Source organism: Rhodanobacter geophilus, from assembly GCF_040812275.1.
Lineage (GTDB): Bacteria > Pseudomonadota > Gammaproteobacteria > Xanthomonadales > Rhodanobacteraceae > Rhodanobacter_A > Rhodanobacter_A geophilus.
Genome location: NZ_JBFOHL010000006.1, coordinates 1 through 54,145, shown reverse-complemented (window position 1 = coordinate 54,145; position 54,145 = coordinate 1). Strand labels below are relative to the sequence as shown.

The following is a 54,145-nucleotide window of genomic DNA, read 5'->3' as shown; positions in this document are numbered from 1 at the left end:
AGTTGCGCGTGGAACTGTGACGATTTCCCGCTCTCCTCCTTGGGGAGAGGGTCGGGGCGAGGGGCCGCGCTGGCAAAGTCGTCCTGATCGGAGCGCGCTTCGATCCGTGGAGTAGCAAGCCCGGCCTCTCGCTTCGATCCACCTTCAGTTGTGGAAGTGGAAGGAGGGCGCGTTTCGACTTCGCCCGCCATGCGAGCTACGCTGAACGCGCACGGTATGTCCTCGCAACGCACGGGAGTCGCACATGCAATCGACGGGTTTTGCGCACTGGCTGGTGGTGCTGGTGGAGACGTTCGCGGCACTGTTCGTGCTGTTGCTGGCGGTGGCCGTGGTGGTGATCGCGGCGGTGTGGGTGGTGGACCGCAACCAGGCCTCCAACGCGGTGCTGCGCAATTTCCCGGTGATCGGCCACTTCCGCTACGGCTTCCTGCGCCTGGGCGAGTTCTTCCGCCAGTACCTGTTCTCCAGCGACCGCGAGGAGCTGCCGTTCAACCGCGCCCAGCGCGTGTGGGTGTACCGCGCGGCGAAGAACGCGGAGAACACCAACGCCTTCGGCTCCACCCGCGACCTGCGCGGCGAAGGCGTGCCGTTCTTCGTCAATGCGGCCTTCCCGTCGCTGGGCGACCACCACGTGGAGCCGCAGCCGGTGCGCATCGGCCCTTATGCGCGCGAGCCCTACGACCATGCTGCGTTCTTCAACATCTCGGCGATGAGCTTCGGCGCGCTGGGCGCGCCTGCGGTGCGCGCGTTGTCACGCGGCGCGGCGAAGGCCGGCATCTGGATGGACACCGGCGAAGGCGGGCTGGCGCCGTACCACCTCGAAGGCGGCTGCGACATCGTGTTCGAGATCGGCACCGCCAAGTACGGCGTGCGCACGCCCGACGGCAGGCTCGACGACGGCAAGCTCACGGCGATCTGCGCCCATCCGCAGGTGAAGATGGTCAGCATCAAGCTCGGCCAGGGCGCCAAGCCCGGCATGGGCGGCCTGCTGCCGGCGGCCAAGGTGACGCCGGAGATCGCCGAGATCCGCGGCATTCCGGCAGGACAGGACTCGCAGAGCCCGAACCGGCACCTGGACATCGGCAACGTGTCGCAACTGCTGGACGCCATCCGCCACATCCGCGAACTCACCGGCAAGCCCACCGGATTCAAGGCGGTGTTCGGCGACATGCGCATGATCGAGGAACTGTGCGACGAGGTGCGCCAGCGCGGCATCGAGAGCGCGCCGGATTTCATCATCGTGGACGGCTCCGAAGGCGGCACCGGCGCCGCGCCGCAGACCCTGATGGAAGGCGTGGGCCTGCCGCTGCACGAGGCGCTGCCGGCACTCATCGACACGCTGATCGTCAAGGACCTGCGCGAGCGCGTCAAGGTGATCTGCTCCGGCAAGCGCATTACCGCCTACGACGTGGCCTGGGCCCTGTCGATGGGCGCCGACTTCGTGAACTCCGCGCGAGGTTTCATGCTGGCGCTGGGTTGCATCCAGTCGCTGCAGTGCAACCGCAACACCTGTCCCACCGGCATCACCACGCAGGACCCGAGGCTGCAGCGCGGCCTGGTGGTCACCGACAAGAGCGAGAAGGTGGCGAACTACGCGCGCAACGTGATGCATGAAGTGGGCATCATCGCCCACAGCTGTGGCGTGGACGATCCGCGCCAGCTCGACCGCACGCATTGCCGCGTGGTCGGCGACGACGGCATCTCGGTACCGCTGGTGAAGCTGTTTCCGTATCCGTCCGGGCACAAGGTGGCGTGAGCCGGACCGGACGCCCTCAGGGCATCGCCTGCCAGCCCTCGGCCGTGCGCAGCTGCAGCGGCCGGAAGCGCCGCTTGTAGTCCATCTTCGGGTGACCATCGATCCAGAAGCCCAGATAGACCCACGGCAGGTTGCGGCGGCGCGCCAGTTCCACCTGCTGCAGGATGGCGTAGGTGCCGAGGCCGCGCGCGTCTTCGTCGGGATCGTAGAAGGTGTAGACCGCCGACAGGCCGCTGCGGCAGATGTCGGTGACCGCCACGCCGAGCAGGCGCCCGTGCAGGCGGAATTCCAGGAACACGGTGGGGCTCCATGGCGCGGTGAGGAAGCGGCGGAAGTCGCTGGCGTCGGCCTCGTCCATGCCCCCGCCGGGGTGGCGCTGGCGCAGGTAGCGCTCGTACAGCGCGTGGCGCTCGGCGTTGTAGCCGGCCTGGCATTCGATCACCGCGAGGTCGGCATTGCGCTTGAGGCAGCGCCGCTGCGAGCGGTCGGGTTCGAAGTGCAGCGCGTCGATGCGGCAGGGCTTGCAGGCGCGGCACTCCGGGCAGTGCGGGAAGTACAGGTGGCCACCGGCGCGGCGGAAGCCGCGTTCCAGCGCCGGCCCGTACAGCCGGTCCAGTTGCGGCGCGGCCGGATCGAGCACCAGGTTCTGCGCCGTGCGCTCGGCGTAGTAGCCGCAGGTGTGCGGCAGGGTCTGGAACAGCCGGACGTGTTCGGAGCGCATGCCCCGATTCTAGGCGGCCGCAGGGGGACTGCAAGCGGGCGCAAGATGTTGTGGTCGCCGCGGGCATGACGCCGCGGAGGGGTGGTGGACCTGTTCGTTCACATTCGCGTGGTGATGGGCATCATCGTGCTGGGCTGACGTACGGGCCGGGAAGCGCAGGCCGGCGCACGCCCGGGCGGTGGCGGCTACAGGATGCCGAGATAGCGCAGCGTCATCATCGCGATGATGCCCAGTATGGCCAGCATCATGATGCGCCGCACACGCGTCAACGTGCTCTGGCGCCGTGCCTGCGGCGAGGGATTGCGCACCGCGGCCAGATCCTGGCCGTGCCGCACCACCGGCTCGATGCCAAGCTCGCGCAGCAGGGCGCGGGCGCGGGTGTAGTCGTCGGCGCGGGCGATCCACACCTGTTCCCAGCTGCTGCGGTCGGTGTCCGGCTCGCGGTAGCTGAAGCGGCGGTGGCCCGGCTTGCGCCAGTTGGATCGGTTCTCCACCGTGGCCTCGATGCCGTGCTCGGCCATCAGGGCGACCACACGGTCGATGTTCTCGGGGCGGGGCGAGGTGTAGATCTGGCGCATGTCGGAATTCCGGGTTTCAGCTGCCGCGCAGGCGGATCAGGCCTTCCTGCGCGGTGGAGGCCACCAGCCGGCCGGCGCGGTCGAAGATCTGCCCGCGCGCCAGGCCGCGGCCGCCCTGGGCGGTGGGGCTGTCGAAGGAGTACAGCAGCCATTCGTCCACGCGGAACGAACGATGGAACCACAGCGCATGGTCGAGGCTGGCCATCTGCACGTTGTGGGTGAGGTAGGAGATGCCGTGCGGCAGCGTGGCGGTGCCGATCAGGTGGAAGTCCGAGGCGTAGGCGAGCAGCGCGCGGTGCAGGATCGCCGAATCGCCGATCGGCGCGGCGAGGCGGAACCAGATGTGCTGGATCGGCGGCCGCTTCACCGGGTGCATCTCGTCGCGCGGCCACACCAGGCGGAACTCGAACGGGCCGTCGATGCCCAGCCAGCGCTGCAGCTTCACCGGCAGCTTGGCCAGCTCGTCGGGCGGCAGCGGCCGCATCGGCTCCACGTCTTCCGGCGCGGGCACTTCCGGCATCGCGGTCTGGTGCTCGAAGCCCTTTTCCGGCACCTGGAACGAGATCGAGCCGTTCAGGATAGGCTGGCCGTGCTGGATCGCCAGCACGCGCCGCGAGGAGAACGTACCGCCGTCGCGGGCGCGCTCCACGCTGTACACGATCGGCGCGTCGATGTCGCCGGCGCGCAGGAAGTAGGCGTGCAGCGAATGCGCCTCGCGCGAGGGATCGACGGTCTGCTGCGCCGCCGACAGCGCCTGGCCCAGCACTTGGCCGCCGAACACGAAGCGCGTGCCGATGTCGCGGCTCTGGCCGCGGAACAGGTTGTCCTCCAGCCGTTCGAGCTGCAGCAGTTCGACCAGTTCGTTGACGTGCTCTTCGCGCATGGCGGGTCCTTGGCGGGGTTTGCCAGTATACCGGGGCGCCCGCCGGGACCGCCCCAGGCGGGCATGGCTGGCCCCTCGTCCTCGAACGCCGGCATGACGCCTGCGGGCGCGGGCGCGGCCAGGAAATCGCGGGCCTCGACGCTGCCGGCTTCGGCCAGCGCCGCCAGCTTCGCCGCGTCGCGACCGCAGGCCACCGGCCCGAAACCGCGGCGACACAGTTCGTCCAGCACGAAGGGGCCGGTGTGGCCGTGGGCGCCGCATACCGCGATGCGGGAAGAGGATGTCGGCATCCTGCGGCGCCTCGTCGAAGCGCGGTGGCCGGAGCAAGCCGGCCGGCCGGGAAGCGATGCCGGCAGCCCGCCGGCATCGCATGGGACAGGTGGATGGCGGGGGACTGCCCCGCTCACGATTGCGCAGCTGCCGCCTCGCGCAGCTTCTGCGCGCATTCCTCGCAGCAGACCTCGACGGTGCGGCCGCCGATGGTCACCTCGATGGCGTTGCCGTCGAGCGGGTAGTCGCAGGCGGCGCAGGTGGCTTCTTTCGCTTGCATGGTGGTGCTCCGGTGATGCCCGCGATCGGGCAGGCACAGGAGACCACCGGCCGCCGGCGGCGGCTGTCAGGATCTTTAGCTCTTCGCGCCGCCCGGGGGGCAGCGTGGCCTGGCGCCAGTTCGAGCAGCAGCGCTTGCGCATTCCTCGGCGCTGCGGTGGCGGCACTCGCCGCGGCAGTGCACGTCGTGTGCCGCGGCCGTGGTCGACTGCAGCAGCGACTGGACAGTGAACTCGGGCATGGCGCGGGCCGGGCGGGAGGCCGCCGCAGTCTAGCGCAGCCGTTCCAGTCCGCTGGCGGGGACGATGGCATCCCACGGGAACAGCGGGCCGGGGTCGAGCTTGCGCGGCACCTGCTTCGCCGGGTCGTCGCTGGCCGGCACGCGCGCGGTGTCCAGATCCTCGTGGCCGGCGATCCGGCGCAGGCCGGGGAACTCTCCACGCAGCTGCGCGAGCAGGGCGAGCAGGGCGTCGATCTGCACGGCGGGGTAGGGCTCGGTCATGGTCTGGCGGCGCGAGTCGAACCACTCGGGGTAGCGGCCGGTGTTCACCAGTTCGATGCCGATGGAGTCGGCGTTCTGCCCACGCACATGGTGGGCGACACGGGTGCCAGGCACAAAGCGGTACGCCGCGCCGTCGCGGTCGATGTAGTAGTGGCCGCTGTTGCCGGCGCCGTTGTCGTACAGCACCTTCTCGCCGTATGCGCGCGCCATCGCGAGGTCGGGCAGTTCGGTGCAGTGGATCACCACCAGGGTCACCGCGGCGGCGGGGCGCTCGGGCAGTTTCGCCACGTAGGGCAGGGGCTGGTCGTGGATGGCGAGTGTCGGCATGCGCCAAGTCTCGCATGGCGGCCGGTTATCATGAGTGCCCTGCAGCCTGTACCGGAGACCGCCATGCGCGGCCAGATCATCCTTTCGCACGGTTCGGATTCCGGTCCGGGCGCCACCAAGATCAGCGCGCTGGCGACCCGGGCCGAAGCGTTGGGCTGGCGCACGCAGCGGCCGGATTTCCGCGCACACGACGGCCATGGCCATGCCGCCGCGGTGGCGCCGCGCGTGGTGCAGCTGTGCGAAGCCATCGCCGCCTGCGAGGCGCCGCCGGTGCTGGTCGGGTCCAGCATGGGCGCGTTCGCCTCGGCGCTGGCCTCGCTGGAAATGCCGGTGGCGGCGCTGTTCCTGCTGGCCACGCCGCCGGCGATCCCCGCCTGCGCGCAGGCGCTGGACCTTCGTGCCGGCGTGCCCACGCTGCTGGTCCACGGCTGGCGCGACGAGCTGTGCCCGGTGGACGGCGTGCGGGATTTCGCCGCGCGTCGCCGGCTGCCGCTGCTGCTGCTGGACGACGACCACCGCCTGCTGGCCAGCATGGACATGATCGCCGCGCAGTTCGGCGTCCTGCTGGGAGCGCTGGCATGAGCCACTGGTTCGCCACCTGCCCCAAGGGCCTGGAATACCTGCTGCGCGACGAGTTGGCCGCCTTGGGTGCGCAGGAGGCGCGCGAGGCGCTGGCCGGCGTGCATTTCGAAGGCCCGCTGGAAACCGCCTACCGCGCCTGCCTGTGGTCGCGCCTCGCCAGCCGCATCCTGCTGCCGCTGGCCGAGTTCGACGCGGCGACCGACGATGCCTTGTACGCCGGCGTGCAGGCCATCGACTGGTCGCGGCATCTCGCCGCGCACGCCACGCTGGCGGTGGATGCGCACACCTCGCTGAGCAAGCTCACCCACAGCCAGTTCATCGCGCAGCGGGTGAAGGACGCGGTGGTCGACCAGTTCCGCCAGCGGGACGGCACCCGGCCCGGCGTGGATACCGACGAACCGGACGTGCGCCTCAACCTGCGCCTGAAGCGCGACCGCGCCACGCTGTCGCTGGACCTCGCCGGCAGCCCGCTGCACCGGCGCGGTTGGCGCGAAGTACAGGGCGAGGCGCCGCTGAAGGAGAACCTTGCGGCCGCCATGCTGCTGCGCGCGCGCTGGCCGGAGGTCCATGCGGCGGGTGGCGCCCTGCTCGATCCGATGTGTGGTTCCGGCACCCTGCTGATCGAGGCCGCGCTGATGGCGGCCGACGTGGCACCCGGCTGGCGCCGCGACTACTACGGCTTCCTCGGCTGGCAGCAACACGACATCGCGCTGTGGCGTGGTCTGCTCGACGAGGCGCGGCAGCGCGCCGAGACGGGGCTCAAGGCGTTGCGCAGCGGCTTCTTCGGCAGCGATGCCGACCCGCGCATGGTGCAGACCGCCAAGCGCAACGCACAGGAAGCGGGCGTGGCCGGTTTCATCACGCTGGAGAAGCGCGACGTGATGCATGCCGCGCCGCCGGCGGGCGAGGAGCGTGGCCTGGTCATCACCAATCCGCCGTACGGCGAACGCCTGGGCGAACGGGCAGAGATGCCCGCGCTTTACCACGCACTGGGCGAGCGCCTGCGCACGCAATTCCATGGCTGGCGCGCGGCCGTGCTGGCGGGCGACGCCGAGCTGGGCCGCGCGCTGGGCCTGCATGCGGAGAAGAAGTACGCGCTGTACAACGGTGCGCTGGAAACCCAGCTGCTCACGTTCGAGATCCGTCCGCGCGACGAGGCGCCGCGCGAGCCGAAGCCGCTCTCCGCCGGCGCGCAGATGCTGAAGAACCGGCTGGAGAAGAATCTGCGCCACCTGCGCAAGCGGCTCGCGCGCGAAGGCATCCACTGCTGGCGCGCCTACGACCAGGACCTGCCCGAATACGCCGCCGCCATCGACGTCTACGCGCGCGACGGCGGCGACGCCTGGCTGCACGTGCAGGAATACCGCGCGCCGGCCGAGGTGCCCGCCGAGACCGCGCGCATCCGCCTGCGTGAACTTTCGCGCGTGGCCGGCGAGGTGTTCGCGGTGCCGCGCGAGCGCATCGCGCTCAAGACCCGCGAACGCGGCAAGGGCGGCTCCAAGTACGGCCAGTTCGACCAGCGCGGGGAGTTCGTCGAGGTGGCGGAAGGCGGGCTGAAGTTCCTGGTGAACCTCACCGACTACCTCGACACCGGCCTGTTCCTCGACCACCGCCTGGTGCGCGCGAAGCTGCGCGAGCTGGCCGCGGGCCGGCGCTTCCTCAACCTGTTCGCCTACACCGCCACCGCCAGCGTGTACGCGGCGGCCGGCGGCGCGCGCGACACCACCAGCGTGGACCTGTCCGCGACGTATCTCGACTGGGCCTCCGGCAACCTCGCGCTGAACGGCTTCACCGGCGCGAAGCACCGGCTGATGCAGGCCGACGCCCTGGCCTTCCTGCGCCAGGACCGCGCGCATTACGGCCTGATCTACGTCGACCCGCCCACCTTCTCCAATTCCAAGCGCGCCGACGACTTCGACGTGCAGCGCGACCACGTGGCGCTGCTGGAAGCCTGCGGCGAGCGGCTGGTGAACGATGGCGTGATCGTGTTCTCCAACAATTTCCGCCGCTTCAAGCTGGACGAGGCCGCGCTGGCTGAACGTTTCGACATCGAGGACTGGGGCGCGGCCAGCATCCCGTTCGACTTCGCCCGTCGCGCCGATATCCACGGCTGCTGGCTGCTGCGTCATCGCCAGGCTGAAGCGGTGTTCAATCCGTGGAGCGAGGCGCGTCCGAAAAGTTGAACTCTTCAGTTCGGATTAAGCACCAAGGGCTGAGCATCACACCCGCAGAAACGGAGGTTTTTTTATGTCCAAGCGCAATGTCGGCAAGTTGATGGCGATCGGTCTGGCCGTGGCCGCTGCAGGTGCGATGCCGCTGAGCGCTTCCGCGCACGGCTGGGGTCATGGCGGCTACCACGGCGGCTACTACCATGGCGGTTACTATCATCACGGTGGTTACTGGAGTGGTGGTCGCTGGATCGCCGGGGCGGTAGTCACCGGCGCCGTGGCCGGGCTGGTGGCGGGCGCGCTGGCGCCCCCGGCGCCGGTCTATTACGCGCCGGCGCCGACGGTGGTGTATACGCAGCCGGGTACGGTGGTTTACCAGAGCGCGCCTTACGTGGTGCCTCAAGGCACGGTGGTCTACAGCACCCCGCCGACGCGTTACATCGGCCCGGCCAACTGACCGCTGGCGGGTGTGCAGCGTCGCAAAGAGCCCGGCATCTCGCCGGGCTCTTTTTATGTCGGGACACGGGCTCGCGGCTTCGGCATCCGGCCTTCGCCGCGGGGCTGGATGGCGGGGCGGGGCTCAGGGTTTGCCGGGCTGGTTCGCCCCGCTGCCGCTGCGGCCGGCATGCGCACTGAGCTTGTCGAACTCGGCCTTGTCGATCTTGCGCACCGACTGGATCGGGCAACGTGGAGGCTGGGTCGAGCGTACCGATTCGCCTGCTTCGCCACAGATGCTGAACGGGGCCACCGCCCTGTTCGCTTCGTTGGGCTGGAACCGCAGGGTGGGCGGTCCGTAGCTCAGTTGCGGGCAGGCTGCCTGCAGCTTCACCAGGAAGCGGTTGGGGCCATTGCGCACGGTGAGCGTGCGTGGATTCACGACATGCCACTCGTTGATGCGGTCGGTGCGCAGACAGTCGGCGACCGGACGCAAGGGAGCATAGGCGGGGGCTTTCGGCTTCGTCTGGGCGGATGCGGCGCTTGCGGCGACCGCCAGCGAGAGCGCGAGCAGACCGGTCAGGGCGGATTTCATGGGAACACCTCATCGGCGGACGTGATCGACCGCGATGGTGCGTCTTGGCGAGGCCGTGCGCAATCATGGGCCGGCCGGGTGGCGCGGGAGGTGACGGAAAAGCAGCCCGCTCCCCCGGTCCTCCCCCGCGAGCGGGGGAGGGGAGAAGGACTCAATGCACGCCGTACAGCGCCTTGACGTCGCGCAGCAGGTCGGCCTGGCTGGATGGGCGGGCGTAGAACATGTGGCCGCCGGGGTATTCCTTCACCTGCACGCGGGCGGGGTCGCCCATTGCCGGCATCTGGTCGACGATCAGCACCGAGGCCATGAACGGGCAGGAGAGGTCGTCCCAGCCGTGGGCGATCAGCACGCGCAGGCCGGGGTCGTTCGCCACCGCCTCGCGCAACTGCTTCACCGAGCCCAGGTTCGCGTCCTCGTCGTCGTGCCACAGCCGTCCCACCTCGTAGCTGAGCGCGTTGTAGCGGCCGTCGTACTTCCAGCCCACGGTCCGGGTGACGAAGTTCACCATCGCGGTGGTGGTGGGCGCGATGATGCCGTTGAGGATGGGGTCGCCAGAGCGCTGGTGCGGCGCATAGGGGAACGGATCCCAGGCGGTGACGTTGGAGTCGTAGCGGCTGCCCAGCTTGCCTTCGGCGCGGTACACCTCGCGCAGGTAGGCCTGGGTTTCCAGCCGGCCGCCGGAGCGCTGCACGAACAGCGGATCGAGGCCGGTCAGCGAGGCGACCTTCCGGATCATCGCCTCGGTGGCGGCCGGATTGCTGCGGCCTTCCATCAGCGTGGTGGCGTAGGTGGTGCGGGTGTAGTCGATGATGGGCTGCATCGCCTCGGCCGTGAGCTTGTGCCCGCGTTCGAGGTGGGCGGCGGCGATCGAGGGCAGGGTGAGCATCCACGGCAGCGGCGACACGTTTTCGTCGTCCGATGCGGCCGGGTCGAGGTAGGGCGACAGCAGCACCACGCCGTTCATCGCCACGCCGAGCCGGGTCTGCAGGTAGTCGGTGATGCGCGGGCCGCGGAAGCCGCCGTAGCTCTCGCCCACCAGGTACTTGCGCGACTCCATGCGGCCGTTCTTCACCAGCCAGTCGTAGACGATGCGCGAGAGGTACTGGATGTCGCTGTCGGTGCTGTAGAAATCCTTGGTGGCCTGCTTGTCGTCCACCAGCGCGCGGCTGAAGCCGGTGCCCACCGGGTCGATGAACACCAGGTCGGTGAAGCCCAGCCAGGTGCCGGGGTTGTCGTGCAGCACGGCCGGGTCGGACGGGTTGTCGCCCTCCACGCCGAAGTTCACCTTCTTCGGGCCGATCGCGCCGAGGTTGAGGTAGACCGACGAGGCGCCGGGGCCGCCGTTCACCGCAAAGGTCACTGGGCGGTCCTTGCCGGGCATGGTGTAGGCGGTGAACATCACCTGCGCGATCACCTTGCCCTTCTCGTCGCGCACCGGCAGCGAGCCCACGGTGGCGGTGTATTTCAGCGTGCGGCCGTCCACCTTGGCGGACTGGGCGACGTGCGCGTCGGCGGGGAAGGGCGGCAGGTGGAAGCCGTCGCTGGCGCCCGGCGCCTCTGCCGCGGCAGGCGGTTTGGTGTCGGCAGCCAGCGCCGAGTGGTGGAATCCGGCCAGCAGCAGGGCTGCCAGCAAGCTCGTCTGCAGCGGCTTGCGCACGGGGCTATCCTCGCGGGGGCAAAGCCCCAAGCCTAGCGAGCCGCGGCGGCGCGCAACCGTGCCTTTAGGCATGGATTGGCACGGCGCGTGCATCGGGCGATCGGTGGCGCGGCGGGAGTTTGGTTCATCGAACGCTGGTGCCGCCCGGACTTGCCCTATCATCGCGCGATGCCATCAGCCAACCTGCCATCCTTGCACGACACCCGCCGCGGCAGCCTGAGCTGTGTGGGCCTGGGCATGACCCTGGGCTCCCACCTCACGCCGCTGGCGCGCAGCCATATCGAGCAGGCGGACGTGGTGTTCGCGGCGCTTTCCGACCCCATCGCGGAAGAATGGCTGAAGCGCATGCACCCGGACGTGCGCAGCCTGCAGCCCCATTACGCCGAGGGCAAGCCGCGCATGAAGACCTACCGCGAATGGGTGGCACGGATGATGGCCGATCTGCGCGCCGGCAAGCGCGTCTGCGGCGTGTTCTACGGCCACCCCGGCATCTTCGCCTGGTCGCCGCACAAGGTGATCGAGCAGGCGCGCGCGGAAGGTTACGAGGCGCACATGGAGCCGGGCATCTCGGCCGAGGATTGCCTGTACGCCGACCTGGGCTTCGACCCTGGCCGCTACGGCTGCCAGCACTTCGAGGCCAGCCAGCTGCTGTACTGCGAGCGGCGCATCGATACCGCGGGCTACCTGGTGCTGTGGCAGGTGGGAGTGGTCGGCAACCGCTCCGTGGGCCGTTTCGAGACCGGGCCGGCCTACCGCGCCTTGCTGGTGGAGCGGCTGGAGCAGGACTACCCGCCGGGCCACGAAGTCATCGTCTATCGCGGAGCCACCCTGCCCATCGAGCGCGCACGCATCCAGCGCATCACCCTGCGCGAGTTGGCCGGAGCGCCGTTGACCGCGGAGGAAACCGTGGTGTTGCCGCCGGCCGTGACCTTGCAACCGAACCGTGCGATGCTTGATCGGCTGCAGGCGCTGGATTTGAGGGGACAGGAAGCCACGGCGGCCTGAGACGGGACGGTGCGGCACGTCGGTGCCGACCGAACATGGGGTTGGGGGAACAACATGACCGATACGATCGAGTTGCTGGAAGCCATCGGCAGCGATGCGTCGCTGCGTTACGCGCCGGCCGACGAGCTGAAAGGTGTGCTGGAGCAGGCGAAGGCGAGCGTCGGATTGTCGATGGCGGCGGAGTCGGGCGATGGTGCGCCGTTGCGTTATGAACTGGGGCTTCAGCGGATATCGGAAACACCCCAGATGAATGCGCCGGGCCACGGGGACGAAGAGGAAGAAGAGGCCGACGTTCCTCTGCCGGAGCCATTCAAGCCGGATCGCTCGCCGACCCTTCCCGCCAAGCAAGCCCTCTCGTCCTGAGGGGAAGCGGGTATAGCGGTATGTCCCGTTGGACGAGCAGCCTGCGACTATGGACCATCTTGAGGGGTCTGGCCGGCTGTCTGTGCTGGCAGGCCGGCTTGGCAACCACGCTCCCCGCCAATCCGGATGCCTACCTCCAGCAGACCCAAGCTATCGCAACCACGGATCACCCGCGCTTCTTGCAGCAACTGGCGTTGCTCAATCAGGAAGCTTCCCGGTTGACATCCGACCAGATGTGGCACCTACGGTACTCGAACGCGTGGGAGGCCATGTATGAGAGCGATTACGCGAAGTCGGAGGCGCTATTCCAGGACATCATCCAGCACTCCGGCAATTCGATCCTGGCCGACCGTGCTTCCGCCATGCTGCTCAGCCAGCTAGGGATCACCAAGCATTACACAGAGGCGTTTGAGCTGGCCAATCGCCTCGCGGCACGCTTACCGCAGGTCACGGATGCGAAGGTTCGTTTGCCAATGCTGTTGAACCTGTCGGTATCACTGGGTCTGGCTGGGCAGACTGATTTGGCCGTGCACTACGCGCGCGTGGCAATGGCTGTCGTTCCTGCCGGCGATAGTTCGTGCTACCCCGCTGCAGCTCTGGTCGAGGCCCTCTTCAACGGTCATCGGCTCAAGTCCGATAGCCCGGAGTTACAACAGGCATTTGCTGCCTGCCCCGCGGCTAGGGAACCCGTGTTCAACGTGAACCTGTGGCTCACGCTCGCCGACCTGTACGTGCAGGAGGGGCAGCCGCGCAAAGCACTTGCCCTGCTCGACCGGATTGCGCCTGAGCTCGATGTCAACGGCTATGTTCCCTACAAGCTGGAGGCATTGGTGAACAGGGCGAAGGCGCTGGCTGCAATGGGCAATGACGATGCCGCCCGGAAGACAGCTTTGGCGGCCGTTGCCGCAAGGCCACCGGACGATGACGGCAGGTGGTTGAAAGACACTTACGAAGTGCTTTACCGCATCGAGAAGAAGCAAGGCCGTGCCGCCGCTGCGCTTGGCTACTACGAAAAATACGCCGCACTGGACAAGGCCTACCTCGACGACGTCAACGCGCGCGCGACGGCCTACCAGACGGTGCAGCAACACGTGCTGGCGCAGAAACTGGAGACGGAGAACCTGAGCCGGCAGAACACGCTGCTGCGCATGCGGCAGACGCTGGACGCCAAGACGGCCGAAACCAACCGGCTGTACCTCGCCCTGCTGCTGATGGCGCTGGCCTCCGCCGTGTTCTGGATGTTCCGGCTCAAGCGCTCGCAACTGCGCTTCAAGAAACTGTCCCACCTCGATGGCCTGACCGCGATCTTCAACCGCCAGCACTTCATGGGCGAAGTGGAGCGCACGCTGCGCCTGCTGGAGAAGCGGGCCGGGGCGGCCTGCCTGGTCTTCATCGACCTGGACCACTTCAAGCGGATCAACGACACCCACGGCCACGCCATGGGCGACGAGGTGCTGCGCCAGGTGGTGGTGGTGGGCAAGCAGCAACTGCGTCCGGTTGACTTGTTCGGGCGGCTGGGCGGCGAGGAGTTCGGCATCCTGCTGGTGGGCTGCGCGCACGAGCAGGGCATGGCCATCGCCGACCGCATCCGCCACGCGGTCGAGGCGGCGATGGTGGAGTGCGAGGGCGCCGTCATCGCGATCTCCGCCAGCGTGGGCCTGGCTTGCACCGGCACCTGCGGCCACGACCTGCGGCGCCTGTGCCGCGAGGCCGACGCCGCGCTGTACCGGGCGAAGCGTGGCGGTCGCAATCGCGTGATGGCCGGTGCCGAGGACGGCGATCTGGCCCGGGCGTGATGCACGCCGACCTCGCTTGCAACGTCACGATCCGCATCGCCCAACCGGTGGCCGCGTCTCCGGCGCATCGCCCATGCGCGAGCCGGTCGTGGTGCAGATGACCGCCGAGGGGGCCGTCTGCCGCCGGCCGTGACCTTGCGACCGCGCCATGCCATGCTGGAGCGGCTGCAGGAACCGGACGCGGCGGCACGGGCTGATGCGATGGCATGAAACGGAGGCGGTACGCTGGTGCCGGCGGGAACTGAGGGAGACAGGGGAACAGCATGGCCGACACGATCGAGTTGCTGGAAGCTATCGGCAGCGATGCTTCGCTGCGTTACGCTCAAGCCGATCAGCTGGAGGCCGCGCTGGAACAGGCGCAGGCGAGCGCCGAACTCACGGCGGCGGCGGCACGAGGAGATGGCACGCCGCTGCGCAAAGAGCTGAAGTTCCAGCAGGCGACGCAGGTGCAGCAGACACACGCCCCGGGGCATGAGGGTGACGACGAGGACGAATGCGATCCTCCCAAGCCGGAGCGTCGCCCGCCCGACAGGTCACCGTCGCATCCGCCCGCCAAGAAGCCCGATTAATCCGAAGCCTGGCGGACGGCAGCATGCCTCGGCGGTCGAACAGTCTGGGACGATGGGGTGCAGGTGCGATCCTCGCAGCCTGCCTGTGCCTGCAGGCGGTGCGTGCCACCACCGCCATCGCCGATCCGGACGCCCTGCTCAAGCAGACCTGGGATCTGCAGGTCACGGATCACCCGCGCTCCCTGCAATTGCTGGCCCAGCTCAATCAGCACGCCGCAAGCCTGACGGCAGACCAGCAATGGCGCCTGCGCCTTCTCGACGCGTGGGAGGCCGAATATGAAAGCGACTATGACAGATCGGAGGCGCTGTTCAAGGATATCGCCTTGCACTCCGGCAATCCGCAGTTGGCGGATCGCGCTTCCGCCATGCTCCTGGGCCAGTACGGAATTACCCGGCATTACATCGAGGCGTTCGATTTGGCGGGCCGACTTGCGGCACGATTGCCGCAAGTCGCAGATGTCAAGGTTCGCTACGCGCTGTTGCTGAATCTGTCGCAAGCGATGGGGTTGGCTGGCCAGACCGACCTGGCTGTGCGCTATGCGCACATGGCAATGGCAGCCGATTCCGCGACGGACAGCCGATGTTACGCCGCCGCCATCCTGGTCGATGCGCTCTGGAATGGCCACAGGCTCAAGCCTGACAGCCCGGAGTTGCAGCAGGCGTTCGAGGCTTGCCCGGCAGCCACGGAGCCGCTCTACAGCACGGGCATCGCCGTCGCCCTGGCCGACGTGTATGCGCATGGGGGGCAGCCGCACAAGGCGCTGGCCCTGCTCGACCAGCTCCAGCCGCGCGTGGATGCCTCGGGCTATGTCTCCAACAAGCTGACCATGCTGGAGGCCCGGGCGTGGGCGCTGGCCGCCTTGGGGGAGGATGGTTCCGCGCGGAAAGCGGCGCTTGGCATCATCGCGGCGGGGCCGTCGAGTGATTTCGACCTGTGGCTGAAAGACGCCTACGAAGTGCTCTACCGCATCGAGAAAAAGCAGGGCAATGCCGCCGCCGCACTCGACTATCACGAGAAGTTCGCCGTGCTGGACAAGGCCTACCTCGACGATGCCCACGCGCGTGCGCTGGCCTACGAGACGGTGCAGCAGCATGTGCTGGCGCAGAAGCTGGAGACGGAACAGCTGAGCCGGCAGAACGCCATGCTGCGCATGCGGCAAACGCTGGACGCCAAGACGGTGGAAACCAACCGCTTGTATCTTGCATTGCTGCTGATGGCGCTGGTCTTCGCGGTGTTCTGGATGCTCCGGCTCAAGCGCTCGCAACTGCGCTTCAAGAAGCTGTCCCATCTCGATGGCCTCACCGCCATCTACAACCGCCAGCACTTCATGGGCGAGGCGGAGCGCGTGTTGCATCAGCTGGAGCGGCACAAGGGCATGGCCTGCCTGGCCTTCATCGATCTCGACCACTTCAAGTGGATCAACGACACCCATGGCCATGCCATGGGCGACGACGTGCTGCGCCATGTCGTGGCTATCTGCCGCCAGCATCTGCGCCCCGCCGACCTGTTCGGCCGCCTGGGCGGCGAGGAGTTCGGCATCCTGCTTGCCGAGTGTTCGCGCGAGCAGGGCAGCGCGATCGCCGAACGCATCCGGCAGGCGGTCGAGGCGACCCGGGTGGAGAGTGACGACCTCACGGTCGAGGTATCCATCAGCGTCGGCCTTTCCAGCACCGATGCCGCCGGCCACGGCCTGCAGCGGCTGTGCAAGGAGGCTGACGGCGCGCTCTACCGGGCCAAGCGCAGCGGACGCAATCGCGTGGCAGCCGACGCCGTGGATGACATCGCCGTCAAGGCTTGAGGCATCCCCAGGGCAGCGGCACGCGAAGAGGCGTGCTCAGTGCACCCCGACCAGCTCCACGTCGAACACCAGGGTGGCGTCCGGTGGAACGGCGTCGCCGGCGCCGCGGCCGCCGTAGGCGAGCCGTGCCGGGATGACCAGGGTGCGCCTGCCGCCGACGTGCATGCCGCGGATGCCCTGGTCCCAGCCGGCGATCACCTCGCCCGAGCCCAGCGTGAAGCTGATCGGCTCGCCGCTGTCCAGCGAGCTGTCGAACTCCTGGCCGCGATGGTCCTTCGCGTTGACGTCGTACAGCCAGCCGGTGTAGTTCACCTGCACCACGTCGCCGTCGCGCGCCATCGTGCCGCTGCCGATCACGTGGTCGACCTTCTGCAGCTGGGTGACATTGTCGGCCGCCCGCGTCGCCGGCGCGGCCATGAAGGCGCCCAGCAGGATGGCGGCAAACGCGACGGCGAGACGGCGCATCGGTGGATTCCCGGCAACGAGGTGCGCGCAGTCTAGCGCAGCCTCCGGGCCGGTCGTGGCGCGACCGGCCCGGGGTTGCCACGGCGAACGACTCAATGATCGTGGTGGTCGTTCTTGTCCTTGGACGCGGGCTTCCCGTGTGCAGGCGCCGGCTTGCCGCTGCCCGGGCGAGCGGCGGGGGCGCGAGGCGGCGTGGCCGGTCGCGACATGGCCGGCCGCGATGCGGGCGGCGGCGTCGCGTGCGGTCGTTGCGGCATGGGCTGCGGCTGGCGGCCCGGCTGCGGGCGCGCCGGCCGGTACGGCATGTTGCCATGCGGCGGCGCCGGGCGGTTCGGCCTATCGCCGTGCGGCGGCGGCATCGGGCGGTGCACCGGCGGCGGTGGCGGTCGCCGCGGCATGGGGCGTGCGTACCAGCGGGAACGCTCGCGGTAGAACGGGCGATTGCGGTAGTAGCTGTCCCAGTAGCTGCCGATCACGAAGGTGACGATGGGTATGCCGATCTGCATGCCGTACTGGGGTACCAGCACGTACTGGTTGTTGTAGTCGTACTGGATGAAGTTGCCGGCGACCCAGCCACGCTCGCCCTGGAAGATCACGTCGCACCATTCCCAGCCGCTGGTGCAGCCCTGGACGTCCAGCGGGGCGCCGGCCGGGATGGTGTCGATCAGCGGGTAGCCGGGATCCGGGCCGGCGCGGAGATTGACGTTGCCGGTGGTATAGCCGTCCGTGGCCAGCGCGAGCGCCGGCAGGACGAGCAGCGGGAACGTGGCGAGCCAGGCGATGCGTTTCATCGAAACTCCTCCTGTGGCGAGGCGTGCTGCCCCTGGGCGAAAGCCTGTGCCCCTCCAGGTGAACCTGGCGAGACGGATGCGTCAGCGAGGCGGCGCGAGCTGCGATTGCACCTCGTTGATCGAGTCACGGATGCTCTTGGAGAATCTCGAGTCGAGGTGGTGGATCAGCACCAGCCTTTCGGTGGCGCGGGTCATCGCCACGTAGAGCAGGCGCGCCTCGTCGACCTCGCGCTGGTTCTCGCGCGGCAGAGAGCCCAGACCCGGCACGATCACGAACGGGAACTCCAGGCCCTTGCAGGAGTGCATGGTGAGCAGTTTCACGCTGTCCTTGACCACGAACAGCGCCGGCTTGCCCTGCTCGTCGGCGAGGCTGGAGGGGATGGCGATGCGCTCCAGCGCATCGTGCAGCTTCTCGCCTTCCCAGCCGGCGCGGTAGATCACCGCCATCTCGCCCCAGGGCCGGCCGTGGGCGTGTTCGTCGCGCAGCTGGGCGATCAGCGCATCGAGCTGGGCGGCGGCGGTATCGGTGCGGATCAGCTCGGGCAGCGGGCCGCGGCGGCCGGCGCTCTCGGGGGCGATCAGCGGCACGCCGTCGTCGTCGCTGCCGCGCGACGCCAGCAGTTCGCCGGCGAAGTTGCGCGCCACGGCGAGGATCTCCAGCGTGTTGCGGTAGTTGAGCTTGAGGATGGTGGTGCGGCCCTGCGCCTGCACGCCCAGGCTCTTCCAGCTGATGCGGCGTCGTCCCGGCTTGCCGTAGATGTTCTGCGCGTCGTCGTACAGCACCAGCAGCGAGTTGGTGGCCGGATCGATCATCTGCACGATCAGCTTGTACCAGTCCGGCTCGAAGTCGTGGCCCTCGTCGACCAGCACGGCGCCGTACTGGAAGCGCGGGATGCGGCCCTTGTCCACGCCCTCGATCACCCGTTCCACCATCGCCTCGAAGAAATGCTCGCCCTGGGGCGGCAGCTCCACGTGGTAGCTGTCCAGCATGCGCCGGCACCAGCGGTGGAAGTTGTACACCTGCACCTTGTCGGACAGGCCGCGCTCGCCGATCAACTGTTCCAGTCGCGCCGCCAGCGTCTTGTTGTAGCAGAGCACCAGGATCGGCCGGCTCGTCGCGTGCGCCAGCTGCATCGCGCGGAAGCCGAGGATCATGGTCTTGCCGGAGCCGGCCACGCCGTGGATGACGCGGTGCTCGTCGCCCAGCGAACGCGCCAGCTGTTCCTGCTGGGCGTCCATCACCTTCACCAGGTCGGGGATTTCCAGCGCACGCGCATCCTGGCCTTCGGCGGCGAACAGGCCGAACTGGCCGCTGCCCGGCTCCACGCGGATCTCGGGGAACAGGTGCCAGCGCACGCGGTCGATCTGCGGCAGGGTGAGCGCCACCGGGAATACCTGCGGGAACATCGCCCACAACTGTTCCTGGAAGGCTTCGGAATCCACCGTCTCGTACAGCTCGTCGCGGCAGATCGCCAGGTGGGCAGGGATCACCGCGTCCAGTCCGCCCTCCTCGAACTGCCTGCGGGTGATGTTGGCCAGCACCACGCCGTAGCCCCATGGCATGACGAGCTTGCCGGCGTAGCGGTGGCCTTCGGGAAAGCGCAATGCCGGATCGCGCTCCAGCACCACGCCGATTTCCAGCGCATACGCGCGCGCCTGCAACAGCGGGCTGGTGGCGGTGGCCAGGCCGCGCTCGGTCACCAGGGTGAACTGGGTCCTGTCGGCGCGGCGGATGGCATCGGCCTTCCAGTCCTTCACCTCCAGCACCAGCAGGCCGCGGCGCGGGTGGAACACCACGAAATCGGGGCGGCGCTGCTTCAGGCCGATCGGCACGTCGTACCAGAGCAGGTAGTCGTCTTCCAGCTTCTGCTCCAGCCGTTCGGACACGCGTTTCTCGCCGCCGGTCATCCGAGGCAGGCAGCTGTTGCGGGTGGGTATGAGCGTGGCCAATGGCATCCCCTGGTCGGTCCGCCGGAAATTAGCGGATAGCGCAGATATGCGCAAAAGGACTTTGCGCACGGCGAAAGCCTGTGTTATCACTGCCTTCCATGAACCACACCGCCCGCCAGTACTTTTGGTTTTATGGCTATCCGAAGCCGCTGGCGGAGGCATGGGTGCGATCGTCCTGAAGTACTGAAACCCCATTCCGAAAGCCGCCAGCGACACCGGCGGCTTTTTTCATGGCCGCCGCCGACACCCCACCCGAGGAAAGCCGCCGCCATGTCCCAGCCAGCCACCGACGATCTGCGCATCCGCACGATCATCCCGCTCGCCACGCCCGCCGAGGTGATGGACGAGTGCCCCGCCACGCCCACCGCGCTCGCCACCGTGGGCGGCACGCGCGCGGCGCTGCACCGCATCCTCGAAGGCAGCGACGACCGCCTCGCGGTGGTGATCGGCCCGTGCTCCATCCACGATACGCGTGCCGCGCTGGAGTACGCGCGACGGCTGGTGGCGCAGCGCGAGCGCCTCGGCGGCGAGCTGGAGATCGCGATGCGGGTGTACTTCGAGAAGCCGCGCACCACGGTGGGCTGGAAAGGGCTGATCAACGACCCGGACCTGGACGGCAGCTTCCGCATCCACAAGGGCCTGCGCATCGCGCGCCAGCTGCTGTGCGACATCAACGCGCTGGGCGTGCCGGCCGGCAGCGAATTCCTCGACATCATCTCGCCGCAGTACCTCGCCGACCTGGTGGCCTGGGGCGCGATCGGCGCACGCACCACCGAGAGCCAGGTGCACCGTGAGCTGGCCTCCGGCCTGTCCTGCCCGGTGGGTTTCAAGAACGGCACCGACGGCAACGTGAAGCTGGCGGTGGACGCCGTGCAGGCGGCCTCGCACCCGCACCACTTCCTCGCGGTGACCAAGCAGGGCCAGGCGGCGATCGCCGCCACCCGCGGCAATGGCGACTGTCACGTGATCCTGCGCGGCGGGAAAGTGCCGAACTACGACGCGGCCAGCGTCGAGGCCGCCTGCGCCGCGATCGGCAAGGCCGGCCTGCCGCCGCGGGTGATGATCGACGCCAGCCACGCCAACAGCGGCAAGAATCCGGAAAACCAGCCGAAGGTGATCGCCGACATCGCCGCCCAGCTCGAGGCGGGCGAGTCGCGCATCGTGGGCGCGATGGTGGAAAGCCACCTGGTCGGCGGCCGCCAGGACCTGGTGGAGGGGCGTACGCTGGCTTACGGCCAGAGCATCACCGACGGCTGCATCGGCTGGGACGATTCCGTGCGCGTGCTGGAGCGGCTGGCCGCGGCGGTGCGCCGGCGCCGCGAGTTGGCGCGGGACGAGCTGGCGGCTTGAGCATCAATGGCGGGTGCGCCGTATGCTTGGCGCCGCCGCCCATGGAGACCGCCATGCATCTCGACATCCAGCACAACCGCGCCGCGCAACGTTTCGAGGTGGACGTGGAGGGCACCCTGTGCGTGCTCGACTATACGCTCGCGGAAGGCGGCATGGCGATCACCCACACTCTGGTACCGCCACCCGTCGGTGGCCGCGGCGTGGCCGGCGAACTGGTGCGCACGGCGCTGGATTTCGCCCGCGCGAATGGCTGGAAGGTGACGCCGCTCTGCTCGTACGCCGAGGCCTGGATGGAGCGGCACCCCGACTACGCGGACCTGCGCGCATGAGCGGCAAGACGTCCGGCGCCAACGGCGCGTCGAAGCCGCGGCGCTGGCGCCCGTTCCGCTACGTGACGGCGCGGCCGCGGCTCAGCGCCTCGTTCGCGATCTTCGTGGTCGCCGGCGCCGTGCTGATCGCGCTGGGCCTGCGCGTGGCCACCGCGATCCTGCTGGGCTTCGACCTGGCCGCGGTGATCTACCTGCTGGCGCTGGTGCGGCTGTTCAACCGCTCCACGCCCGCGCACATGCGGCTGCAGGCGAAGGCGCAGGACACCGGGCGCTGGGGCATCCTGTGGAGCGCGGTGGTGCTCTCGGGCGTGGTGCTGGTGGCACTGGGCACCGAATTGCACGCGGCCAAGGGCGGCGGCCTGCCGTCGCTGGGCGTGGGCGCGCTCAGCGTGGTGCTGAGCTGGCTGTTCCTCAACATCATGTTCGCGTTGCACTACGCGCACGGTTTCTACGGCGACTTCGGCGAGAAGCATTCCGGACTGGAATTCCCGGACACGCCCAAGCCTGACTACTGGGACTTCGCCTATTTCGCCATCGTGATCGGCATGACCTTCCAGGTCTCCGACGTACAGATCAGCAGCCGCTACCTGCGCCGCGTGGCCTTGCTGCACAGCGTGATCGCGTTCTTCTTCAACGTGTTCATCATCGCGATCACGGTGAACATCGTGGCGGGCATGAGCGGATGAGCGGCTGTCGTCAGACAGCCGCTCATCCCGATCCACGGATGGATCGGGCGAGAAAGTGCACGAAAGCACTTCCCGGACAATCGGCGAGGGGCAATGCTCCGAATTTAAGGGCCCATGAACAGGACAGGTTCTAAGGATCGTCATCCCGGCCGAAGCCGGGATCCAGCGACTTTCGCCACGCTCCGAAGGCCCTGGATTCCGGCTTCCGCCGGAATGACGAGCTTTGGAAGCCCATAAGTTGGAAACATTGCGGCAAGGGGCCTTGGTTCAGTCGCGAAAATTGTCGAACTGCAGCGGCAGCTCCACCTCGGCCTTGCGCAGCACCGCCATCGCGGCCTGCAGGTCGTCGCGCTTCTTGCCGGTGACGCGCAGCTTGTCGCCGTTGATCTGCGCCTCGACCTTGAGCCTGGCCTCCTTCAGCGTGGTCACCAGCTTCTTCGCCACCGGCTGCTCGATGCCCTGCTTCACGGTGATCTTCTGCCTTGCGCCGGCAAGGTTGGTTTCCACCTCGCCGATGTCCAGCGCGCGCACGTCGATCTTCCGCGAGACCAGCCGGGCGCGCAGGATGTCCAGCATCTGCTGCAGCTGGAAATCGCTGGGCGCGCTCTGCGTGATCACGAACTTGTCCAGCTCGAACTTCGCGTCCGTGCCCTTGAAGTCGAAGCGGTTCGCCAGCTCGCGGTTGGCCTGGTCGATCGCGTTGGTGAGTTCGTGCTTGTCGACTTCGGAGATCACGTCGAAGGAGGGCATGGCAGCGGCTCGCGGATGAATGAGGCGGAAAGTGTAAGCGAAGCGGCTGGATGATAATGCCGCGTTCTCAAGCCCGTCATTCCGGCGCAGGCCGGAATCCAGTGACCCGATGGTGGTCTGTCGCCACTGGATCCCGGCCTGGGCCGGGATGACGAATGATGTGGCGCTCGGCGGGCAGGTGATGGAGTGAAAACGGATGTGCTGATCATCGGCGCGGGCGCCGCGGGCCTGATGTGCGCGATTACCGCGGGGCGACGCGGGCGCCGCGTGCTGGTGGTCGACCACGCGAACAAGGTCGGCAAGAAGATCCTGATGTCCGGCGGCGGGCGCTGCAACTTCACCAACCTCGGCGCCGGGCCGGCGAATTACCTCGGTGCGAATCCGCATTTCGCGAAGTCCGCGCTGGCGCGTTACACGCCGGCGGACTTCATCGCGCTGGTGGAGCGGCACCGCATCGCGTACCACGAGAAGGAACTGGGCCAGCTGTTCTGCGACGACTCGTCGAAGCAGATCGTGCGCATGCTGCTGGACGAATGCGCCGCGGCGGGCGTGCGCGTCGAGACCAGTTGCGGCGTCGAACGCGTGCGCAAGACGGAGGAGGGTTTCAGCGTGCTCACCGCGCATGGCGAAGTGCATGCCGACTCGCTGGTGGTGGCCACTGGCGGCCTGTCGATTCCCAGCATGGGCGCCACGGGTTTCGGCTACGAGCTGGCGCGCCAGTTCGGCCACGCGGTGTTGCCCGTGCGCGCCGCGCTGGTGCCGCTGACGCTGAGCGGCAAGCACCAGGAGCATTACGCCGATCTCGCCGGCGTGGCGTTGCCGGTGGCGGAGGCGCGGGTGGGCAAACGGGCGTTCCGCGCCGGCCTGCTGTTCACCCATCGCGGGCTGAGCGGCCCGGCGATCCTGCAGATTTCCTCGTACTGGCAACCGGGCGAGGCGCTGCGCATCGACCTCGCACCGGATGCGGAACTGGGTGGCTGGCTGCTGGCGCAACGCACCGCGCGCCCGGCGGCCGAGCTGAAGAACGTGCTGGCCGATGCCTTGCCGAAGCGGCTGGCGCAACGCCTGTGCGAGCTGTGGTTCGACAGCCGGCCGATGCGCCAGTACCGCGACGCCGAACTGCGCGAGATCGGCCGGCAACTGCATGACTGGCCGATCGTCGCCAGCGGCACCGAGGGCTACCGCACCGCCGAGGTCACCCTGGGCGGCGTGGACACCGACGGATTGTCGTCGAGCACGATGCAGTCGAAACAGGTGCCCGGCCTGTACTTCATCGGCGAAGTGGTCGACGTCACCGGCTGGCTGGGCGGCTACAACTTCCAGTGGGCCTGGGCCTCGGGGCACGCGGCGGGCGAGGTGGCATGACGCCGCGCACTTCGCGGGGACTGCACGCCGGCGGTGTTCCACTGCGCGGATGGCATCCACGGCGGGAGTGCGGCACATGAAAGTCGGTTTTCTCGGCCTCGGCGCGATGGGCGCCGCGATGGCGACGAACCTGCTCAAGGCAGGCCATGAGGTGACGGTGTGGAACCGCTCGCCGGCGGCGGCGGAGCCACTGGCGGCGCTGGGCGCGGCGGTGGCGTCCACGCCCGCCGAAGCGGCGCGCGGAGAGGTCGTGCTGAGCATGCTGGCGAACGACGCGGCGGTGCGTGCCGTGATCCTCGATGGCGGCGTGCTCGATGCGATGGCGCCGGGCACGGTGCACGCGAACCACGCCACGGTGTCGGTGGCGCTGGCGCAGGAACTCACGCAGGCGCATGTGGCGCGCGGCGTGGGCTACGTCGCCGCGCCGGTGTTCGGCCGGCCTGACGTGGCCGCCGCCGGCAGGCTCAACATCCTCGCCGCGGGCGAGCCGCGGGCGATCGAACGCGTGCGTCCCTTGCTGGAGGCGATGGGGAGCCGGGTGTGGCCACTGGGCGAGGCGCCGGAGCGCGCCAGCGTGGCGAAGATCGCAGGCAACTTCATGCTGGCGGCGGCGATCGAGAGCATGGCCGAGGCGTCCGCGCTGGTGCGGGCGCATGGCATCGGCGCCGCGGATTTCCTCGAGATCATGACCGGCACGCTGTTCGCCGCACCGGCCTACCAGGGCTACGCGAAGCTGATCGCCGAGCAGCGCTTCAAGCCGGCCGGCTTCGCGCTGCCGCTGGGCTACAAGGACGTAGGCCTGGCGCTGAGCGCCGGCGAGGCGGCGCGGGTGCCGCTGCCGTTCGCCGGCGTGCTGCGCGACAGCCTGCTGGAGGCGCTGGCCGCGGGGGACGAGGACGTGGACTGGTCGGTGTTGTCGCAGGTGGCGGCGCGGCGGGCGCACCTCGACGAACGTGCCGGCTAGCCCTGCCGCCGCTGCGCCAGCCAGCGGTCGAGCTGGTTGGCGAAGGCCTGCTTGTCGCGCGCGTGGAAGGCGGCATGCCCGCCGGTGTCGATGCCGGCGCCGCGCAGCTCGTCCATGAAATTGCGCATGGTCAGGCGTTGCGCGATCGTTTCGCGGGTGTGCAATTCGCCGCGCGGGTCGAGCGCCAGCGCGCCCTTGTCGACCACCGCCGCGGCCAGCGGGATGTCCTGCGTCACCACCAGGTCGCCGGCGGCCACGCGGCGCGCGATCTCCTGGTCGGCGACGTCGAAACCGCCGGGTACCTGCACGGCGCGGATGTAGCGCGAGGGCGGCGTGCGCAGATACTGGTTCGCGACCAGGGTCACGTTGACCTGCTCGCGCTCGGCGGCGCGGAACAGGATCTCCTTGACGGCGACGGGACACGCATCGGCGTCGACCCAGATCTGCGCGCCTGCACTCACGCCGCGTTCCAGTCCAGCGTGCCGTCGATGATGGTGTGGCTGCGGCCGCCGATCCACACGGTGCCGTCCACGATATGGGCCACGAGCTGGGCATCGTGGCCGATCTCGCGGCCCTGGCTCACGACGTAGCGGGCGGCGAGCGCGCCGTGCGGCTCGGCCTGGGCGATGTAGGCGGCGATCAGGCCGTTGGCGGCGCCGGAGGCGGGGTCCTCGATGATGCCCACGCCGGCGGGAAAGGCGCGCACCACCAGTTGGTAATCCGGATGGGCACTGCGCGCGAACGCGCACAGGCCCATGCTGTCGCTGGCGTGGGCCAGCGCGCCGATCGCGCTGTGGTCGGGTTGCCAGGCGCGCAGAGCCGCCTCGCTTCCCACCTCGGCCAGCCACCAGCGGCGACCGCCGTCGACCAGGGCCGGCGGCAGCACGCCGGCACCGATGCCGGCCAGCGCGGCGCCGAGCAGGGGGTGCGCGTCACGACCCGTGCGCAGCACGCGCTCGCCCGGGGACTTCAGCAGCAGGCGGCGTTCCGCCGCTTCGCCATCCACCCGGCTTTCCTCCACGCGGATGGGCAGCACGCCGGCGCCGCATTCCTGCCACAGCAGGCCGTCGGCCGGCTGGGCCAGGCCGCATTCCAGCGCGGCGTGCGCGCTGCCCACGCTGGGGTGGCCGGCGAACGGGATCTCCTTGTGCGGCGTGAAGATGCGCACGCGGTAGCTGGCACCGCTGGCGGCAGGCGGCAACAGGAAGGTGGTCTCGACGAGGTCGGTCCAGCGCGCGAAGCGCTGCATCGCCTCGCCGCTCCAGTGCTCCGCGCCGATCACCACGCCGAGGTGGTTGCCACCGCCATGAGTGGCGGCAAAGACGTCCAAATGCATGTAGCGCAACGCAGGCATGGCGGTAGGATTCGTGGGGGAGCGCGCATGATAGCCGCGTTGGCGGGTTGCGGCGCGGATTCGACAAGCGGCCGCGCTGCCGCCAAGATGCGCCACTTCGTCACCCGGGCGCGGAACCGTTCATGCCGATCACCCTCATCATCCTCGCGGTCACCTGCATCGTCTCGTTCATCGCGTTCGGCAACAGCCGGCTGATGAACGACCTGGTCCTGTGGCCGCCGGCGATCAGCCGTCAGCGTGAATACCACCGGCTGGTGACCTACGGCCTGGTGCACGCGGACTTCGGCCACCTGCTGTTCAACATGGTCACGCTGTTCTTCTTCGGGCGGGCGATGGAGGGTTTCTACGCCGGCCAGCTGGGCACGTTCGGCTTCGCGCTGTTCTACATCGGCGCGCTGGTGGTCTCGATCCTGCCCACCTACCTGAAGAACCGCGGCAACCCGAACTACCGCAGCCTGGGTGCCTCGGGCGCGGTGTCGGCGGTGCTGTTCGGCTTCGTGCTGCTGGCGCCGTGGTCGCGCATCGTCGTGTTCGTGATACCGATGCCGGCGATCGTCTATGCCTTGCTGTACACCGCCTACTCGATCTACATGGACCGGCGCGGGCAGGACAACGTCAACCACAGCGCACATCTGTGGGGGGCGGCCTACGGCGTGGTGTTCACCCTGCTGGTGGATCACCGGGTATTGCCGCATTTCCTGGACGCGCTGCTGCGGCCGGGTTTCTGAATCCCGGGCTGCTGCGGGCATCAGCGCCGGTTCAAGCGGACGGGAGCAGGCTGGGGCCATCGTCTCCGACGGAGGCCGTGTCATGAAACGTCTGCTGGGCGGTTTCGTCCTCGTTGCACTCGCCGCGCTGCTGTCGGGCTGCTACTACGACCCGGGCTACAGCTACGTGCGCGCCACCCCGTATGCCGGCGCCGCCTATTACGGCAACGGCGTGGTGTACGGCGACGGTTACTACGCGGCGCCGGGGTGGTACGGCGGCTGGTATGACGGCTGGTACGGCTGCTGCTATGCGCCGGGCGTGACGATCGGCGGGGTGTGGTACAGCCGCGGCGGCTATCGCCATTATCGCGGCGGCGGCTGGCATGGCGGCGGCCACGGCCACTGGAGCGGCGGCCATGGCCACACGAGCAGCCATGGCGGCAGCGGCTATCACCACTGAGCTGTCGCCACCGAGCGTTTGAACCGGGCTTGAGTATCCGGCCGGGCGCTGCGGCATCATGGCCGGCATGATCCGGCTTCCGGCGACGATCCCCGACTATCTGCCCAGGCTCATCGCGTTCGCGGCGATGAGCCTGGGGCTGTGTGCCTGCGGCAGCATCCGCTATTACGCGCAGGCGGTGCACGGGCAGGGCGAGCTGGTTTTCAAGCGGCAGCCGGTGCGCAAGCTGCTGCACGACCCGGCCACCGACCCAAAGCTCGCCGCGCGGCTGTCGCTGGCACTGGCCGCGCGGGGATTCGCCAGCCGCCATCTCGACCTGCCCGACAACCGCAGCTACACCAGCTACGTGGCCCTGGACCGGCCCTACGTGGTGTGGAACGTGTTCGCCACGCCACGCTACTCGGTGGAGGCGGTACGGCATTGCTTCCCCGTCGCCGGCTGCGTGGCCTACCGCGGCTGGTTCAGCGAGGCCGCCGCCCAGGCCGATGCGGCGCGCATGCGCAGCAAGGGCGACGACGTGTGGGTGGGCGGCGTGCCGGCGTATTCCACGCTGGGCTGGTTCGCCGATCCCATCCTCTCCAGCATGCTGCACTGGGACGACGACGAGCTGGCCGGCACGATCTTCCACGAGCTGGCGCATCAGCTGATCTACGCGAAAGGCGACACCGCGTTCAATGAATCCTTCGCCACGTTCGTGCAGACCGAGGGCCTGCGCGAATGGCGCGCCGCGCGCGGCCTGTCGCCGGATGACGGCAAGTCGCAGGCGATGGCCGACGGTTTCACGAAACTGGTGCTGGACTTGCGCGAACGACTGAAGAAGCTCTACGCCAGCGGCGCGGATGCCGAGGCGATGGAAGCGGGCAAGCAGCGCGAGATCGCCGCGTTCCGTCAGCGTTACGCGCAATGGCGCGATGCGAACTGGCCGGGCGAGCATGGTTACGACGCCTGGGTGGCCAAGCCGATCAACAATGCGCGGCTGCTGCCGTTCGGCCTGTACGACCGCTGGACGCCGGCCTTCGCCGTGATCTTTCGCGAAAGCAACGCGCGATGGCCGGCGTTCCATGCGCGGGTGCGCGCACTGGCGCGCGAACCGAAGGCGAAGCGTGACGCCGCGCTGCAGGCCTTGCTTGGCGGGCATCCCTGACCGCGAAGATCAAGCGGGCGGCCATCCCTGCCGCGCTTTTCAGTGCGTTGCCTTGTGCTTTGCCATGTAGCGCAAATAGGCCAGCAGTGCATCGAGATCGGCATCGCCGAGCGCCTGCTGCGTGGGGAAACCCTGCATCTTCGCCTGCGGCCAGCGGCGCAGCGACTGCGGGTTGCGGATGAAGCCGCGCAGCAGGTCGGCCCGCAGGTATTCGGTGGGGTTGTACGGCAGGTTGAGGTCCGGCCCCAGCTTCGAGTCGCCTTCGCCGTTCATGGTGTGGCAGGCGAAGCAGGTGCGCTTGAAAACCTCGAAGCCGTGGCGCACTTCGGTGCTGGCGGCGGCTTGCGGAACGATGGCCGGGAAGCGCGCGTCCACGCCGCCGAGCACACGGATCGTGGCCAGCTGGTAGGGCCATTGCTCGGGGCCGATGTGCGCGGCCTGCGGGTTCGTCCACACCAGGTAGAACGGGCCGGCGTCCTTGCCGCTGCCGGACAGCGCGGGCCAGGGCTGCGCCGGGTCTTCGACCGCCAGCCATGCCTGCGCGCCCTGGTCGTTGAGGATCAGGGTGGCCGGCATCTCGGCGGCGAAGCCATCGGCGGCCACGAATTGCAGGTGCTGGCCCGCGCGCAGGCCGGGCAGCAGCGCGCGCAGCGGCACGGCGCGGTAGCGCATGACGCGGTGGAACGCCACGTCGTCCGGGATCGTCACCGTGGTCGCGTCGGCGCGTGCCAAGAGTTGCGCGGTGGTCAGGGGCTTCGCGCCGTGGCCGAGGTCGATCCGCAACTCGGCCGCGTGGGCGGGCAGTGGCAGGCACAGCCAGAGCAGGCAAGCGCAAAGCAGTGATTTCATGCGGGCAATGAACGGCGGCGGCGCAGGTTGCGTCGCCGCCATCCTCGCATGCCGCCGCCCTCACATGCCGCGGTCGAGCCGCTGCGCCACGGCGGGATCGAGGCTGCGCATGAAGGCTTCCACTGCGGCGGTGTAGTCCGACGGGAGCCCGAGCTGCTCGTTGATCCCCTCGTGCGAGAGGTTCTCCGGCTGCACTTGCGCGCGTACGCCGAGGCCGGCGGCCTTGGCCACGAAGCGTTGCGCCTGCGGGCAGGACTCCTGGCGGCGCGACGAGCACACGGCGAGGAAGGGCGCGATGCGCGAGCCGAGCCGCTGGTAGGGCGAGGCCGCCGCCCAGCCGGCAGGGTTGCTGCCGAAGGCGGTGTCGTAGAAGCGCAGATGGCGGCCCCGCATGATCTCCGCCACGTCGTAGGCCGCGCTGTCCAGCGCCACCGTGCCCAGCCATGGCGTGGCGCCCCGTTCCAGCGCCAGCGACGGCGCCGCGCTGACCAGGCTCACCAGGTGCGCGCCCGCCGAGTGGCCCATCAGGATGAAGCGGTGGCGGTCGCCGCCCCAGGAGGCGGCCATGCGCTGTGCGGTCGCCAGTGCCAGGCCCAGATCCTGCGCCTGCTGCAACGCGGTTGCCGCCGGCGCCAGCGGATAGTTGGCCGAGACCACGATGAAGCCGCGCGGCACCCAGCGCGCCACCTTGTTTTCCACCACCCGGGCGGACGCCTTGTCGCCGAATATCCAGGCGCCGCCGTGCACCAGGAAGATCACCGGCGCGCCGTGCACCGCCAGCTGCGGCAGGTAGACGTCGAAGCGTTCCCGCGCGTCGTTGCCGTAGGCGATGTCGTGGATCGCGCGCACGCCCGCCGGCAGGGTGGTCATGGGGTCCTGCGCACCCTGCTGCTGCAGGCGACGCAGCAGCGTGCGGCGGGACAGGTCTGTCCGCGCGGATGCCGGCCGCGGAGCCAGCATGGCCACGGCGAGCGCGGCGCAGAGCGCGATGAGCCAGTTCCTGGATTTCATCATGGGTTCCCGAAAGGCATGCGGGTGTCTCGTGCATCCCGACGCCGCACCGTCGTCCGCGTGCACGATGACGGCGAACGGTGGGGACGGCAACGGCCGGGCCGGTTCATGGTCGAGGCACGGGCCGTCAGTGCTGGCACGGGATGGTGTGGCCGCTGGGGTCGGTGCAGCTGCCGGTGTGGGTGACGCCCTGGCCCCTGGTGTAGCCGGTCTGTCCGGTGTAGGTGTCGCCAGCGGCGTTGGTGATGGTGCTGTCGTGGGTCGCCGTGCCGTTGGAGGCGGCGGTGCTGCCGGCGTAGCTGCCACGCGTGCCGCTGGTCGTGGTCTGCCGGCTGGCGTTCCAGTTGCCCGAACTGTCGCGGGAATAATTGCCGCTGCTGCCGTAGCTGGCGCCCGTGGTCGCATTGTTGCCGCTGCGCTGGAAGCTGCCTTGGGCGGAGCCGTCGGCATTGCGCGTGTAGTTGTTGCTGCCGGTGAAGCTGCCGCCGTTGCTGCCGGTGATCCGCGTGCCGCCGCGGTGGCTGATGCTGCCGTCCGGGTTCGCCGAGGTCACCGAGCCGTGCGCGGCCGTGCCCCTGGGGCCGGAGACGCGGCTTCCGCGGAAATGCGCGAGTCCGCCCTGGCCGTTGCCGACCGTGCCGCCCACGTGGCCTGCCGTGCTGCCGTTGCGCTGCGCGCGGAAGCCGTGGACACGTGCCTGTGCCGGAAGCGCCGTGCCCGTGGCCAGGATGCAGACAAAGGCGAATGAAGCGAGACGGATGGTGCAGGACATGTTCATCGCAGGACTCCTGTGAGGGGGAAGGCCGGGCCGCTTCGTCGGTGGCCGGCGTGGCACGACTCTCGCGCAGGCGTGCCGCCGGAGTGTTTCCCGTGCCGGGCCGGATGTGAGCACCTGTTGCGGTTTGGCCATCCGGAAACAATTGCTTGCAATTGCCGTCGCGGTCCGCTTGCCGTCGCCGCCGGGCGCGCGGGATAGTCACGCCATGGACACCCCCCACATCCTCGTCGTCGACGACGACCTGCGCCTGCGCGACCTGCTGGAACGCTACCTCGCCCAGCAGGGCTTCCACGTGCGCGGCGCCGCGCATGCCGCGGCCATGCATCGCGAACTGGCCGCGCATCATGTCGACCTGATCGTGCTCGACCTGATGCTGCCGGACGCCGACGGCCTGGAACTGTGCCGCGTGCTGCGCGCCGAAGGCATGGAGATGCCCGTGATCATGCTCACCGCGAAGGGCGACGAGGTGGATCGCATCGTGGGGCTGGAGATCGGCGCCGACGACTACCTGCCCAAGCCGTGCAATCCGCGCGAACTGGTGGCCCGCATCCGGGCCGTGCTGCGCCGCCGCCCGCGCGTTCCCGCGGGCGCGCCGCAGGCCGAGCGCGAGCCGGTGCACTTCGGTCGCTTCAGCTTCGATCCGGCCTGCCGCCAGCTGCTCGACGGCGACGAACCGGTCAAGCTGACCAGCGGGGAGTTCGCGGTGCTGGCGGCCCTGGTGGACCACCCTATGAGACGCTCAGCCGCGAACGCCTGATCGCGCTGGCGCGCGGGCGCGACCACGAGGCCTTCGACCGCAGCATCGACGTGATGGTGTCGCGCCTGCGCCGCTGCCTCGAGGACGACCCGCGCCGGCCGCGCTGGCTACAGACGGTGTGGGGCAAGGGCTATGTCTTCGTGCCGGACGGTGCGGCGCGGGACGGGGAGGGCGCATGAACCGCAGACCCACCACTTTCGCGCTGGTGCTGGCGCTGCTGGCGCTCGCGCTGCTGCTGGCGCTGGGTCTGTCCGCCGTGCTGTCGGCGCGCCTCAACCGGCAGATCGCCGGTCTCGTCTACGGGCGCCTCGCCAGCGCCACCGCGGTAGCCACCGACGAGCTGGCGCTGCGCCACGATGCCGAGGCCGAGCGCGTGCTGGCACGGCTCGCCACGCTGGGCGTGCACCTGGCGACCGGTGCGCCGCCGCCGTCCACGGTGCGCGTGGCCCCCGTCGCACGGGCGGCGGCCAGGCACGCCGGCGAGCAGCTCGACGCCCCGATGCGCGTGGTGGTCGTGCAGAACCCCGACACGCACCTCTGGGTTTCCAGCGCCCATGCGCCCGACCGCTGGATCGTGATGAGCGAACCGAGCAACCGCGAGCGCGTGCTGGCCTCCTCGGCGCGCATCGCCGTGCTGGCCGGGCTGATCGCGCTTGCGCTCGCGGCCTTGCTCGCGCGCCTGTTGACGCGGCCGCTCGAACGGCTTGCCGGGAGCGCCGGCGCGCTGCTGGCTGGCGAGCCGGTGGCGCTGGACGGCAGTCCGCACGAGGTCGAGCGCCTGGCCCAGGCGTTTCGCGAGGCGGGCGCGCGGCTGCGCGGCAGCGCCCGCGAGCGCGAGCTGATGCTGGCCGGCATTTCGCACGACCTGCGCACGCCGCTGGCGAGGTTGCGGCTGGCGCTGGAACTGGGCGATGCAGCCGACCTGCAGCGCAGCGAAGCGATGGTGGCCGACCTGGAGGAGCTCGATGCTGCGCTGGAGCAGTGCCTCGCCTTCGTGCGCGACGGCCGCGACGAGGCTCCCGACACCATCGACCTCGCCACGCTGGCCAGTCAACTGCTTGGCCTGCGCCACGAGTCCGATGCCTGGCAACTGGACGGCCCGGACAGCTTGCCCGTGGTCGTGCGCCCCAGGCTGCTGCGTCGTGCGATCGGCAACCTGATGGACAACGCCGAACGCCACGGCGCCGCGCCGTTCCGCGTGGCCATCGGCCGCGATGCGCGGGGTGTCTTCGCGAGCGTGGCCGACAAGGGGCTGGGCGTTCCGGTGGCACTGCTGCCGCAGCTGGGCCGGCCATTCCTGCGTGGCGACCGCGCGCGCAGCACCGCCGGCACCGGGCTGGGCATCGGCATCGCCATGCGCGCCGCCGAACTGCATGGCGGCGCGCTGGAACTCGCCAACGCGCCCGGTGGCGGCTTCGTCGCCACGCTGCGGCTGCCCGACCTTCCGCCCGCGCACTGAAGAACGGCCCCGGACGATCCGTGGCTGGCTGAAAACTGAACCGATGCGTGCGGCTTCCTTGAACTTCCGCCATAGCGGCTACACTAAGCATCACGTATCGCCGTGAGGCGACAGGAGACGGGGGCAAGACATCGCACCGTCGGGGGGTCGGCCCCTCTCTCCCCTCTTTTTGATGCGCCGACCTGACGAATCCCGGTAGCTACTCCCCTGGCTACCGGGATTTTTTATGCCCGCAGTTTGCCGCCGGCATGGATAATCGCGTATTCGGCGCCCCTGGCGCCGCCGCGCCGAACGGGCGACGCATGATCATCGAATCGCTGCTGGACACCGATCTCTACAAGTTTTCGATGATGCAGGTGGTGCTGCACCATTACCCCGCTGCGCAGGTCGAATACCGCTTCAAGTGCCGCAACCCCGGCATCGACCTGGTGCCGTACATCGACGAGATCCGCAGCGAGCTGGATGCCTTGTGCCGGCTGCGTTTCAGCGCGGAGGAACTGGACTACCTGCGCGCGATGCGCTTCATCAAGAGCGACTTCGTGGATTTCCTGGGCTTGTTCCGGCTCAACGCGAAATACGTGACGATCGCGGCGGCCGAAGCCGGCAACGGCGAGATCGAGATCCGCATCAAGGGGCCGTGGCTGCACACCATCCTGTTCGAGGTGCCGCTGCTGGCCATCGTCAACGAGGTGTACTTCCGCAACGCGCAGCCCGGCCACGATCTCGTCGAGGGGCGCCGCCGGCTGCAGGCGAAGATCGCGCTGCTGCACGGCACGCCCGGCTACGAGCACTGCCGCATCGCCGACTACGGCACGCGCCGGCGCTTCTCGCGGGTCTGGCACGAGGAAGTGCTGACCACCCTGCGCGACGGGCTGGGCACGCAGCTCGCCGGCACCAGCAACGTGTGGTACGCATGGAAGCTGGGACTCACCCCGCTGGGCACGCTGGCGCACGAATACCTGCAGGCGCACCAGGCGCTTGGCCCGCGCCTGCGCGATTCGCAGGTCGCCGCGCTGGAGGCCTGGGCGAAGGAGTACCGCGGCGACCTCGGCATCGCGCTGTCCGACGTCTACGGGCTGGAGGCGTTCCTGCGTGACTTCGACATGTACTTCTGCAAGCTGTTCGACGGCGCGCGCCACGATTCCGGCGACCCGTTCGACTGGGGCGAGCGCATGCTGGCGCACTACCGCGCCAACCGCGTCGATCCGCGCAGCAAGGTGCTGGTGTTCAGCGACGGCCTGGACATTCCCAAGGTGATGCAGCTCTACGAGCATTTCCGCGGCCGCTGCCTGCTCGCCTTCGGCGTGGGCACCAACCTCAGCAACGACACCGGGCCGACGCCGCTCAACATCGTGATCAAGATGATCCGCTGCAACGGCCAGCCGGTGGCCAAGCTCAGCGACTCGCCGGGCAAGAACATGTGCGAGGACGAGGCCTACGTGACCTATCTGCGCCAGGTGTTCGGGATACCCGCCACGCAGGGCTGAGGTTTCAGTCCGCCTGTCGCGCCAGCGCCCACGCCACGTGCTCGCGCACCACGGGCGAAGGGTGGTCGGCGCGGGCCTCGAGCGCGTCGCGCACCGCGGCCGACTTCGGCGCATTGCCCAGCGCCACCGCGATGTTGCGCAGCCAGCCCTCGTGGCCGGTGCGGCGGATCGCCATGCCTTCGGTGCGTTTCAGGAACTCGTCCTCGCTCCAGGCGAACAGCTCGACCAGCTTCGCGCCGTCGAGGCTGTGGCGCGGCGCGAAGTCCGGCTCGACAGTGTCCTGCGCGAACTTGTTCCAGGGGCAGACCAGCTGGCAGTCGTCGCAGCCGAAGATGCGGTTGCCCATCGGTGCGCGCAGTTCCTCGGGGATCGAGCCCTTCAGCTCGATCGTGAGGTAGGAGATGCAGCGGCGCGCGTCGAGCTTGTACGGCGCGAGGATCGCCCGGGTGGGGCAGATGTCGATGCAGCGGCGGCAGGAACCGCAGTGCGCGCTGGCGGGCTCGTCCACCGGCAGCGGCAGGTCGGTGTACAGCTCGCCGAGGAAGAAGTACGAGCCCGCGTGGCGGTTGATCAGCACGGTGTGCTTGCCGATCCAGCCCAGTCCCGCGTTGCGCGCCAGCGCCTTTTCCAGCACCGGCGCGGAATCGACGTAGGCGCGGTAGCCGAAATCGCCGACCACGCCGTGGATGCGCTCGGCCAGCTTCTGCAGGCGGTTGCGCATCAGCCTGTGGTAGTCGCGGCCCAGCGCGTAGCGCGCCACGTAGCCGGCCTCGCCGTCGCGGATCACCTCCCAGGCGTTGCGCGTGCCCGGCGGCACGTAGTCCATGCGCACCGAGATCACCCGCTGCGTACCCGGTTCCAGCTCGGCGGGGCGTGCGCGCTTTGCGCCGTGGCGCGCCATGTAGTCCATTTCGCCGTGGTGGCCGTCGGCCAGCCAGCGTTCCAGGTGCTGTTCGTCCTCGCCCAGCGCCACGCCGCTGATGCCGGCGTCGGCGAAGCCAAGCTCGCGCGCCCATTGCTTGATGTCGCGGGCGAGGGCGGCGTAGTCGATGGCGGTGCTGGTGGACATGCGCGCATTGTAGGCGGGTGGTGCGAGCCGCATGCCTATAATCGCGCATGCCCCATTCACCCCGCAGCCGCGAGCTCCATACCGTCGACCAGGTGCGCGCGCTGGATCGTCGCGCGATCGAGGTGCTGGGCGTGCCGGGTTTCGAGCTGATGCGCCGCGCGGCATGGGCGGCGCTGTCCAGCCTGCGCCGGCACTGGCCGCAGGCACAGCGCATCGCGGTGCATTGCGGGCCGGGCAACAACGGCGGCGACGGCTTCCTGCTGGCGACGCTGGCGCGCGAATCGGGCTTGCACGTGGAGGTGCTTGCGCTGGGCGAGGCGTCCGCGGGCGATGCCGCCCTGGCGCGGCAGGCGTGGAAGGATGCCGGCGGTGCCGTGCGGCTGTGGCGGGCCGGCGAAACCTTGCCCGAGGCCGACGTGCACGTCGATGCGCTGTACGGCACCGGGCTGCGCCGCGCGCCGGAGCCGCCGGTGGCGGCACTGATCGAGGCGATCGGCGCCAGCGGCGCGCCGGTGCTGGCGCTGGACGTGCCCTCGGGGCTGGATGCCGACACCGGCAGCGTGCCTGGTGCGGCGATCCGCGCCGACGTCACGGTGAGCTTCATCGCCGCCAAGCGCGGCCTGCATACCGGCCACGCCGCGGCGCATGTCGGTGTGCTCGAACTCGACGCGCTGGGCCTGCCCGGGTCGCTGTGGCAGGACGCGTCGCCCGACGCCCGGCTGTTGACCGCCACGCAACTGCCGCCGCGTCCGCGCGACGCGCACAAGGGCATGAACGGCCACGTGCTGGCGATCGGCGGCGAGCACGGCATGGCCGGTGCGGTCCGCCTGTGCGGCGAAGCGGCGTTGCGTGCCGGCGCGGGCCTGGTCAGCGTGGCGACCCGCGTGGAGCATCTGCCCGCCCTGAATGCCGCGCGGCCCGAACTGATGGCGCACGGCGTGGACGGTCCGCAGGCGCTGGAACCGCTGCTGGCCCGCGCCAGCGTGCTCGCCGTGGGGCCGGGCCTGGGGCAGGGCGCCTGGAGCCACGCGCTGTGGCTGACCGCGCTGGACAGCGGCAAGCCGCTGGTGCTCGATGCCGACGGGCTCAACCTGCTGGCGCGCGAGCCGCGCCGCTTCACGCAGGCCGCCGTGCTGACGCCGCATCCCGGCGAGGCGGCGCGGCTGCTCGGCAGCACGGTGGCCGCGGTGGAGGCGGACCGTTTCGCCGCCGCGCGGGCACTGGCCGATCGCCATCATGCGGCGGTGGTGCTGAAGGGCGCCGGCAGCCTGGTGGCCGCGCCGGATGGACGTCTGGACGTCTGTCCGTGGGGCAATCCGGGCATGGCCTCGGGCGGCATGGGCGACCTGCTCACCGGCGTCATCGCCGCCTTGCTGGCGCAGGGCGCCGAGGCTTGGCAGGCAGCCTGCCTTGGCGCGGGACTGCACGCGCGCGCCGGCGATCGCGCGGCGCGGCGCGGCGAGCGCGGCCTGCTGGCCAGCGACCTGCTGGTGCCGCTGCGCGCACTGGGCAATGGGCTCGACGAATGACCGAACGTCTCTGGGCACTGGCCGACGAGGCCGCCACCCACGCGCTGGGCCGCCGCTTCGCCGCGGCGCTGGATGGCGGCGGCATGGTGGTCCACCTGCACGGCGAACTGGGTGCGGGCAAGACCACGTTCGCCCGCGCGCTGCTGGGTGCGCTTGGGGTGGGCGAGCGCATCAAGAGCCCCACCTACAGCCTGGTCGAGCGCTACGACGCCCAGGGCCGGCCGGCCTGGCACCTGGACCTGTACCGCATCGCCGACCCGGGCGAACTCGAATGGCTGGGACTGGATGCGCTGGCCGACCAGACCGCACTCGTGCTGGTGGAATGGCCCGAGCGTGGCCGGGGGGCGCTGCCTGCAGCGGACCTGACCCTGCACCTGGCGTATGCCGACGGTGGGCGGCAGGCGCGGCTGCAGGCACATACCGCCCGCGGCCGCGATTTCCTGGGGCGCGTGCCCTGAGCCGCTACGGCAAGTCGCGGTTTCCATACGGAAAAGTCTCGATGGCCTGGCTGTGCGTACCAGCCTGGTGGCACTCGCGGCATGGGCCACTTGCGATCCATATCTAGACAAAAACTGATGAATGACCTGCAGGTCATGGATATTCAAGGGAAAAATCCTTGCAATCCTCGTGTGCCTGCGATTCAATGCGCCCCATGCGTGCTTTCCTGAACAGCTGGGGTGGGGTACTGATCGTCGCGCTGGCGTCCGCGCTGGCGCCGGGTGGCGCGCGGGCGGCCGACGTGACGGCGGCGCGGGTCTGGGCCGATGCCAGCCATACCCGGCTGGTGTTCGACCTGGACGGGGTTCCGGACTACCGCATCGACCGCGGCAGCGACCAGGTGGTGGTGGATCTGGCGCGTGGCAAGCTGGGCGCCGGTTTCGCCAACCCGGCCGCGCAAGGCCTGTACCGCGGCATGAGCCAGGGCCGGCAGGGCGATCGCCTGCAGCTCACGGCGCGGGTGACCGCCGGCAGCAAGGTGCGCAGCTTCGTGCTCAAGCCCAGTACGGGCGACCATTACCGGCTGGTGCTGGACCTGCTGCCGGGCAGCAGTGATGCTGCGGCCGACCGTACCCCCGCCGTCGCCGCGCAGCCGGCCAGCACGCCGGCGGCTGCGCCGCGCCAGATCGCGGTCGCGCCGGCAAGCGGTCGCCATGGCGGCAAGGCCATCGGCGCCAGCCGCCAGGTCACCGAACAGGCCGCCGCGCTGCTGGATGGCCAGCGCAAGGTGGTGGTGTGCATCGACGCCGGCCATGGCGGCAAGGACTCGGGCGCGATCGGTCCCGATGGCACGATGGAGAAGAACGTCACCCTGGCGGTGGCGCGCAACCTCGCCGCGCAGATCGACAAGCAGCCGGGCATGCAGGCGGTGCTCACCCGCGACGGCGACTACTTCATTCCGCTGGCGCGCCGCTACCAGATCGCGCGCGAGCACGACGCCGACCTGTTCGTCTCCATCCACGCCGACTCCTACGCCAGCGGCGACGCGCGTGGTTCCTCGGTGTGGGTGCTGTCCTCGCGCGGCAAGAGCTCGGTGGCGGCGCGCATGCTGGCCGACCGTGAAAACAGTTCCGACCTGATCGGCGGCGTCTCGCTGGCTTCCGAGGATGACAGCCTTGCCAAGGTGCTGCTGGACATGCAGCAGGGCTGGGCCGTGCAGGCCAGCGACACGGTGGCCGGCAATGTGCTGAAGGCACTCGGCCAGATCGGCCCCACCCATCGCGGCTACGTGGAGAGCGCGAACTTCGTGGTATTGCGTTCGCCCGACGTGCCCTCGATCCTGGTCGAGACCGCGTTCATCAGCAACCCGGTGGAGGAGCGCAAGCTGCGCGATCCCTCGCACCAGAAGGCGCTGGCCGAGGCGGTGATGAGCGGGGTGAAGAATTACTTCGAATCCACGCCGCCCCGGGGCACCTGGTTCGCGGCGCAGGCCGCGCGCCGCAACGGCACCGAGCTGGCCGCGGCAAAGCCGGGCAAGCCGCAGGCCGCCGAGCCGACCGACGATGCATCGACCGCCGCCGACGCCAACGTGCGCGACCTGCATCGCGTGGGCGAGGGCGAGAGCCTGCGCAGCATCGCGCGGCAGTACGGTGTCAGCATCAGCGCGTTGAAGAGTGCCAACCACATCGACGGCAACGCGGTGCGCACCGGCATGGTGCTGGCGATTCCCGCGAGTTGATCGCCGCGCGACGGCGCCGGGATCGGCGCAACTGTTAAAGTGCGCGGATGCCCGTCATCCGTCCATTGCCTCCCGAGCTCATCAACCAGATCGCCGCCGGCGAGGTGATCGAGCGTCCCTCGTCCGTGGTCAAGGAGCTGGTCGAGAACAGCCTCGACGCCGGTGCCGCCCGCATCGAGGTGGAGATCGAGGCCGGCGGCGCGCGGCTGATCCGCGTGCGCGACGACGGCGGCGGCATCGCGCCCGACGAGCTGCCGCTGGCGGTGGCCTCGCACGCCACCAGCAAGATCGGCAGTTTCGACGACCTGGAGCACGTCGCCAGCATGGGTTTCCGCGGCGAGGCGCTGGCCTCGGTGTCCTCGGTGGCGCGCTTCGCGCTCACCTCGCGCCAGCGCGGCGCCGAGGCCGCGTTCCGCATCGAGGTCGACGGCGGCAGGCTGCAGGCGGCGTGTCCCGCGCAGCATCCGCCCGGCACCAGCGTGGAAGTGCGCGACCTGTTCTACAACGTACCCGCGCGCAAGAAGTTCATGCGCGCCGAGCGCACCGAATTCGCCCACATCGACGACCTGCTGAAGTCGCTGGCGCTGGCGCGCGGCGGCGTGGAGTTCCGGCTCGTCCACAACGGCAAGCCGGTGCGTATCTGGAAGGCCGCGCGCGACGAGCAGGCGCAGCTGCAGCGTGTCGCCGAGGTGCTGGGCGAGGATTTCCCCGCGCAGAGCCTGCGCGTGGACCATGCCGCCGCGGGCATGCGGCTGTCCGGCTGGGTGGGCCTGCCCACCGCCTCGCGTTCGCAGGCCGACCAGCAGTACTTCTACGTCAACGGCCGCCTGGTGCGCGACCGCGTGGTGGCGCACGCGGTGCGCCAGGCCTATGCCGACGTGCTGTTCCACGGACGCCATCCCGCTTTCGTGCTGTATCTCGAACTCGATCCGGCCGGCGTCGACGTGAACGTGCACCCGGCCAAGCACGAGGTGCGCTTCCGCGAGCAGCGGCTGGTGCACGACTTCCTGTTCCGTACCCTGCACGAGGCGCTGGCGCAGACCCGCGCGGGGCAGGTGGAGTCGCACGCGCAGGCCGACGAGGGGCGACTGCACATGAGCACCGCGAGCGCGCCCGCGCCCGGCCTGCCTGCCGTCGCCCGCAGTGCATCGTGGCCTGCCCGCGCGGAGCAGAGCCGGCTGGCGCTGGGCGTGCGCGACGAACCGCTGGCGGACTACGCCGCGCTGCTGGGCGAATCGCCGCGCGCCGCCGTCGCGGCAGCCCCGATGCCGGCCACCGAAGAGGGCGAGGCGCCGCCGCTGGGCTATGCCATCGCCCAGCTCAAGAGCATCTACATCCTCGCCGAGAATGCGCAGGGCTTGGTGCTGGTGGACATGCACGCCGCGCACGAGCGAATCACCTACGAGAAGCTCAAGGCCGGCCGCGCCTGCAGCAACCTGCGCTCGCAACTGCTGCTGGTACCGCTGAACATTGCGGTGAGCGCGAAGGAGGCCGCCGCCGCCGAGGAGCACGCCGAGGCGCTGGCCGAGTGGGGGCTGGAGCTGTCGCGCAGCGGCCCGTCCGGCGTGGTGGTGCGGCGCATTCCGGCACTGCTCGAAGGGGCCGACGTGGCCCGGCTCACCCGCGACGTGCTGGCGGAACTGGCCCAGCACGGCAGTTCGCGCCGGCTGCAGGAGCTGGAGAACGAACTGCTTTCGACGATGGCCTGCCACGGCTCGGTGCGCGCGGGCCGGCGCCTCACGGTGCCCGAGATGAACGCATTGCTGCGCGAGATGGAAGCTACCGAGCGTTCCGGCCAGTGCAACCACGGCCGTCCCACCTGGACGCAGCTCAGCCTGGGCGAGCTGGACCGGCTGTTCATGCGCGGCCGGTAGCGCCGAGGTACTCCTCCCCCTGCTTGCAGGGGAGGTCGGGAGGGGGTGAGCTTTTCCTCGGATGAAAAGCACCCCTCCCCAGCCCTCCCCTGCAAGCAGGGGGGGGCGCCGGCTTGCCTGTCCCGCGTTTGGACGTCCATACTCGGGCTTCCATTGCCGCGGATCGTCCCCATGTTGCGAGTCGCCGCTTTCCTGTTCGCCCTGATTCCCGGAGTTGCCACCGTGTCCGCCGCAGAAGCCCCGTCGAGCTACACCCATGAGATCGAGCAGTGGCGCGCCGCCCGCGTGGCGCGGCTCACCGCGCCGGACGGCTGGCTCAGCCTGATCGGGCTGGAATGGCTGCACGAGGGCGCGAACCGCGTGGGCAGCGCCGCCGACAACGACATCGTGCTGAAGGCTGGCCCCGCGCACCTGGGCACGGTGACACTGGCGGGCGATGGCACGGTGCGCATCGCGCTGGCGCGTGACAGCGGCGCCACCGTCGACGGCAACGCCGTGGCCGAAGCCGCGCTGGTCGACGACATGCACGTCGCCGCCGGCGCCGAGCCCACCACGGTTCGCTTCGGCAACGCCAGCTTCTACGTGATCGATCGCGACAGTCGCAAGGCGTTGCGCGTGAAGGACACCGACGCGGAGGCGCGCCGCGATTTCACCGGCATCGACCATTTCCCGATCGATCCGTCCTGGCGCATCGAGGCCGAGTGGGTGCCGTTCGTGCCGGCACACGATCTCGAGATCGGCACGGCCATCGGCACCATCGACAAGGTGAAGGTGCCGGGCAAGGCGGTGTTCCACCGCGACGGCCACGCCTACGAACTGCTGCCCTACCAGGAAGAGCCGGGCGGTGAATTGTTCTTCGTGCTGGCCGACCGCACCTCGGGCAACGAAACCTACGGCGCTGCGCGCTTCCTCTACGCCGCGCTGCCCGTCGGTGGCCTGGACAAGCCGGGCAAGCTGATCCTCGACTTCAACAAGGCCTACAACCCGCCCTGCGCGTTCACGCCGTTCGCGACCTGCCCGCTGGCGCCGCCGGAGAATCGGCTGGATCTGGCGGTGACCGCGGGCGAGAAGAAGTACGCCGGCGGGCATCACTGAAAGGAAACTTCCCCTCCCTGCAGCGGAGAGGAAGAACGGCGAAGGTCAGGCGCCCTTGAACGCTGCCTTGCGCTTTTCCAGGAATGCGCTGGTGCCCTCGCGCATGTCCTCGGTGGAGAACATCAGCGCGAAGCCCTGGGTCTCGAACTCCAGCCCCTGATCGAGCGGAGCCTCGCCGCCCTGCAGCACCGCGTCGAGGATGCCGGCGGCGGCCAGCGGCGCGGCGGCGGCGAGCTGGTCGGCGAGCGCGTCGACGGTCTCGTCCAGCGCCTCGGGTGCCACCACGCGGTTGACGACGCCGAGTTCATACGCGCGCTGCGCGCCGATGGCCGTGCCGGTGAGGCACAGCTCCAGCGCGGCGCTGCGGCCGGCGAGGCGCAGCAGGCGCTGGGTGCCGCCGAAGCCGGGGATCAGGCCGAGGTTGATCTCGGGCTGGCCGAACTTCGCCTTTTCGCTGGCCACGCGCAGGTGGCAGGCCATCGCCAGTTCCATGCCACCGCCCAGCGCGAAACCCTGGATGCGTGCGACCATCGGCTTGCCGAGGCGCTCGATGCTCGTCATCAGCCGCTGGCCGGCGCGCGAGAAGCCTTGCGCCTGCACCGGCGTGTAGCCGTTCATCTCGGCGATGTCGGCACCGGCCACGAAGGCCTTCTCGCCTGCGCCGGCCAGCACCACCGCGCGCACGGCGTCGTCCTGCGCGGCCTGGGCGAAGGCGATGGTCAGTTCGTTGAGCGTGTCGCGGTTCAACGCGTTGAGCTTGTCCGGGCGGTTCACGGTGATGGTGCGCACCGCGCCGCGGTTGCTGATCTCAAGATTGCGATAGGCCATGCTGGAAACTCCGACCAGGTCGAAACGCGAATGGTAGCAGCGGGAACCTTTGCCGCCGTCGGGTTTCTCATGCCACGGACGCTGCACGCAATACGCGAAACGCTTACGATGGGGCGTCCCGGAGCAGCCGCGACGTACGGCGAGGCGAGATGGAGAATGGCATGACACGACTGCGTTGGCTGCTGCCCTGCCTGCTGCTGGTCGGCGTGGCGCATGCGCAGATCCGTCCGCAGCAGCCGGCTCCGGCGAAGCTGGACAAGGCCAAGCTCTCCTACGCGATCGGCTACCAGATCGGCAGCCAGTTCGTGGATGGCCGCAGCCAGGCCGGCATCCCGGATGTCGACATCGCCACCCTGCAGCGTGCGATCCAGGATGCCTACAACAAGCGGCCGCCGGCGGTGTCGATGCAGGCGATGCATCAGCAGCTGAGCGCCTTCAACCAGCAGCTGCGCACCGACGCGCAGGCCGAGTTCGAGCAGGTCGCGGCGGCCAATGCGCGCAAGAGCGCCGCGTTCATGGCGAACAACGCCAAGCAGCCCGGCGTGGTCCAGCTGCCCTCCGGCATCCAGTATTCGGTGTTGAAGAAGGGCGACGGCACGGCCAGCCCCACGGTCAGCAGCACGGTGGTGGTGAACTATCGCGGCATGCTGGTGGACGGCACCGAGTTCGACAGTACCTGGGCACACGGTGCGCCGGTGAGCTTCACCGTGGACCACGTGATCCCGGGCTGGCGTGACGTGATCCCGCGCATGCACGTGGGCGACCGCTGGAAGGTGGTGATCCCGCCGCAGCTGGCCTACGGCAAGGAAGGCGCGCTGCCGCGCATCGGCCCGAACGAGGCGCTGGTGTTCGAGATCGAGTTGCTGGCGATCAAGCCGCCCGCGCCGGACCAGGATGCACCCTGAGCGCTTGGTATCCTGCTGCTAAAATGCCGGGACATGCCGAACGAACACCCCGCCGCGCCATCCTCCCCCGCCACGCCGTGCATCGGCGTCTGCCAACTGGATTCCCGGGGTTATTGCATCGGCTGCCGCCGCACGATCGAGGAGATCGGCCGCTGGCGCGGCATGAGCGAGGCGGAGCGGCTGCGCGTGATGCGCGAGGTGCTGCCCGCGCGTGCCGGCCCATGAACGACACGCTGTTGCAGGCCCTGCGGCCGCTGTCCGACCCTCCCGGCGCGCCGGGCTGGAACCATGCCGAGATGAGCGAACTGCTGGGCGACACGCCGCGTCGGCCCGCGGCGGTGCTGATGGGCCTGCGCGAGGGCGTGCAGCCGCGACTGGTGCTCACCGTGCGCACCGATCATCTGCAGTCGCACGCCGGCCAGGTGGCGTTTCCCGGTGGCGGCACGGATCCGGGCGACGCCGACGCGCTGGCCACCGCGCTGCGCGAGAGCGAAGAGGAGATCGGCCTCGACCGCGATCTGGTGACGCCGCTCGGCTACCTCGATTGCTTCGAGACGATCAGCGGCTACTGCATCACCCCGGTGGTGGCGCGCATCGCCGCGAACGCGCAGCTGCGCCCCGCTCCCGCGGAAGTGGCCGAGGTGTTCGAGGTGCCGCTGGCGTTCTTCCTTGAACCGGCCAACCTGCGCCGCTATGTCATGGAATACCGCGGCCACCGGCGCGGGATGGTGGAGTTCGTGCACGGCGGGCACCGCATCTGGGGCGCCACCGCGGCGATCCTGCTCAACCTGCTGACGAGGATGGGACGCGCATGAAGACCACACTGATTTCCGCGGCCGAACTCGGCGTGCTGCCGCCGGGCGAAGCGCTGATCGTCGATTGCCGCAAGGATCTCGCCGATGCCGCCAAGGGTCGGCGCGACTACATGGCGGGCCACATTCCAGGCGCGGTCTACGCCGAGCTGGACGCCGACCTCTCCGATCTCGCACTGCAATCGCGCGGCCTGGGCCGCCACCCGTTGCCGTCCGCTGCGGCGTTCTCCGCCGCACTCGGTCGCTGGGGCTGGCGGCCGGGCCTGCAGGTGGTGGCGTATGACGCCGCCAACGGCGCGCTGGCCGCCGCGCGACTGTGGTGGCTGTTGCGCCTTGCCGGCGAACGGGCCGTGGCCGTGCTCGATGGCGGCTACGCCGCGTGGCAGGCCGCCGGCCTGCCGGTGGAGACCGCCGTGCCGCGACGCGCGGCGACCAGGGTCGCGGTGCAATTCGACCCGGCCCAGGTGCTGCTCGACCACGATGCGCTGCACGCCGCGCCCGCACCGCTGCTGCTCGACGCGCGCGCCGCGCCGCGTTACCGCGGCGACACCGAGCCGCTCGATCCCGTCGCCGGCCACGTGCCCGGCGCGCTGAACCGCCCGTTCGCCGACAACCTCGCCGCCGATGGCCGCTTCAAGCCCGCGGCCGAGCTTGAGCGCGAATTCCTCGCCGTGCTCGGCACGCGCGCGCCGGCCGAGGTCGTGCACATGTGCGGCTCCGGTGTCACCGCCTGCCACAACCTGCTGGCGATGGAGCACGCCGGGCTCGTCGGCTCGCGCCTGTACGCACCGTCGTGGAGCGGCTGGGTCAGCGACCGCTCGCGGCCGGTGGCTACGGGCGGGGAGTGAGCGCCGCGCTTCGCTGCAGGGCCGCGAACACGGCGGACCCGGAAGAACCATGGGCTGCTGATCCCCAGGACGCACGCGATGAACACACCCGCCCGCTGGCACGGCATCCGCATCGTCGGCTTCGAGCCGCGCTGGCGGGAGGCGTTCGCCACGCTCAACATCGAATGGCTGGAGCATTGGTTCGTGGTCGAAGCATACGACCGCGAAGTGCTGGGGAATCCCGAGAAATACATCCTGGCGAATGGCGGCCACATCCTGTTCGCCATCGACGAAGCCGGGCGTGCACTCGGCACCGTCGCGTTGAAGAACGAGGGCGACGGCGTCTACGAACTCACCAAGATGGCGGTGGCGCCCGAAGCGCGCGGCCGCGGCGCGGGCCGTCAGCTGATGGACGCGGCGCTGGCCCTGTACCGCACGCTCGGCGCGCGCGAACTGTTCCTGGAATCCAGCAGCCTGCTCGCGCCCGCGCTGGCGCTGTATGAAAGCGTGGGCTTTCGCCACCATCCGGCGCCGCGTGCGGGTTCGCATTACGCGCGCGCCGACGTGCACATGATCTGGGAGCCTTGAGCATCTGCTCGCGGTTTCGGCATCACGGCGCGCGCCACGCGGAGACCGCCGGCCCCGGGTCGGCCCTTGCCCTTGCGTCGCGCCGCCGGCGCCTGCGGTGTGGCTTGTGTGCGTGGAGGGAAGCGGCCGTCGAGGAAGTCGTCAGGTGGCAGCGCGACGCGCAGCGCGGCGCCTTTCGGTAAGCTGGCCGGCGTCCCCCGATACCGAGAGGCGCCGCATGTCGAGACTGCTGCCGAGCACCGCCTTCGCCCTGAGCCTGTTCGCCGGCACCGCGCTGGCTGCGCCGCCGGGCCAGCCTGTTGCCGCGACGACACACGTCACGGCCGAGCAGATCGGCGACGGCATCGCCGCCTTCCTGCCGCCGGGCATGACGACCTATCCCCACTCGCTGGCCTTGCTGCGCACGCCGGTGGCCGAAGGCGCGCTGCCGGCGCAATGGCCGATCCGCCCGCGCTTCGACCGCCACGACGGCAAGACCCGCGTCACCGTGGCGGTGCCGCAGGGCGCCGACCTGTACGGCACCGGCGAGGTCACCGGCCCGCTGCGGCGCAACGGCGCAAGCATCACGTTGTGGAACACCGACAACTTCGAGTACGCGAAGGACGACGGCAAGCAGCTCTACCAGTCGCACCCGTGGGTGCTGGGCGTGCGGCCGGACGGCAGCGCGTTCGGCGTGCTGTTCGATTCCACCTGGCGCGCCACGCTGGCCACCGGCAGCGACATCGTGTTCGAGTCCAGCGGGCCGGCGATGCCGGTGATCGTGATCGACCGCGCCTCGCCGCAGGCCGTGCTGGAAGGGCTGGCGGCGCTCACCGGCACGATGCCGCTGCCGCCGCGCTGGGCGCTGGGCTACCAGCAGTCGCGCTGGTCGTACACGCCCGATACGCGCGTGCTGCAGATCGCCGAGGAGTTCCGCAAGCGCCGCATCCCGGCCGACGTGATCTGGATGGACATCGACTACATGGACGGCTTCCGCGTGTTCACCTTCAATCCAAAGACGTTCCCGGACCCGAAGCGGCTCAACCGCGAGCTGCATGCGCGCGGCTTCCACAGCGTGTGGATGATCGACCCGGGCGTGAAGATCGATCCCGGCTACAAGGTCTACGACAGCGGCACCGCGCAGGACGTGTGGGTGAAGGATGCGCAAGGCCACGATTACCACGGCACGGTGTGGCCCGGCGCGGTGGTCTATCCCGACTTCACCCGGCCGCAGACGCGGCAATGGTGGTCGGGCCTGTACAAGGACTTCATGGCGCAGGGCGCGGACGGCGTGTGGAACGACATGAACGAGCCTTCCGTGTTCAACGTGGAAGGGCAGACCATGCCCGACGACAACCAGCATCGCGGTGGCGGCGCGCTGGCGCCGGGGCCGCACCTGGAATACCACGACGTGTACGGCATGCTGATGGTGCGCGCCACGCGCGAGGGCATCCAGGCCGCGGACCCGGACAAGCGGCCGTTCGTGCTGACGCGCTCCAACTTCCTCGGCGGCCAACGCTACGCGGCCACCTGGACCGGCGACAACGCCTCGACCTGGGACGACCTCAGGCTGTCGATCCCGATGTCGATCAACCTCGGCCTGTCCGGCCAGCCGTTCAGCGGGCCGGACATCGGCGGCTTCAGCGGCGTGGCCACGCCCGGGCTGTGGGCGAACTGGATCGCGGTGGGCGCGTTCTATCCGTTCTCGCGCGGGCACACCATCAAGGCGCCGCAGCAGAAGGAGCCGTGGGCGTTCGGGCCGGCGGTGGAAAAGACCGCGCGCATCGCCATCGAGCGCCGCTACCGCTTGCTGCCGTATCTCTACACGCTGTTCCGGCGAAGTTCGGTGGACGGCGTGCCGGTGATGCAGCCGGTGTTCTTCGCCGATCCGCGCGACCCGCGGCTGCGCGCGGAGCAGCAGGCCTTCCTGCTGGGCGGCGACCTGCTGGTGGTGCCGGCCTTCGCGCAGCAGCCGGCCCTGCCGCAGGGCATCTGGCGCACGGTGTCGCTGGTCGACGGCGACCGTGCCGATCCGCTGCAGGCCACGCTGAAAGTGCGCGGCGGCGCGATCGTGCCGCTGGGGCGGATCGTGCAGGACACCAACGAGGATTCGCTCAAACCGTTGACCCTGCTGGTATGCCTGGACGCGCACGGCCAGGCGCAGGGCGAGCTGTACGAGGACGCGGGCGAGGGCTACGGCTACCGCCGCGGCGAATACCGCCTCACCACCTACCGCGCCGAACGCCAGGGCGACACGGTGAAGGTGGACATCGCCGGCCGCGAGGGCCAGTGGCCGGCCGCCGCCCGCCCGGTGGTGGTGCAACTGGTCACCGATGCGGGCGTGGTCACCGCGCATGGCGCGGACGGCCACGTCACGCTGCACCTGCCGCGTGCGCACTGAGGCGCGCGGCAGCTGCCGGGAAGGGCATCAGTCCTTCTTGCCCAGCCGCGCCACCAGCGCCTGCAGCGTGGCCTGCGTCTGCGGGTGGTGGAAGCCCTCGACGAAGTCGTCGATCGGCAGCGCGTCCACATCGGCCCACACCTCGGCCAGATCGGCGCGGGCGATGCGGCGCGTGCCGAGCATGGAGTGCGCGGGACGGGTCAGCAGCTCGTCCAGCCAGACGCGGGCACGGGTGACCACCTGGTCGATGCCGGTGGTCTCGTCCACGAAGCCGCAGGCCAGCGCTTCCTGCGCGTTGACCATCGCGCCGGCCACCAGCAGCCGCTCGGCACGGTAGGCGCCCACCACGCGGCGCAGCGCGAACTGGATGCAGTCGGGCACGGTCAGGCCTACCTGCACTTCGTTGAGGCCGATCCTGTACGGGCCCTCGGCCATCACCCGGTAGTCGCAGAACAGCGACAGCACCGCGCCGCCGGCCGGGCTGTGCCCGGTGATCGCGGCCACCAGCGGCACCGGCGAGCGCGCCAGCGTGCAGCCCATGTCGAAGAACTCGCGCCAGAACGCGCGCACGCCGGCGCGGTCCAGCTTGAGCAGGGCGGGCACGTCCACGCCGGCGCTGAACATGCCGGGCACGCCGGACAGCACGATGCCGCGCGCGCCGTTTCCGATGGCGTCGTCGACGGCGGAGTGGAGCGCGCGCAGCAGTTCCAGGTTCAGCGCGTTGACCGGCGGGCGCGCCAGCCGGATCTCGGTGACGGCGTCGTGCGGGATGACTTCGAGCATGGGGCGATTCCTTGGAAGTTACTGCTGCGGATGCTGGTCCGCGGTCCAGCGGTAGTGCACGGCGTAGTCCAGCACCGCCTTGCCGTCGGCGGGCACGTTCACGCGGAACTCCAGCGTGTCGGTGGTCTGCCTGGCGGGCTGCTGGCTGGACGAGGCCAGCTTCCATTCGCGCCAGCGGTTGGGGTGCTCGCGCACGGTGACGGTGCGCGCGCTGTCGCCGGCATTCGTGAGCGTGATGCGGAAGGCCTCGTCCAGCGTGCGGCCGGCCTGGTCCACGTGGAAGGCGGTGCGCTCGCGCCGGGCGCGCAGGTCGAAGGCCTGGCCCAGCGTGATGCTCGCGTCGCGCCCCTTGGGCGTGTCCTCGATGCGGCCTTCGCCGATGAATCGCGGCGTGCCGTGGCTGTCCTGCGCGAGCACGCGCAGGTAGCCGGCGGGCAGGCTGTCGAAGGCGGTGAGCTTGAGCGTGCCGACGATGTTGCCGCCGGTGGTGTCGCTGTTGAAGTCGCGGCCCAGCATCGGCTGCTGCGGCAGCCAGTTGCCGCCGTTTTCGTAGAGGCTGGTGCGCTCGCAATCCATGCCGCGCGTGGCGTACAGCGGTACCTGGCTGACGCTGCCGTCGGGCAGGCTCACCGGTGCGGGCAGGGTGTAGCTGCGGTAGTTGTCCATCTGTTCCTGCTGCGGCATCGGCGCGGCGGCTGCAAACGCCTTGGCCTGCATCATCAGCGGGCGCGGCGCCGAGGCCTTGGCGAAGTTCGGCTCGCCCGCGATCAGGGTGAGCTTCGCGTCGTTCCAGTCGCGGCCGCTGCGGTTGGCGATGCTGGCGCGCGATTCGAACTGCATGCGGCACGCATCGCCCGGCTGCAGCGTGGCCACGTAGGCGGCGCGCCAGCCAAGGCCGCTGGTGGGATAGCTGAGCACGGCCTCGCTGCTGCCGCCGCGCGCGGCGGCCACGCGCAAGCGCAGGCTGGAGCCGCCGGGAAAGTCGCCGTTGCCCACGCGCACGCCAGCGTACTGGTGGATCCAGGTCGTGCCCGGACTGGTGCCTGAAGTGCTTTCTATCATCAGGCCATCGGCGCCGACGCGCTTCAAGGTGCCACTGGCAAGCGTTCCGCCATTGCTGCCCAGCACGCTGACCTCGCGGCCGATCAGGCCGGTGAGCGCGGCGCTGCCGCCCCGGCCCAGCAGCAGGCGCTGCGAGACTACCCTGGCGCCACCGTCGGGAAAGCCCAGCGCCAGCGCCTCGGCATCGAGATGGTCGGGCAGGTCGCCCAGGGTGATGTCCTGCAGGCCGGGCCTGAGCGTGAGCGCGCGTTGCTCGCGGATCACCGCGTAGCCGTCGTCGACGTTGCTGTCGCCGCTGCTCGCGTACAGCGTGGCGCTGTCGCTGCGGTACAGCGTGATGTCGGCACCGCTCGCGGTGGGCGTGGCTGCACCGGCCGGCGTGGCGATGGCGAGGCCGGCGACGCAGGCCAGCGCGAGGACGGACAGGGCGGGCTGGTTCATGGCGGGGTTCCTTGCGGGTTCGGGATCTTCTTGCAGGAGCGCACCGTGTGCGCGATGGCCCGCGCCTCGATCAACGCCAGGACAATCGCGCGCAGGATGCGCTTCCGCGGGCTTACCGCTTCGGCGTTGTCGTGCCGTAGTGCAGGATGTCGGAGATCTCCGCCGTGGCCTGGCACAGCGCCGCGATGGTGCGTTGCTGCGTCTGCGCCGAGGCGCGTTGCTCGATGAACGGCACGGTGAGCGCACACACGGCGTGCCCGTGCTGGAGCACCGGTGCCGAGATGTCGGTGACCGCGTCCACCACATGGCTGCGTGCGCAGGCGTAGCCCTGGCTGCGCACCTGGGTGAGCTGGCGCATGAGCTTCTTGCGGTCGAGGTCGGCCTCCTGGCTGGCGATGATGTCCAGCCAGTGCTCGCGCAGCTGCTCGTCCTGGAACGCCAGCAGCACGTGGCCGGAGATGGATTGCGACATCGGCCGGCGATGGCCGATGCGCACCACCAGGGCGATCTCGCCGGGCGGGTCGGCGCGGGCGATCACCACGATCTGGTCGCGCGACGGCACCACCAGGTGGCAGGCCTGCTCGGTGGTTTCGGCAAGCCGGTGCATCACCGGCAAGGCGGCCTCGATCGCGCTCTTCACTGGCGGCAATTCCATCGCCAGGCGGAACAGCCGCGGCGTGATGCAGTAGCCGCCGTCGCCTCCGGTGCGGGCAATGTAGTCGCGTTCCTCCAGCACCTGCAGCATGCGGAAGATCTCGCCGCGCGAGCGGCCGACGCCTTCGGAGATTTCCACGATGCTCAGCGGCTTGTGCGCGCTGGCCAGCAGTTCGAGGATGTCCAGGCCCTTGTCGAGGGCGGGAGCGCGGTATTTGGAGTCGGGCTTCGTCATGGTCTGGCTAGCTTGCCGCATGCGGCGGGTGGCCGTCATGTCATCCTGGCATGCTGCGGTGCGTCTTTGCGCTGGTGAATAACTGTTTCATATTTGCACCGCCGTGTCCGGCATGCGCGAACTGCAACGGGAGATCGGGGTGGATGCACGAATGACGACGGAACACCCGGCCACGCCGGCAACCGCTGCACCGCAGGGCCTGCGCCGCTGGCTGCCGCTGTTCCTGATCGTGGGCCTGTTCTTCCTGTGGGGCGCCGCGAACAACCTCAACGACGTGCTGATCGCGCAGTTCAAGATGGCCTTCGTGCTTGACGATTTCCAGGCAGGCCTGGTGCAGAGCGCGTTCTACCTCGGCTATTTCCTGGTGGCGATGCCCGCGGCGATGTTCATGCGCCGCTTCGGCTACAAGGAGGCGGTGGTGGTGGGCCTGGTGCTGTACGGCGCGGGCGCGCTGCTGTTCTGGCCGGCGGCGCAGCTGCGCACCTACGGCATGTTCCTGTTCGCCCTGTTCGTGATCGCCACCGGGCTGGCCTTCCTGGAAACCTCGGCCAATCCGCTGATGACCGTGCTGGGGCCGCGCGAGGGCGCGGCGCGCCGGCTCAACTTCGCGCAGGCGTTCAACCCGCTGGGTTCGATCGCCGGCGTGCTGATCGGCAAGCATTTCATCCTCGCAGGCGTGGAGCACACGCCGCAGCAACTGGCCACGATGAGCGCCGCCGGGCGCGCCACCTACTACGCGGCGGCGACGCACGCGGTGCAGGGGCCCTACCTCTGCATCGGCCTGGTGGTGCTGGCCTGGGCCGCGCTGGTGCTCGTGATGCGCTTCCCCGCGGTGGCCGCACCGCACGTGCCGACCACGCGCGCCACCGGGCACGACGGCGCGCTGGCCCGTCTGCTGCGCGACCGCGGCTTCACCAGCGCGATGGCGGCGCAGTTCTTCTACGTGGGCGCGCAGGTCGGCGTGTGGAGCTACACCATCCGCTACGTGCAGGCATCGATGCCCGGCACCTCGGCGCACGCGGCGGCGGACTTCATCCTCGCCGCCCTGGTGTGCTTCATGGCGGGCCGCTTCGCGGGCACGGCGCTGATGAGATACCTGGCGCCGGTGCGCCTGCTGCTGGCGTTCGCCGCGATCAACGTGCTGCTCAACCTGTACGCGCTGCTGCGGCCGGGCCTGGGCGGCGCCTGCGCGCTGGTGGCCTGCAGCTTCTTCATGTCGGTGATGTACCCGACCATCTTCGCGCTGGGCGTCGAAGGCATGGACGACGACGAGCGCAAGCTCGGCTCGGCCCTGCTGGTGATGACCATCATAGGCGGCGCGGTACTCACCGCGGCGATGGGCGCGGTGTCCGACCTCGCCGGCATCGCGCGCGCGCTGAGCGTGCCGGCACTGAGTTTCGCCGTGGTGGCGTGGTTCGCCTGGCGACGCCTGTCGCATGCGGGCAGGGCGGACACCTGATGCCGCGCCTCTACTACGCCCTGGATTTGCGCGACGATGCGGCGGCCATCGCCGAGTACGAGAACTGGCACCGGCCCGACGTGGTCTGGCCGGAGATCGTCGCCTCGATCCGCGCCGCCGGCATCGAGGACATGGAGATCTTCCGCAGCGGCAACCGGCTGGTGATGGTGATGCAGGTGCCTGACGATTACGACGCCGCGGGCAAGCAGGCGGCCGATGCGGCCGATCCGCGCGTGCAGGCCTGGGAGCAGTTGATGGATCGCTACCAGCAGCGCCTGCCGTGGGCGAAACCCGGCGAGAAATGGGTGGCGATGCGCGGAATTTTTTCGTTGAAGGCGGCGCTGGCAGCCTGCGACGCGCGCAGCTAGACCAGCAAGGGAGTCCCCCCGGCTCTGCCGGGGAGGCTGTAGAAGTTTGACGTATGCAGGAGTCCATCGGGGAAACTCCGAACGTGAGCCGCCAAGCACACGAAACGGAGCATCCCGAT

The 54,145-nt window shown here is 69.7% G+C and carries 54 protein-coding genes and 1 pseudogene (1 of these 55 cut by a window edge); 34 read left to right on the top strand and 21 right to left on the bottom strand.

All coding sequences use genetic code 11. The features are described from left to right. Positions 1-20, top strand: the 3' end of a protein-coding gene (purT, locus tag ABQJ56_RS08015) for a formate-dependent phosphoribosylglycinamide formyltransferase (RefSeq protein WP_367844479.1). 1,162 nt of this gene lie to the left of the window's left edge; only the last 20 of its 1,182 coding nucleotides appear in the window; its start codon lies off the left edge, out of view; the stop codon is at positions 18-20. Positions 21-244: 224 nt separating this feature from the next. Next, positions 245-1,756 carry an FMN-binding glutamate synthase family protein gene (locus ABQJ56_RS08010; protein ID WP_367844478.1) on the top strand — a complete coding sequence of 504 codons (1,512 nt, stop codon included), beginning with the start codon at positions 245-247 and terminating at the stop codon, positions 1,754-1,756. A gap of 16 nt (positions 1,757-1,772) precedes the next feature. Here ABQJ56_RS08010 and ABQJ56_RS08005 read toward each other — a convergent pair whose 3' ends face one another. The 5 genes from ABQJ56_RS08005 to ABQJ56_RS07985 all read right to left on the bottom strand — a co-directional run bounded on the left by ABQJ56_RS08005 (position 1,773) and on the right by ABQJ56_RS07985 (position 5,316). Beyond that, complete coding sequence (locus tag ABQJ56_RS08005; protein ID WP_367844477.1) at positions 1,773-2,477, bottom strand: arginyltransferase; 705 nt, start codon at positions 2,475-2,477, stop codon at positions 1,773-1,775. Positions 2,478-2,662: 185 nt separating this feature from the next. Further along, positions 2,663-3,055 carry a hypothetical protein gene (locus ABQJ56_RS08000; RefSeq protein WP_367844476.1) on the bottom strand — a complete coding sequence of 131 codons (393 nt, stop codon included), beginning with the start codon at positions 3,053-3,055 and terminating at the stop codon, positions 2,663-2,665. A 16-nt stretch (positions 3,056-3,071) separates the two neighbouring features. Further along, the gene (locus tag ABQJ56_RS07995; RefSeq protein ID WP_367844475.1) at positions 3,072-3,938 is read right to left on the bottom strand and encodes an acyl-CoA thioesterase; all 867 of its coding nucleotides are present in this window, start codon (positions 3,936-3,938) and stop codon (positions 3,072-3,074) included. A gap of 403 nt (positions 3,939-4,341) precedes the next feature. Further along, the gene (locus ABQJ56_RS07990) at positions 4,342-4,488 is read right to left on the bottom strand and encodes a hypothetical protein (protein WP_367844474.1); all 147 of its coding nucleotides are present in this window, start codon (positions 4,486-4,488) and stop codon (positions 4,342-4,344) included. 270 nt (positions 4,489-4,758) lie between these two features. Further along, on the bottom strand, positions 4,759-5,316 hold the full coding sequence (locus ABQJ56_RS07985; protein WP_367844473.1) for an N-acetylmuramoyl-L-alanine amidase: 558 nt from the start codon (positions 5,314-5,316) through the stop codon (positions 4,759-4,761). A 63-nt stretch (positions 5,317-5,379) separates the two neighbouring features. Between ABQJ56_RS07985 and ABQJ56_RS07980 the strand changes: the two genes are divergently transcribed. From ABQJ56_RS07980 to ABQJ56_RS07970, 3 genes are all read left to right on the top strand, one after another. Further along, positions 5,380-5,898 carry an alpha/beta hydrolase gene (locus ABQJ56_RS07980; protein ID WP_367844472.1) on the top strand — a complete coding sequence of 173 codons (519 nt, stop codon included), beginning with the start codon at positions 5,380-5,382 and terminating at the stop codon, positions 5,896-5,898. Further along, on the top strand, positions 5,895-8,081 hold the full coding sequence (rlmKL, locus tag ABQJ56_RS07975; RefSeq protein ID WP_367844471.1) for a bifunctional 23S rRNA (guanine(2069)-N(7))-methyltransferase RlmK/23S rRNA (guanine(2445)-N(2))-methyltransferase RlmL: 2,187 nt from the start codon (positions 5,895-5,897) through the stop codon (positions 8,079-8,081). The genes ABQJ56_RS07980 and rlmKL overlap by 4 nt, the downstream gene beginning before the upstream one ends. A gap of 64 nt (positions 8,082-8,145) precedes the next feature. After that, a complete protein-coding gene (locus ABQJ56_RS07970) occupies positions 8,146-8,523 on the top strand; it encodes a hypothetical protein (protein WP_367844470.1) in 378 nt (125 codons plus the stop codon). A 123-nt stretch (positions 8,524-8,646) separates the two neighbouring features. Here the strand turns inward: ABQJ56_RS07970 and ABQJ56_RS07965 are convergent, their stop codons facing one another. Both ABQJ56_RS07965 and ABQJ56_RS07960 read right to left on the bottom strand, forming a co-directional pair. Next, positions 8,647-9,096, bottom strand: a complete 450-nt coding sequence (locus ABQJ56_RS07965; RefSeq protein WP_367844469.1) for a DUF6491 family protein — start codon at positions 9,094-9,096, stop codon at positions 8,647-8,649. Between the two features lie 151 nt (positions 9,097-9,247). Beyond that, the gene (locus ABQJ56_RS07960; protein ID WP_437343406.1) at positions 9,248-10,741 is read right to left on the bottom strand and encodes a S10 family peptidase; all 1,494 of its coding nucleotides are present in this window, start codon (positions 10,739-10,741) and stop codon (positions 9,248-9,250) included. 204 nt (positions 10,742-10,945) lie between these two features. On the opposite strand from ABQJ56_RS07960, the gene ABQJ56_RS07955 reads away from it, so the two are divergent. The 5 genes from ABQJ56_RS07955 (at position 10,946) to ABQJ56_RS07935 (ending at position 16,285) form a co-directional block, all read left to right on the top strand. Further along, positions 10,946-11,758 carry an SAM-dependent methyltransferase gene (locus ABQJ56_RS07955; RefSeq protein ID WP_367844467.1) on the top strand — a complete coding sequence of 271 codons (813 nt, stop codon included), beginning with the start codon at positions 10,946-10,948 and terminating at the stop codon, positions 11,756-11,758. 54 nt (positions 11,759-11,812) lie between these two features. Then, on the top strand, positions 11,813-12,121 hold the full coding sequence (locus tag ABQJ56_RS07950) for a hypothetical protein (protein WP_367844466.1): 309 nt from the start codon (positions 11,813-11,815) through the stop codon (positions 12,119-12,121). A 98-nt stretch (positions 12,122-12,219) separates the two neighbouring features. Then, a complete protein-coding gene (locus tag ABQJ56_RS07945; protein WP_367844465.1) occupies positions 12,220-13,917 on the top strand; it encodes a sensor domain-containing diguanylate cyclase in 1,698 nt (565 codons plus the stop codon). 263 nt (positions 13,918-14,180) lie between these two features. Further along, a complete protein-coding gene (locus tag ABQJ56_RS07940) occupies positions 14,181-14,486 on the top strand; it encodes a hypothetical protein (protein ID WP_367844464.1) in 306 nt (101 codons plus the stop codon). Positions 14,487-14,584: 98 nt separating this feature from the next. Next, the gene (locus ABQJ56_RS07935) at positions 14,585-16,285 is read left to right on the top strand and encodes a GGDEF domain-containing protein (protein ID WP_367844463.1); all 1,701 of its coding nucleotides are present in this window, start codon (positions 14,585-14,587) and stop codon (positions 16,283-16,285) included. 36 nt (positions 16,286-16,321) lie between these two features. On the opposite strand, the gene ABQJ56_RS07930 is transcribed toward ABQJ56_RS07935, so the two are convergent. The 3 genes from ABQJ56_RS07930 to ABQJ56_RS07920 all read right to left on the bottom strand — a co-directional run bounded on the left by ABQJ56_RS07930 (position 16,322) and on the right by ABQJ56_RS07920 (position 19,449). Beyond that, positions 16,322-16,750 carry an FKBP-type peptidyl-prolyl cis-trans isomerase gene (locus ABQJ56_RS07930; RefSeq protein ID WP_367844462.1) on the bottom strand — a complete coding sequence of 143 codons (429 nt, stop codon included), beginning with the start codon at positions 16,748-16,750 and terminating at the stop codon, positions 16,322-16,324. A 92-nt stretch (positions 16,751-16,842) separates the two neighbouring features. Then, entirely contained in the window at positions 16,843-17,541 is a 699-nt protein-coding gene (locus ABQJ56_RS07925) for an SH3 domain-containing protein (protein ID WP_367844461.1), read from the bottom strand. A gap of 81 nt (positions 17,542-17,622) precedes the next feature. Further along, positions 17,623-19,449 carry a 3'-5' exonuclease gene (locus ABQJ56_RS07920; RefSeq protein ID WP_367844633.1) on the bottom strand — a complete coding sequence of 609 codons (1,827 nt, stop codon included), beginning with the start codon at positions 19,447-19,449 and terminating at the stop codon, positions 17,623-17,625. Between the two features lie 312 nt (positions 19,450-19,761). Here ABQJ56_RS07920 and ABQJ56_RS07915 point away from each other — a divergent pair, with 312 nt between their 5' ends. From ABQJ56_RS07915 to ABQJ56_RS07905, 3 genes are read left to right on the top strand one after another with little or no spacing between them, the layout of a single operon-like run. Further along, positions 19,762-20,841: a 3-deoxy-7-phosphoheptulonate synthase gene (locus ABQJ56_RS07915; RefSeq protein WP_367844460.1), complete on the top strand. Its 1,080-nt coding sequence runs from the start codon at positions 19,762-19,764 to the stop codon at positions 20,839-20,841. A 53-nt stretch (positions 20,842-20,894) separates the two neighbouring features. Beyond that, positions 20,895-21,170: a GNAT family N-acetyltransferase gene (locus ABQJ56_RS07910; RefSeq protein ID WP_367844459.1), complete on the top strand. Its 276-nt coding sequence runs from the start codon at positions 20,895-20,897 to the stop codon at positions 21,168-21,170. Further along, positions 21,167-21,856, top strand: a complete 690-nt coding sequence (locus ABQJ56_RS07905; RefSeq protein ID WP_367844458.1) for a DUF1345 domain-containing protein — start codon at positions 21,167-21,169, stop codon at positions 21,854-21,856. Before ABQJ56_RS07910 ends, ABQJ56_RS07905 begins: the two co-directional genes overlap by 4 nt. Before the next feature lie 267 nt (positions 21,857-22,123). On the opposite strand, the gene ABQJ56_RS07900 is transcribed toward ABQJ56_RS07905, so the two are convergent. Further along, entirely contained in the window at positions 22,124-22,606 is a 483-nt protein-coding gene (locus tag ABQJ56_RS07900; RefSeq protein WP_367844457.1) for a YajQ family cyclic di-GMP-binding protein, read from the bottom strand. Between the two features lie 186 nt (positions 22,607-22,792). Here ABQJ56_RS07900 and ABQJ56_RS07895 point away from each other — a divergent pair, with 186 nt between their 5' ends. Further along, the gene (locus ABQJ56_RS07895; RefSeq protein ID WP_367844456.1) at positions 22,793-23,971 is read left to right on the top strand and encodes a BaiN/RdsA family NAD(P)/FAD-dependent oxidoreductase; all 1,179 of its coding nucleotides are present in this window, start codon (positions 22,793-22,795) and stop codon (positions 23,969-23,971) included. A 49-nt stretch (positions 23,972-24,020) separates the two neighbouring features. Next, positions 24,021-24,935, top strand: a complete 915-nt coding sequence (locus ABQJ56_RS07890; RefSeq protein WP_367844455.1) for an NAD(P)-dependent oxidoreductase — start codon at positions 24,021-24,023, stop codon at positions 24,933-24,935. On the opposite strand, the gene ABQJ56_RS07885 is transcribed toward ABQJ56_RS07890, so the two are convergent. Together ABQJ56_RS07885 and ABQJ56_RS07880 are read right to left on the bottom strand one after the other, a co-directional pair. After that, positions 24,932-25,396, bottom strand: coding sequence for a YaiI/YqxD family protein (locus ABQJ56_RS07885; protein ID WP_367844454.1), 465 nt, complete (start codon positions 25,394-25,396; stop codon positions 24,932-24,934). The two genes, ABQJ56_RS07890 and ABQJ56_RS07885, sit on opposite strands and share 4 nt — an antisense overlap. After that, positions 25,393-26,289 carry a PhzF family phenazine biosynthesis protein gene (locus tag ABQJ56_RS07880; RefSeq protein ID WP_367844453.1) on the bottom strand — a complete coding sequence of 299 codons (897 nt, stop codon included), beginning with the start codon at positions 26,287-26,289 and terminating at the stop codon, positions 25,393-25,395. The genes ABQJ56_RS07885 and ABQJ56_RS07880 overlap by 4 nt, the downstream gene beginning before the upstream one ends. Positions 26,290-26,411: 122 nt before the next feature. On the opposite strand from ABQJ56_RS07880, the gene ABQJ56_RS07875 reads away from it, so the two are divergent. The 3 genes from ABQJ56_RS07875 to ABQJ56_RS07865 all read left to right on the top strand — a co-directional run bounded on the left by ABQJ56_RS07875 (position 26,412) and on the right by ABQJ56_RS07865 (position 28,600). Then, positions 26,412-27,017 carry a rhomboid family intramembrane serine protease gene (locus ABQJ56_RS07875; RefSeq protein WP_367844452.1) on the top strand — a complete coding sequence of 202 codons (606 nt, stop codon included), beginning with the start codon at positions 26,412-26,414 and terminating at the stop codon, positions 27,015-27,017. 82 nt (positions 27,018-27,099) lie between these two features. After that, entirely contained in the window at positions 27,100-27,456 is a 357-nt protein-coding gene (locus ABQJ56_RS07870; RefSeq protein WP_367844451.1) for a hypothetical protein, read from the top strand. A 127-nt stretch (positions 27,457-27,583) separates the two neighbouring features. After that, positions 27,584-28,600, top strand: a complete 1,017-nt coding sequence (locus ABQJ56_RS07865; RefSeq protein ID WP_367844632.1) for an aminopeptidase — start codon at positions 27,584-27,586, stop codon at positions 28,598-28,600. A 39-nt stretch (positions 28,601-28,639) separates the two neighbouring features. On the opposite strand, the gene ABQJ56_RS07860 is transcribed toward ABQJ56_RS07865, so the two are convergent. The 3 genes from ABQJ56_RS07860 to ABQJ56_RS07850 all read right to left on the bottom strand — a co-directional run bounded on the left by ABQJ56_RS07860 (position 28,640) and on the right by ABQJ56_RS07850 (position 31,238). After that, on the bottom strand, positions 28,640-29,449 hold the full coding sequence (locus ABQJ56_RS07860) for a cytochrome c (RefSeq protein ID WP_367844450.1): 810 nt from the start codon (positions 29,447-29,449) through the stop codon (positions 28,640-28,642). A 60-nt stretch (positions 29,450-29,509) separates the two neighbouring features. Continuing rightward, positions 29,510-30,460 (bottom strand): alpha/beta hydrolase, encoded by a 951-nt coding sequence (locus ABQJ56_RS07855; protein ID WP_367844449.1) that lies wholly within the window; start codon positions 30,458-30,460, stop codon positions 29,510-29,512. Between the two features lie 127 nt (positions 30,461-30,587). Beyond that, positions 30,588-31,238, bottom strand: a complete 651-nt coding sequence (locus ABQJ56_RS07850) for a hypothetical protein (protein ID WP_367844448.1) — start codon at positions 31,236-31,238, stop codon at positions 30,588-30,590. A 205-nt stretch (positions 31,239-31,443) separates the two neighbouring features. Here ABQJ56_RS07850 and ABQJ56_RS07845 point away from each other — a divergent pair, with 205 nt between their 5' ends. The 4 genes from ABQJ56_RS07845 (at position 31,444) to pncB (ending at position 34,941) form a co-directional block, all read left to right on the top strand. Next, the gene (locus ABQJ56_RS07845) at positions 31,444-31,995 is read left to right on the top strand and encodes a response regulator (RefSeq protein ID WP_367844447.1); all 552 of its coding nucleotides are present in this window, start codon (positions 31,444-31,446) and stop codon (positions 31,993-31,995) included. Beyond that, the gene (locus ABQJ56_RS07840) at positions 31,884-32,174 is read left to right on the top strand and encodes a winged helix-turn-helix domain-containing protein (RefSeq protein WP_367844631.1); all 291 of its coding nucleotides are present in this window, start codon (positions 31,884-31,886) and stop codon (positions 32,172-32,174) included. Before ABQJ56_RS07845 ends, ABQJ56_RS07840 begins: the two co-directional genes overlap by 112 nt. Next, positions 32,171-33,454 (top strand): ATP-binding protein, encoded by a 1,284-nt coding sequence (locus tag ABQJ56_RS07835; protein WP_367844446.1) that lies wholly within the window; start codon positions 32,171-32,173, stop codon positions 33,452-33,454. Before ABQJ56_RS07840 ends, ABQJ56_RS07835 begins: the two co-directional genes overlap by 4 nt. Before the next feature lie 302 nt (positions 33,455-33,756). After that, complete coding sequence (gene pncB / locus ABQJ56_RS07830) at positions 33,757-34,941, top strand: nicotinate phosphoribosyltransferase (RefSeq protein WP_367844445.1); 1,185 nt, start codon at positions 33,757-33,759, stop codon at positions 34,939-34,941. Between the two features lie 4 nt (positions 34,942-34,945). Here the strand turns inward: pncB and queG are convergent, their stop codons facing one another. Beyond that, positions 34,946-36,010 (bottom strand): tRNA epoxyqueuosine(34) reductase QueG, encoded by a 1,065-nt coding sequence (gene queG, locus ABQJ56_RS07825; RefSeq protein ID WP_367844444.1) that lies wholly within the window; start codon positions 36,008-36,010, stop codon positions 34,946-34,948. A 47-nt stretch (positions 36,011-36,057) separates the two neighbouring features. On the opposite strand from queG, the gene ABQJ56_RS07820 reads away from it, so the two are divergent. The 5 genes from ABQJ56_RS07820 (at position 36,058) to ABQJ56_RS07800 (ending at position 42,684) form a co-directional block, all read left to right on the top strand. Beyond that, entirely contained in the window at positions 36,058-37,539 is a 1,482-nt protein-coding gene (locus tag ABQJ56_RS07820; protein WP_367844443.1) for an NAD(P)H-hydrate dehydratase, read from the top strand. Then, positions 37,536-37,997, top strand: a complete 462-nt coding sequence (tsaE, locus tag ABQJ56_RS07815; RefSeq protein WP_367844442.1) for a tRNA (adenosine(37)-N6)-threonylcarbamoyltransferase complex ATPase subunit type 1 TsaE — start codon at positions 37,536-37,538, stop codon at positions 37,995-37,997. The genes ABQJ56_RS07820 and tsaE overlap by 4 nt, the downstream gene beginning before the upstream one ends. Positions 37,998-38,191: 194 nt before the next feature. Then, entirely contained in the window at positions 38,192-39,715 is a 1,524-nt protein-coding gene (locus ABQJ56_RS07810; RefSeq protein ID WP_367844441.1) for an N-acetylmuramoyl-L-alanine amidase, read from the top strand. A 47-nt stretch (positions 39,716-39,762) separates the two neighbouring features. Continuing rightward, positions 39,763-41,589, top strand: a complete 1,827-nt coding sequence (mutL, locus tag ABQJ56_RS07805) for a DNA mismatch repair endonuclease MutL (protein WP_367844440.1) — start codon at positions 39,763-39,765, stop codon at positions 41,587-41,589. Positions 41,590-41,760: 171 nt separating this feature from the next. Further along, positions 41,761-42,684 (top strand): DUF1684 domain-containing protein, encoded by a 924-nt coding sequence (locus ABQJ56_RS07800; RefSeq protein ID WP_367844439.1) that lies wholly within the window; start codon positions 41,761-41,763, stop codon positions 42,682-42,684. A gap of 45 nt (positions 42,685-42,729) precedes the next feature. Here the strand turns inward: ABQJ56_RS07800 and ABQJ56_RS07795 are convergent, their stop codons facing one another. Continuing rightward, positions 42,730-43,512 (bottom strand): enoyl-CoA hydratase-related protein, encoded by a 783-nt coding sequence (locus tag ABQJ56_RS07795; RefSeq protein ID WP_367844438.1) that lies wholly within the window; start codon positions 43,510-43,512, stop codon positions 42,730-42,732. Positions 43,513-43,673: 161 nt separating this feature from the next. Here ABQJ56_RS07795 and bamJ point away from each other — a divergent pair, with 161 nt between their 5' ends. From bamJ to ABQJ56_RS07770, 5 genes and pseudogenes are all read left to right on the top strand, one after another. Then, positions 43,674-44,417, top strand: a complete 744-nt coding sequence (bamJ, locus tag ABQJ56_RS07790) for a BamJ family beta-barrel-assembly machinery protein (protein ID WP_367844437.1) — start codon at positions 43,674-43,676, stop codon at positions 44,415-44,417. Positions 44,418-44,450: 33 nt separating this feature from the next. Further along, positions 44,451-45,232 (top strand): annotated as a pseudogene (locus tag ABQJ56_RS07785) (CoA pyrophosphatase). Beyond that, a complete protein-coding gene (locus tag ABQJ56_RS07780) occupies positions 45,229-46,077 on the top strand; it encodes a sulfurtransferase (protein WP_367844436.1) in 849 nt (282 codons plus the stop codon). Before ABQJ56_RS07785 ends, ABQJ56_RS07780 begins: the two are co-directional and overlap by 4 nt. 78 nt (positions 46,078-46,155) lie before the next feature. Continuing rightward, positions 46,156-46,644: a GNAT family N-acetyltransferase gene (locus ABQJ56_RS07775; RefSeq protein ID WP_367844435.1), complete on the top strand. Its 489-nt coding sequence runs from the start codon at positions 46,156-46,158 to the stop codon at positions 46,642-46,644. A gap of 217 nt (positions 46,645-46,861) precedes the next feature. Further along, positions 46,862-49,024, top strand: a complete 2,163-nt coding sequence (locus ABQJ56_RS07770; protein WP_367844434.1) for a TIM-barrel domain-containing protein — start codon at positions 46,862-46,864, stop codon at positions 49,022-49,024. Positions 49,025-49,051: 27 nt separating this feature from the next. Here ABQJ56_RS07770 and ABQJ56_RS07765 read toward each other — a convergent pair whose 3' ends face one another. The 3 genes from ABQJ56_RS07765 to ABQJ56_RS07755 form a co-directional block, all read right to left on the bottom strand. Then, positions 49,052-49,807, bottom strand: coding sequence for an enoyl-CoA hydratase/isomerase family protein (locus ABQJ56_RS07765; protein WP_367844433.1), 756 nt, complete (start codon positions 49,805-49,807; stop codon positions 49,052-49,054). An 18-nt stretch (positions 49,808-49,825) separates the two neighbouring features. After that, positions 49,826-51,310: a DUF4139 domain-containing protein gene (locus tag ABQJ56_RS07760; RefSeq protein WP_367844432.1), complete on the bottom strand. Its 1,485-nt coding sequence runs from the start codon at positions 51,308-51,310 to the stop codon at positions 49,826-49,828. A gap of 112 nt (positions 51,311-51,422) precedes the next feature. After that, positions 51,423-52,199, bottom strand: a complete 777-nt coding sequence (locus ABQJ56_RS07755) for an IclR family transcriptional regulator (RefSeq protein ID WP_367844630.1) — start codon at positions 52,197-52,199, stop codon at positions 51,423-51,425. A gap of 151 nt (positions 52,200-52,350) precedes the next feature. On the opposite strand from ABQJ56_RS07755, the gene fucP reads away from it, so the two are divergent. Further along, positions 52,351-53,658, top strand: a complete 1,308-nt coding sequence (fucP, locus tag ABQJ56_RS07750; RefSeq protein WP_367844431.1) for an L-fucose:H+ symporter permease — start codon at positions 52,351-52,353, stop codon at positions 53,656-53,658. Next, complete coding sequence (locus ABQJ56_RS07745) at positions 53,658-54,026, top strand: L-rhamnose mutarotase (protein ID WP_367844430.1); 369 nt, start codon at positions 53,658-53,660, stop codon at positions 54,024-54,026. The genes fucP and ABQJ56_RS07745 overlap by 1 nt, the downstream gene beginning before the upstream one ends. Positions 54,027-54,145: the final 119 nt, after the last annotated feature.

Excerpts from the sequence above, each read along its gene's own strand:
- ABQJ56_RS08010 (WP_367844478.1), top strand. The coding sequence starts at position 245 with ATGCAATCGACGGGTTTTGCGCACTGGCTGGTGGTGCTGGTGGAGACG.
- ABQJ56_RS08005 (WP_367844477.1), bottom strand. The coding sequence starts at position 2,477 with ATGCGCTCCGAACACGTCCGGCTGTTCCAGACCCTGCCGCACACCTGC.
- ABQJ56_RS08000 (WP_367844476.1), bottom strand. The coding sequence starts at position 3,055 with ATGCGCCAGATCTACACCTCGCCCCGCCCCGAGAACATCGACCGTGTG.
- ABQJ56_RS07995 (WP_367844475.1), bottom strand. The coding sequence starts at position 3,938 with ATGCGCGAAGAGCACGTCAACGAACTGGTCGAACTGCTGCAGCTCGAA.
- ABQJ56_RS07990 (WP_367844474.1), bottom strand. The coding sequence starts at position 4,488 with ATGCAAGCGAAAGAAGCCACCTGCGCCGCCTGCGACTACCCGCTCGAC.
- ABQJ56_RS07985 (WP_367844473.1), bottom strand. The coding sequence starts at position 5,316 with ATGCCGACACTCGCCATCCACGACCAGCCCCTGCCCTACGTGGCGAAA.
- ABQJ56_RS07980 (WP_367844472.1), top strand. The coding sequence starts at position 5,380 with ATGCGCGGCCAGATCATCCTTTCGCACGGTTCGGATTCCGGTCCGGGC.
- rlmKL (WP_367844471.1), top strand. The coding sequence starts at position 5,895 with ATGAGCCACTGGTTCGCCACCTGCCCCAAGGGCCTGGAATACCTGCTG.
- ABQJ56_RS07970 (WP_367844470.1), top strand. The coding sequence starts at position 8,146 with ATGTCCAAGCGCAATGTCGGCAAGTTGATGGCGATCGGTCTGGCCGTG.
- ABQJ56_RS07965 (WP_367844469.1), bottom strand. The coding sequence starts at position 9,096 with ATGAAATCCGCCCTGACCGGTCTGCTCGCGCTCTCGCTGGCGGTCGCC.
- ABQJ56_RS07950 (WP_367844466.1), top strand. The coding sequence starts at position 11,813 with ATGACCGATACGATCGAGTTGCTGGAAGCCATCGGCAGCGATGCGTCG.
- ABQJ56_RS07940 (WP_367844464.1), top strand. The coding sequence starts at position 14,181 with ATGGCCGACACGATCGAGTTGCTGGAAGCTATCGGCAGCGATGCTTCG.
- ABQJ56_RS07930 (WP_367844462.1), bottom strand. The coding sequence starts at position 16,750 with ATGCGCCGTCTCGCCGTCGCGTTTGCCGCCATCCTGCTGGGCGCCTTC.
- ABQJ56_RS07925 (WP_367844461.1), bottom strand. The coding sequence starts at position 17,541 with ATGAAACGCATCGCCTGGCTCGCCACGTTCCCGCTGCTCGTCCTGCCG.
- ABQJ56_RS07920 (WP_367844633.1), bottom strand. The coding sequence starts at position 19,449 with ATGACCGGCGGCGAGAAACGCGTGTCCGAACGGCTGGAGCAGAAGCTG.
- ABQJ56_RS07915 (WP_367844460.1), top strand. The coding sequence starts at position 19,762 with ATGTCCCAGCCAGCCACCGACGATCTGCGCATCCGCACGATCATCCCG.
- ABQJ56_RS07910 (WP_367844459.1), top strand. The coding sequence starts at position 20,895 with ATGCATCTCGACATCCAGCACAACCGCGCCGCGCAACGTTTCGAGGTG.
- ABQJ56_RS07905 (WP_367844458.1), top strand. The coding sequence starts at position 21,167 with ATGAGCGGCAAGACGTCCGGCGCCAACGGCGCGTCGAAGCCGCGGCGC.
- ABQJ56_RS07900 (WP_367844457.1), bottom strand. The coding sequence starts at position 22,606 with ATGCCCTCCTTCGACGTGATCTCCGAAGTCGACAAGCACGAACTCACC.
- ABQJ56_RS07890 (WP_367844455.1), top strand. The coding sequence starts at position 24,021 with ATGGCATCCACGGCGGGAGTGCGGCACATGAAAGTCGGTTTTCTCGGC.
- ABQJ56_RS07880 (WP_367844453.1), bottom strand. The coding sequence starts at position 26,289 with ATGCCTGCGTTGCGCTACATGCATTTGGACGTCTTTGCCGCCACTCAT.
- ABQJ56_RS07875 (WP_367844452.1), top strand. The coding sequence starts at position 26,412 with ATGCCGATCACCCTCATCATCCTCGCGGTCACCTGCATCGTCTCGTTC.
- ABQJ56_RS07870 (WP_367844451.1), top strand. The coding sequence starts at position 27,100 with ATGAAACGTCTGCTGGGCGGTTTCGTCCTCGTTGCACTCGCCGCGCTG.
- ABQJ56_RS07865 (WP_367844632.1), top strand. The coding sequence starts at position 27,584 with ATGAGCCTGGGGCTGTGTGCCTGCGGCAGCATCCGCTATTACGCGCAG.
- ABQJ56_RS07860 (WP_367844450.1), bottom strand. The coding sequence starts at position 29,449 with ATGAAATCACTGCTTTGCGCTTGCCTGCTCTGGCTGTGCCTGCCACTG.
- ABQJ56_RS07855 (WP_367844449.1), bottom strand. The coding sequence starts at position 30,460 with ATGAAATCCAGGAACTGGCTCATCGCGCTCTGCGCCGCGCTCGCCGTG.
- ABQJ56_RS07850 (WP_367844448.1), bottom strand. The coding sequence starts at position 31,238 with ATGAACATGTCCTGCACCATCCGTCTCGCTTCATTCGCCTTTGTCTGC.
- ABQJ56_RS07845 (WP_367844447.1), top strand. The coding sequence starts at position 31,444 with ATGGACACCCCCCACATCCTCGTCGTCGACGACGACCTGCGCCTGCGC.
- ABQJ56_RS07835 (WP_367844446.1), top strand. The coding sequence starts at position 32,171 with ATGAACCGCAGACCCACCACTTTCGCGCTGGTGCTGGCGCTGCTGGCG.
- pncB (WP_367844445.1), top strand. The coding sequence starts at position 33,757 with ATGATCATCGAATCGCTGCTGGACACCGATCTCTACAAGTTTTCGATG.
- queG (WP_367844444.1), bottom strand. The coding sequence starts at position 36,010 with ATGTCCACCAGCACCGCCATCGACTACGCCGCCCTCGCCCGCGACATC.
- ABQJ56_RS07820 (WP_367844443.1), top strand. The coding sequence starts at position 36,058 with ATGCCCCATTCACCCCGCAGCCGCGAGCTCCATACCGTCGACCAGGTG.
- tsaE (WP_367844442.1), top strand. The coding sequence starts at position 37,536 with ATGACCGAACGTCTCTGGGCACTGGCCGACGAGGCCGCCACCCACGCG.
- ABQJ56_RS07810 (WP_367844441.1), top strand. The coding sequence starts at position 38,192 with ATGCGTGCTTTCCTGAACAGCTGGGGTGGGGTACTGATCGTCGCGCTG.
- mutL (WP_367844440.1), top strand. The coding sequence starts at position 39,763 with ATGCCCGTCATCCGTCCATTGCCTCCCGAGCTCATCAACCAGATCGCC.
- ABQJ56_RS07800 (WP_367844439.1), top strand. The coding sequence starts at position 41,761 with ATGTTGCGAGTCGCCGCTTTCCTGTTCGCCCTGATTCCCGGAGTTGCC.
- ABQJ56_RS07795 (WP_367844438.1), bottom strand. The coding sequence starts at position 43,512 with ATGGCCTATCGCAATCTTGAGATCAGCAACCGCGGCGCGGTGCGCACC.
- bamJ (WP_367844437.1), top strand. The coding sequence starts at position 43,674 with ATGACACGACTGCGTTGGCTGCTGCCCTGCCTGCTGCTGGTCGGCGTG.
- ABQJ56_RS07780 (WP_367844436.1), top strand. The coding sequence starts at position 45,229 with ATGAAGACCACACTGATTTCCGCGGCCGAACTCGGCGTGCTGCCGCCG.
- ABQJ56_RS07775 (WP_367844435.1), top strand. The coding sequence starts at position 46,156 with ATGAACACACCCGCCCGCTGGCACGGCATCCGCATCGTCGGCTTCGAG.
- ABQJ56_RS07770 (WP_367844434.1), top strand. The coding sequence starts at position 46,862 with ATGTCGAGACTGCTGCCGAGCACCGCCTTCGCCCTGAGCCTGTTCGCC.
- ABQJ56_RS07765 (WP_367844433.1), bottom strand. The coding sequence starts at position 49,807 with ATGCTCGAAGTCATCCCGCACGACGCCGTCACCGAGATCCGGCTGGCG.
- ABQJ56_RS07760 (WP_367844432.1), bottom strand. The coding sequence starts at position 51,310 with ATGAACCAGCCCGCCCTGTCCGTCCTCGCGCTGGCCTGCGTCGCCGGC.
- ABQJ56_RS07755 (WP_367844630.1), bottom strand. The coding sequence starts at position 52,199 with ATGACGAAGCCCGACTCCAAATACCGCGCTCCCGCCCTCGACAAGGGC.
- fucP (WP_367844431.1), top strand. The coding sequence starts at position 52,351 with ATGACGACGGAACACCCGGCCACGCCGGCAACCGCTGCACCGCAGGGC.
- ABQJ56_RS07745 (WP_367844430.1), top strand. The coding sequence starts at position 53,658 with ATGCCGCGCCTCTACTACGCCCTGGATTTGCGCGACGATGCGGCGGCC.